We start from the raw sequence: 57,671 nt of genomic DNA on the forward strand, positions 1-57,671 counted from the left end.
ATACGGTACTTATCGCTTTTGGTTTCCGCCCCTCGCCAGCCCCTTGGCTCAAGCAGATCGGCATTGAAACCGACAGCAGTGGTCGCGTGATAGCCAACCAGAGCCCGCACAGCCCCGCATTCCAGACCACGAACGCCAAGGTGTTTGCTGGCGGCGACATGGTACGCGGCTCCGATCTCGTCGTTACGGCCGTGTTTGAAGGCCGCAATGCTGGATTCGGCATCCTCGATTATCTGGAGGTTTAATGTCGCCCAGCCTGTCCCGAGACAGGCCACATACGTCTAGGGAAGCGCTGATTTATTCAGTGCTTCCCGCTTGGGGCAGGATGCCCCAACACGAACAAAGACGTAAGTCTTTGATTCGTGAGAGCCATCGCGGGCGTGTACCGCGATGAGTGAGCTGATTTATTCCAAGGATGGAATAAATCAGCATTTACCTAGACCCTTTCGCCGCAGCACCCGGGCCCGCCTTGCGCGTGCTTGGGAACCCACACTCGACCTGCCCCAGCCTGAACAGCGTGTCACGCAGAGGTTGAGCGTGTTGGATTTTCACACCATCAGAGGCTCAGCACAGCATGACCCCAGACATCACCACATCAACCGCCACCGCGACGCTCAAGAATGACCGCTTTATTCGCGCACTGCTTCGCGAACCGGTTGACTGCACCCCGATCTGGATCATGCGCCAGGCTGGCCGCTATCTGCCGGAATACCGGGCCACGCGGGCGAAAGCAGGCAGCTTCATGGATCTGTGCCGTTCGGCGGATCTCGCCTGCGAAGTCACACTGCAACCCCTAGAACGCTTTGATCTGGATGCAGCCATCCTGTTCTCAGACATCCTGACCGTCCCTGACGCCATGGGCCTTGGCCTGAGCTTCTCCGCCGGAGAAGGCCCCGTCTTTGCAAACCCGCTGCGTGATCGTCGATCCATTGAGAAACTCCCTCTGCCCGACCCTGAAGGCGAGTTACGCTATGTCATGGACGCAGTCAGCACCATCCGGGGTGCATTGAATGGCCGGGTACCGTTGATCGGTTTTTCCGGAAGCCCCTGGACGCTGGCCACCTATATGGTGGAAGGCGGATCGACCAAGGAGTTCGCCCACATCAAAGGCTTGATGTATAGCGACCCTGCAAGCGCTCACCTGCTGCTGGACAAACTCAGCCGGGCGGTAACCGACTACCTCAATGCCCAAGTGCGTCGTGGCGCACAGGCACTGATGATTTTCGACACCTGGGGCGGCGTGCTCTCTCCGGAGAAATATCGGGAGTTCTCACTTGCCTACATGCAGAAAATTATCGACGGCCTGATCCGGACGCATGAAGGCCAGCGCATCCCCGTCATCCTCTTTACCAAAGGCGGCGGAGCCTGGGCATCGGAAATCGCCGCCTCGGGCGCGGATGGGGTTGGACTGGACTGGACCGTAGACATCGGGGCCGTACGGCAACAGATCGGGGAGAAAGTCGCCCTGCAAGGCAACCTCGACCCCAGCGTGCTGTACGCACCAGAAGCGGTGATCGAGCAGGAGGTTGCGCGGGTCTTGAGCGCATACGGTCAAGGCAGCGGCCATGTGTTCAACTTGGGTCATGGCATTCACCAACACGTCAACCCGGACAATGTCAACGTACTGGTCGATGCCGTGCACCGCCTGAGCCGCCCTTACCACCAGTCCTGAACCGTGCGCGCTGCGGCTGCCAGATGCGATCACGGAGTCAAGCAGAAGGTGAAAGCAGTGATGCCACCTTCGTCGCAGAAGCGCGTGTCATGAGCCCCCCGCGACCATTTGCCACCGGGGCCTCCTTGATATCATCAAGACCGAACACCACCAGATCGAACGGCACGTCGAAAGCCACGAAACTCAGCACCGGGACGCGAGCCTGTCGCCCACTTCGGTAGTGATAGCGGCGCTCGGACTCGGCAAACGGAATGTTCTTTGCCAGTAAAAACGTCATGACCGACTCAGGCGTATCCGCGAACAAATGTAAGGTCACCTTGGATTGACGATCCGCCGTCCCTGTCAACACCGAGCCGACCAGACGCGGTGAGAAGTCACTCAAGAAGTCCATAGCCTTCATTGCCTCGGCACGCAGGTTTCGGATTATTTCCTGCTGTTCCGGGCGAAAAATCAATTGATACTGGCGAATCTCCGCCTCCAGGCGCTCGCAATCCACTGCGGCAAACCGCTGGTCGATCGGCTCACCCAAACGCTCCGCAGCCTTACGCAGAGCCGTGAAGCGGTCGAGTGTTGCATCTTCGACGCACAATCGTGTAGCGAAAGACAAAACAGCTGGAGACACCGGACCGGTTGCTGCCATTACGGCCACCTCACACGATCAAAATAAATCATTCATCAGATTCTGCGGCACTACATCCGCCGGAATCGGGGCGGAGAGCCCGGATTCATCCGCGGGATCACGCGTCGTATCAAAATACTCACGCACGCCACCAGAAGCGCCTTTGGGCAACCGATTTCCCGTATCAGGATTGATCATGACCTCGACCACACCGGGCGGCGGTACATGGGGCTTATCCGTCGGTGGTGGCAGCATTGCCTGCATGAAATCAGTCCAGATGGGTAGCGCCGCGGTACCCCCGACTTCACGATGCCCCAATGGGGAGTTGTCATCGAAACCGACCCACGCCGTGGCGACCCAACCCGGCCCGAAACCCGTGAACCAGGCATCACGTTGCTCGTTGGTCGTGCCTGTTTTCCCGCCAATATCGTCCCGTTTCAGGGCACGATAAGCGCGAACCCCGGTACCCATCCGCACCACATCCCGCAGAGCAGAACGCATCAAGAAAGCATTCTGCGGGGAAATTATTCTCGGCGCGACACTCGGATCAGGCGAGTCCGTCGGGCAGGTGTCGCACAAATTAACTGACGGATGGCTATAGAGCACCTCGTTATCGCCGTTATCCACTTCGGTGATCTCATAGGGCGTAATGCGGTAGCCCCCGTTCGCAAAGGCAGAGAAGCCGCGAACCAACTCCAATGGCGTCAATGTATAACTTCCTAGTGCCATGGAAGGCGTGGGCGCCCAGTTTTGCGTGGGCAGACCAAAACGGCTGACATACTTGAGTACATTTTCTGGCCCAAGCGCTTCAATTAAACGAATCGATACCAAGTTGACAGAATGCACCAACGCCATCCGCAAACGCATCGGGCCGCCAAAGTGTTTTTCATAATTCTGCGGCCGCCAGTCAACGCCTTCTCTAACACCATTCTTCACCACCACCGGTGAGTCGTTGATCATCGTGGCCCATGTAAAACCATGATCCAGAGCCGCAGAATACAAAAATGGCTTGAAGCCTGATCCCGGCTGACGCTCCGCCTGTGTTACGTGATTGAATTTGCTGTCATGCGCGAAATCAAAACCGCCGACAAGTGCGCGAATAGCACCTGTGTCCGGATCCAAGGCAACAAAGCCCGCACTGGCCGCCGGAATTTCGGCAAGCATCCAATGCTGGTCAGCCTCTGCCTGCAAACGAATCAAATCGCCGGCCTTGAGCACATCACCCATCTGCTTTGGCTTGGGGCCGCACCTGTTCACAGATTCATAATGACAAGCCCAGCTCACCGCATCCATCCCAAGCTCGATCTTTGAACCATCCGGCATCAGAGCCTCTGCCGTTTTAGGCGCCACCGACAGAACCACAGCGGGGATCAACCCCCCAACGACAGGCGTATCCTGAAGCTTTTCCAGAAGCGCTTTAGGCTGGGAAAGCAAAGATTCCCAATGATCCTCGGCGCCCCGATAACCGTGACGACGGTCATAAGCCAGAAGACCATCCCTCAGTGACATTCGAGCCACTTGCTGCGCCTTCGGATTAATTGAGGTATGCACCACAAGTCCCATTTCGTATGCCTTCTCGCCATATTGAGCGAACAATTTCTGACGAATCATTTCCGCCACGAAAGGCGCATGAGTTTGTATTTCTGCACTCACAAACAGGTGCCCCGGAAGCGGTTCCTGCATGGCCTGATCATAAGTGGCCTGGTCAATTTTCCCGAGGGTAAGCATGCGTCCAAGCACATAAGCACGCCGCGCTAACGCCTTATCGGGGTTGGAAACGGGATTCACTGCCGAGGGCGCCTTGGGCAAGGAAGCCAGCATGGCGGCTTCTGCGGCAGTCAACTTATCCAGCGATTTACCGAAATACACCTGAGCTGCAGCCTTAACACCGTAGGTCCGGTTCCCCAAAAAGATCTTGTTCAGATACAACGTGAGAATCTGCTCCTTGCTCAAGCTGTGCTCTATCTTGATCGCCAGGAGAATTTCCATCAATTTACGGCTATAGGTTTTCTCCCTGCCCAGGAAGAAATTGCGGGCAACCTGCATCGTAATCGTTGAACCGCCCTGCCCTTTGTGCCCCGTCTTGACCAACTCGTAAGCAGCACGGAACAGGCTTTGAACATCCACACCACCATGTTCAAAAAAACCACCATCCTCAGCGGAAGTGAAGGCGTCGACGACCACTTTGGGCAATTCGGCGTACGTGACGGGGAAGCGGCGTTTCTCGCCAAATTCGGCGATCAAGCCCCCATCAGCGTCGTAAATTCTCATCGGAATTTGGTACTGGACCTTCGCCAAATCCTTCACATCGGGCAGTTGCTTGTTGTATATTTGATACACAACACCCACCCCGCCGACGGCAAAAATCAACAAAAAACCAAACACATATAGAGTAAATTTGATAAGTTTCATTTAGTTCAGTTAGCCATGTTTTTTTGCAACGCTGGATGCAAGATTACAAGAATATTCGACAAACCCACAGGTTTTGCCCTAGGATGCGTCGGTGGACTACAAAGTGCGCGCGCAACCTTAGCGCACACTCAAAGGGAAGGGAATGATCGTGCCATTATTTAGCTCAAAAAATCCTCGTCTCGGCGTTGATATCAGCTCTACTGCAGTCAAAGTGTTGATGCTGGAGAAATACCGGAACGGCTATCGCCCGGTCGGGTTCGCCATTGAACCCATTTCGCCCGGGGCGGTTCAGGACAAAACCATTACGGACACGGACGTTGTCGCAGGTGCCTTAAGCAGAGCGCTCTCACGCTCCAGGGCCAAAACCAAACACATCGTCATGGCCGTGCCGACCAGTGCCAGCGTCAGCCGGGTGCTGACCATCAGCAACCCCGGCAATGAATTCGAACTGGAAGAACAGGTACGAATGGAATCGGATCAATACATCCCCTTCCCTATCGACGAAGTCAGTCTCGACTTCGAGCCGCTTCATCCTGAAGCAGGATCAAAACAGAAAAAAAAGCAGTCCAATGAAGACAGCAGCATCCAGGTCATCATGGCGGCCACCCGTACCACCAATGTCGAAGCACGTGTCGCGGTAGCCGAAGCGGCTGGGCTATCGGTCGATGTCATGGATGTCGAGTCGTTTGCCATACAAAATGCATTCACGGAAATCATCGCACCCACTTTAACAGCCGAAGATCGCGCCCAGCCCGTCGCCCTGCTGGATGTGGGCGCCAACACCACCACGATCAATGTATTCAGTGGTGACGATATTATCTATAGCAAGGAACACCCATTTGGCGGCAAACAGCTGACAAATGAGATCTCCATGTATTACGGCCTCTCACCAGAAGAAGCGGAAGAGAAAAAACGTAATGACACTTTGCCCGATGACTACCATCGCAAGGTACTGCAACCCTTCATCGACAACATGGCGATGCAAGTGGAGCGGTTTATTCAATATTTCTATTCAGAAACCAATCGCGGCACCATCGGACTGATCCTACTCGGCGGTGGAACCGCAAATACCCCGGGCGTTATCGAACGGATTAACAATGAAACCGGCATACAAACGCGCAGCGCGAATCCGTTTGTTGCCATCGGCCAAGGATCAAGAATATCCGCAGAGTTGCTCGCCAATCATGGCTCATCGATGCTGGTTGCTTGCGGCCTCGCTTTACGGAGTTTCGACTAATGAGAAGAATCAACCTCCTTCCCTGGCGGGATGAACGCCGCCAAACCTTGCAGCGCAATTTCGTTCTGCATCTCGCGGGTTCAGTGGTCGCGGCTTTGATTATCGGTGGCGGCATTCACCTGTACGAACAGAACCAGCTCGATTTCCAAGATCAGCGCAATCAATACCTCAACGGGGTTATCAAGGATCTTGACCGGAAAATTCAATCCATTAACGAGCTGAAAAAGAAAAAGGCCGAACTGATCGCACGCATGCAGGTGATCGAACAGCTTCAATCCAGCCGTCCTGTTATCGTCCACTTGATGGAAGAATTCGTTAAAACACTGCCCGATGGCATTCAGTTGACCGACATCTCCATTAAAGGCGACAAGACCATATCCATTCAAGGTTATGCCGATGCGCAGGCACGGGTTGCAGATTACCTACGCCAGCTCAATGGATCAGATTACATAGGGAGCGCCATTATTGTCGGCTCGGGTATTCTTGCCCAGAATCCGGACAAGAAGGTACCCTCTTCAAATCGATATGTATTCTCGATTACCGCATCGGTCAAAACCCCCAAATCGGCCGATGCGAATAAGGAGCAATAAGAGATGGATCTCAACGAATTAAAAACCCTGGACTTCCAGACCATCGGGCTTGCGTCGCTTGGGACGCGCATGGTGATCTTCCTCTTCGTTATCGTCCTGATTGTTGGTGCAGTCATTTATTTCGACACCCTGCCTCAGCGGGATGAGCTCGCTCAAAAGCAGCGCCAGGAAGCAAGTTTGCTCGGAACAATTGAGACCAAGCAAAAGTTAGCCGCCAATCTCAAGGCCTATCAGGATCAGCTCAAGGAGATGCAGACACGTTTCGGCGAGCTACTCCGACAACTGCCAAATAAAAGCGAAGCTGAAAACCTGATTATCGATGTTGCCCAGACCTCTCTTAAGAATGGTCTTAAAAACAAACAGATCCAGCCGGGGCGCGAAATCAAGCACAACTTCTATGCGGAGATGCCGTACACCCTGACCCTGGAAGGAACCTACAACCAACTGGCAAAATTCATCAGCGACACGGCAAACCTGCCCAGGATTGTGACTTTACACAATCCAACCATCAAGCCGGAAAAAGGAGATAGCCCGGACATGAAGTCCCCACCGCTTGTCATGACCATTGTGACCAAAACCTACCGTTACCTTGAGCAAGGTGAAGGAGAAGGCAAATGACTCACAATCAACCTTTTTCCCATAAGCAAAAACTGCGATCCGCCAAATGGATACTTGTATTAGTACCCGCCACACTCATGCTCAGTGGCTGCGCGAACAACATGAGCGACCTGACACAAAAAGTCGATCGGATTCTGGCGCGGCCCGGAGGGAAGATTGAACCCATCCCTGAAATGAAGCCCCTGCCGAAATTCAGTTATGTGGAAACCAAGGATCGCACACCATTTGAGCCAGCCGTCACCCAGACAGCGAATAAAGGCAGCGGCATCACCCCAGACATGAACCGCCCCAAAGAGCCTCTGGAAATGTATCCACTGGATGCACTGGCAATGAAGGGTGTGCTCGAACGCAAGGGCACGACATATGCCCTTGTCCGAGATGGCGATGGCGTCATTCATGAGATTCAGGTGGGCAATTACATGGGCTTGAATTACGGCAAAGTCGTCAAGATCACGCCTGACAAGATCACGCTCGAAGAAATCGTGCCCGACGGACAGGGCGGCTGGCGCAAGCAAACTGCAATTGTCCAGCAAAACGCGACCAAATGATTCAAGGGGATAGAAAGCAATGAACAGCGTTATGGATGCAAAAACACTTTATCGACCACTGACCCGTGCCATTCGGCAATCGTTGGGCGTATTATCGATATCACTTCTTATTCCCGCCATTGGTTATGCAGGCGACATCAATACGATTAGCACCGACCGTACAGCGGATGGCTCTATTCAGGTGCACTTCAAACTTTCATCGCCGTTATCGGGCAGTCCGGACAACTTCCAGATTGATAACCCGGCTCGGGTCGCGATTGACCTGCCCGACACGACAAATAAAACCGGCGAACGGACCAAGAAGATCAATCTGGGCCCGGTCAAGTCCCTGATGATGGCCGAAGCCGGGGGTAAAACGCGTGTTGTATTCAACCTCACCCAGGCAACGCCCTACGCGATTAACCCACAAGGCAACGAATTAACCGTTACCTTCAAACCCGCCGCAACAAGTAACACGACAGCAACTGGATTGGCCGTCAGCACCACGGCTGGCAATAATCCCGTCACCGCAATGGATCGTGGACAGAGCATTGATTTCCGGCGTGCGGCTGATGGTGCCGGTCGACTCCTCATCCAGACCTCCGGCCCGAATGCGCCCATGAAAATGCGCAGCGAAGGCAGCAACATCATCATTGATCTGCCGAACACCCGTGTCGAGTCCGGTCGTTTTGGCGTCAAAGACTTTGCCACACCAGTCGAATCTGTTGATGTCCGTCCAATGGGGAACGGTAGCCGCATTACCTTGAAAACGCGCAACGCGGGCGAGCACATGGCTTACCAGACGGACAACCGCTTGGTAGTCGAAGTCAAACCCGTGCCCCAATCACAAGGCGCGCAGAATGTCGGCGAGAAAAAATATACCGGTGAGCGCTTGACGCTCAAATTCCAGGACATTCAAATCCGCCCACTGCTTCAGCTGATTGCCGACTTCACGGGCAACAACATCGTGGTTAGCGATAATGTCAAAGGATCCATCAGTTTACGGCTCGAAAATGTGCCTTGGGATCAGGCGCTTGCGCTCATCCTGGAAACAAAAGGCTTATCGATGCGCAAAAATGGCAATGTCATGTACGTGGCCCCCACGGAGGACATCGTGGCACGAGACAAGGCGGAACTCGAAGCGCGTCAGCAATCTCAGCAGCTCGCCCCACTCACCACCGATATTATTCAGATCAATTACGCAAAAGCCGATGACATCTACAAGCTGCTAGAGTCCGCATCCAAAACGAACAAATCGTCAGGTAAAGACGGCGAAGGTACGGACACGGCGCAGCGTTTCATCAGTGACCGCGGCAGTGTGACGGTTGACGCTCGCTCCAACAGCCTGATCGTTACCGATACCGCCAGTGCACTTGACCGCATCCGTGATCTGATTCAGAAACTCGACAAGCCCGTCAAACAAGTTCTGATTGAAACCCGAATTGTGATCGCAACCGACAACTTCGCTCGCCAACTTGGCGTGCGCTGGGGTGTGACGGGTGTTGGTCAGCATAACGGCACAACCTATGGAACAAGTTCAACTGGTGATGCTGCTCAGGCTTTGGTGTCAAATGTTGCTGCGGGCGCGGCAGCAGGTGTACCTGCTACTGCCAATTATAATTTCAACACGCCCATTAGTGGCACACCTACTGGCGGCTTAGGCTTGGCCATTCTGGGTTCCAACGTGCTGCTTGATCTGGAGCTATCCGCACTTCAAACAGAGGGCTCTGGTGAAATCGTCTCCAGCCCGAAAGTGATTACCACCAATGGTCATACGGCCTTGATTTCTCAAGGGACCGAGATTCCGTACATTGCGACCCAAACGGCCGGTGGTGTAGCCAGTAACACGGTCAGCTTCAAAAAAGCAGTATTGTCCACGGAAGTGACGCCGCAAATCACGCCAAACAACAACATCATTATGGACATCGATGTCAAAAAAGATGAACCGGACTACACCAATCTATTACCAGGCACCACTAACCCGCCAATCAATACCCGTGAAGTGAAAACTAAGGTTGAGGTTAAGAATGGTCAAACGGTGGTACTTGGTGGCATTTATCAGTTCACCAATACCAATTCAATTAACAAAGTCCCTTTCTTGGGTGACTTACCAGGCCTAGGTAATTTATTCAAGAACAAAGAGGTTAATAATCAACGTCTTGAGCTGCTGATTTTTGTCACACCCAAAATTATTAATAGCAACCAAGAGCTGGTAAATTCGAATTAATTTCGAGCCAAAAATTTAGATTGCACAATGCAAAGGAGCAACAGTTATGCTGAGTAATTATATTCGCCCAATGGGCCGAGTGATGGCGTTAGCTGCCGTTATGAGTTTAACGGCCTGCGGGGGTGGCGGCGGAACGAGTCTGACGCAGTCCAAACCACCTTCCATCACGTTGAGTGCGACCAGCTACAGTCTTCCGGTACAGAACACGGGCTATGTTTATCCCGATCAATCCAGTTTGTACAACGCGCGCATTATGGCGACAGCCGTCGATAACAAAGGCAACACGGTACCGAGTGGCCAGATCACCTTCACCGTCTCCGGTGGGCAAACCAATGTGGGCGCGCTCTACGAAAGTGATTTCAAAACAAAAGTTACCGATAGCAACGGCGTTGAACATCCTGCCGCTTTTTGGGGACTTCCAGTTGATATTTCCGGTGGAATGTCGCAATGCGTATTTCAGGCACACACCCAGACTGGAACAGCTAACATTGTCGCCACCTACACCGATGCAAATGGTCAATCAACCCAACAAACCATCCAAATTAATGTAGGTTCTCCGGTTAATACTGGGTTGCCGACCTCAATTTTCACATCAATTGCTGGCCTGCCTACATACGTGGTCGGCCAACAGGGCAGGAACAGTCAAGCCACGGTCACCCTCGGACTTTTCGATCCGGCAAATCAAGCCATTGCCAGTAATGGTAATAGCAACATTAAAGCACAGATCATCGGTGGCGATCTCGGCGGTGCGATGCTTGTAGGTGCTGGCGGACAAACAGGTAATACAGTTACCACATCACTAACTGGATCATCCGGCATATCGCAAATAAGTGTGAATTCCGGCACCGAATCAGGGTTACTGAAAATCCAATTAACTGCTGATGGCGCAGATAACAATGTTGATAATGGCATCCAGAAACCTGTCGTTAAGGAAATTACGATCCCAATCTCAGATGGTCGTGTCGCTTCATTGAGTTTTGGTGGTCCTTACATCAACGCGATTAAAAACAATCAAAGTTCAGCCACCCTTGCAACGGGGGATGCGATTGATCAGGGAACTTACTCACGCGCCATCAGTGTTGTTGTACAAGATGCCAACGGCAACCCTGTACCGAATACTTTGGTACGTTTTGGATTGATCGATTCACCATTAACAGCGGGTTCGTTCCCTGATCCCGGTTTTTCACCCGCGTTGCCATCAGGCTCTACTGGTCCGAGTGTTACCTTTGCTATCCAAGGCTCAAAAGGCAATCCGGTTGAAGGTGGCAATCAATTTACAGAAGCTGATGGTGTCAATCTGGTTACAAAAGGTGTGCGCCCACTTGATCGGCTAATCTTGGTGCCAGATGAACAAGGTACTCAACGAGACACTCTAGGCAGTCGAATCATTGCGAACCTGATTCCGGGCTCTACTTCAGGTGTAACTACCATCAGTAACTTCCTCAACCCGGTAACGCCTGGCTACATCGACGGCAATAACATCCCTTGGGTCATCGGTCGCGCTCAATACGGTAATATTGGCTCTACCGGAATCACCGACAGTAACGGTGTTGCAACTACCTTTATTACCTACCCGGTATCGCGTTTGAACCAACCCGCCATTCTGACGGCCGAGGCAGACGACGGAGTGAGCTCAGTGTTCGGTGCCTACTACGTGGGTGTTGCGGGTGGTACCTTGACCTCATCGGTCACCTCGGTTTCCGCAGGTTCGTCAACTTCCGTAACCATGTGCGCCACTGATGCTAACAATGTCCCGCTTCCTGGCGAGAACATTCAAGCGGGGCTGTCAAATGGCGCTACAATTAGCGGCTCAACCACAACCGGCTCCAATGGCTGCGCGAGTTTTACCCTCAACACGACGGGCGTTCCACCAGGAACACCACAATTCGATATTCCGTTCACTGTAGGCACAGGAGCAAATCAAACAGTTAAGATTTCTGTTGCTGCCGCTCAAACGGCTGCCAATATTGCACTGACAATTTCTGGCGCAACAGTAACTGATCCTACGCACAACACTAGAACGGTTACTGCAATTGTTACAGATACGAATGGCAATCCAGTTGCAGGTCAAACAGTGGTGTTTTCATTCCCAGCGCCGACTGATGATGGCACCCCACCTACTGCCGCTATCACTAATCCAGCTTCAGGCACGGCTTCTGTAACAACGGACAGTGCTGGTAAAGCTGCGATTACGGTGGACTACACTGGGAATGCAGGAGACACCTATTCCGCAACCGCTACAGCGGGTGCGAACAGTGCCACACAACCATTCCCTTACTAATCTGCTTAAAGGGTAGAGACACCCTTCATCAAGTAGAGTGATTAAGCCGCCGACTTGTTCGGCGGTTTTTTTATGTTCATAAATTAGGCAAAATACTGCGATGAAACATGCTTCAGATATCATCCTCATCGGCCCTATGGGTGCCGGCAAAAGTACGATAGGTAAAATGCTGGCCCACAGCATGAATTTGCCCTTCTTTGACTCAGACAAAGAAATCGAGCATCGCACCGGTGCCACCATCCCACTGATTTTCGAGATCGAAGGCGAAGCGGGATTTCGGGATCGGGAAGTTGCGGTTATCGAGGAGCTCACGCGGACATCCGGCTGGGTGCTGGCCACGGGGGGCGGAGCGATTTTGCGTCCCGAAAATCGGGCGGTATTTGCCGAGCGCGGCTTCGTGGTTTATTTGCACGCCACCGTACAGCAACAGGCTGAACGAACAGCCATGGATACCCAGCGCCCGTTACTGCAAACAAAAGACAGAGCAGGCAAACTGAACGAACTGATGACGATGCGTGAACCACTCTACCGCGCGGCAGCTGATCTGATTATTGAAACGGCTGGTAAATCACCGAAGGTAGTCGTCGAATTGATTCGGCAACATCTGGACTGAAAACCCTGTTCTATAAAGTGCGATGAAATCAAAGAAATCTCTTTACAGATGCCAAGGCCTCCTAAATCCCCCTCATTCCCCCTTTTTCAAAGGGGGAGGCGCACTTTTTCAAAAAAGGGGCTGGTGGGATTTACCGGTTCATAACCGGTGCCCGAAGGATTCTTTAAAAGGGAAATTAATCGTACTTACTCGGACCAGTCACGACTGGTAGGGAGTCCGCATGTTGCGCGCCTTTCACCTCGGTGATGCCGTTTCTTTTCCGGCAAGTCATTGTAAAGACGTTCCCTAAGATCGATGAAAAATGCTTCAATCACCGAAAGCGGGGCAACATCCACCTTGGCGATTGTTCGTTGAAATATTTTTTCCGAACTGACGCGAATTTCTTCGATGAGTGGCCAGGCTCGTGGCGTCAGGCGAATAATCTTGCAGCGTCGATCCGTTTCCGAAAGGATGCGCTCCACCCATTCGTCTTTTGACAAGCGATCCAGCATCGCTACCAAGGACGGGCCTTCCACACCAAGCTCATCGGCCAGTTCGGACTGGATCATACCGTCGGGTCTCATCGCAAGGATGGCCAATGTGCGCCATTTTGCCTGGCTCAAGCCATGGTGCGCGAGTTCTGCATCCATTAATTGGCGCCATAATTGGGTCACGCGCATCATCAAAACAGGCATTCTGTCTTCGGCGCAAATATCAAAATCTGGTGTAGGCATAGTCTTCAGTATATCTCCATAGTCGCTTTTCAATCCTCTTTTATGAGGCCGATCACCCTGAATGATTCCTTTGGAAGTTAAATTATTACCTACCTAAGTTATTTTTGCAGCGATAAAAAAACCGCCTACTCTCAATGAGTGGCGGTTTTGGCAGGCACCTGATGCAGATGATCAAATTCTCTGCACCAATCTAAACCGATTTCTCGGAAGACTGATCAATCAGGAAAAATCACTTCGGCTGTTACTCCTGCCTTTTTGGCGAGCGATTTCAATCGCTTCACCGCCTCCAACTGAATCTGCCTCACTCGCTCACGCGTCACGCCCAAATGATCACCCACTTCTTCTAGGGTATGGGTTTCATACCCACGCAACCCATATCGGCGAACCAGTACCTCTCGCTGTTTGCTCTCAAGCTGAGCCATGAGTTGATCAAGAAATCCATGTACGCCAGCGTCCTGCAATAGTTCATCGGGCTGGTTACTTTCCTGATCGGGGATCAGATCGAGCAACGAGAACTCACCGTCCCCTTTCAAGGGGCTATCGAACGAAGACTGCCGCTCATTGTACGCCATGACCTTAAGCACTTCATTCACGGGTCGATCCAGGTGATCGGCGATTTGCTCGGCAGTCACCTCGGCATTCTGGTTCTGCGCGATCTTTCTCGCCGCGCGGTTAAAAGTATGCACTTCCTTGACGACATGCACCGGCAAACGCACCGTTCGGGATTGATTCATCAAACCCCGTTCGATCGTCTGCCGAATCCACCATGTGGCATAGGTGGAAAAACGGAATCCACGCTCTGGGTCGAACTTTTCGACTGCCCGCATTAAACCAATGTTTCCTTCCTCGATCAAATCGAGCAAATCAAGACCCCGGTTCATATAGCGTCGCGCAATCTTGATCACCAGGCGCAAATTGCAGACGATCATTTTTTGCCGGGCAGACTCATCACCGTCCTGAGCTCGCCGTGAATAAATCACTTCTTCTTCCGCTGTCAGCAAACGCTCGGTTTCAACGTCGCGAAGATACAAGCGCACCGGATCGACAGACTCCGAGTCGCTGGCACTGAAGGTGATTGATGCGTCCTCATCCGTTGACTCAGGTGATTCAACATCGTCTTCAAGATCAACATCATCTACTGCCAACAAATCCCCAACGTCCACAGGATCGGGGGCCATCCGTTGACGTGCTGGAATTTGTACGCTGTCGGCACCGACAGACTTTTTACGTTGCGTCACACTACCCATGGATGGCTCCTCGCATATAAGCAAAACCCGAGTAAATTACATGTACAACTTTTGCATAGAAAACGAGCTACATCAAGAGAAATAACTAAAAAAATTGGCAATCTTGATAACGACCTAATCGAATGCACAAGTTATGCACATTAAACAACCGCCAAGAGATAAAGTTCCCCCCAGGCACAAATAAATCGATCCCTTGAAAAGCAGAATCAACCGGATGCCTGCGCCACCCATCAGAAAGACACAATTTTCACTCAAGAGCGCCCCCTGTTATCTCACGAAAGGTTATCCTCTCAGGCAGCATCATCTGCCACCTGGCAAGAACCAATTTGGCCATTGATATTTTCCTTGGTTGATGGGACTGGTCGAATGAGAATGAAGTCATGACAGAACAAGACCGCGCGGACGTTTCCTCTACCCCTTTTCTGGGACTGGCTCCCTTTTTGCGCGCCAGCATCGAAGGGCAGGATTTACAGGCTTTTGCCAGAGCGGCTTTGGGCAACCTGAACCAATTCCCGCAGGATGCGAACCTCTGGATGAATCTGTCCACCTTGATGTTCAGCCTGGGGCAACGTGAATCGGCCTTTGCCACGCAGAATCAGGGGTTATCGCTACAACGCGGCTTTGAGATTCCCGCACTGACACAACCCAGCAGCTACAGGATTCTGATGCTGATGGTTCCGGGCGATATTGCGGCCAACACGCCACTCGATTGCTTGCTCGAAGGCAGTGACATTGATCTGCTTTGCCATTACTGCGCACTCGACGCACTCCTACCCGACCCGTTGCCGCCCCATGATGCCGTTTTCATCGCGATTGGCGACGCCCCACAGCACCGCCCGCTTCTGACTGCGTTGGTCACCGCATTGAACGACTGGCCCGTGCGCGTGTTGAATCGACCGCAAGCCATCCCGAATACCCAACGGGACACGGCCTGCCAGATACTGCACGACATCCCCGGCGTACTCATGCCGACGACGTACCGCATATCGCGGGAACAACTGGCCGCCGTCGCGGAAACGTCGCAGCCGCTAACGCACATTGCCGCCGACCTGGACTTCCCGCTGATCGTGCGCCCGTTCGACTCCCACGCCGGGCGTGATCTTGAGCGGATGGCTGATAGCGCGGCGTTACAGGGTTATCTCGATCATGTGCCCTCAACAGAGTTCTTCATCGCACCCTTCATCGATTACAGCGGAGCCGATGGCCTGTTCCGCAAGTTTAGAATCGCACTGGTCGGCGGAAAACCCTTTGCTGTTCACATGGCTGTTTCCGCAAACTGGATGATCCATTACGTCAACGCGGGCATGTATGAAGATGCGGAAAAACGGCTGGAAGAAGCACAGTTCATGCTGCACTTTGACGCATTCATCACCCGACATGGGCAGGCGCTCAGCATGATCGCGGAACGAATGGGGCTGGACTATGTCTTGTTTGACGGTGCCGAAACGCAAGCAGGCGAGCTGCTCATTTTCGAAATCGATCATGTGATGGTGGTGCATGCCATGGACCCGGTTGAGCTGTTTCCTTATAAACAAGAGCCGATCCAGCAAATTCAGAACGCCTTCCGTCAGTTGCTGGCAACAGCTACCACAGAAACGGAATAACACGATGCCTTTGCAGCAAAATATGAATAACAGCCTGAATTTCTCTGGCGGGCCGGGTGCGCTACCAGCAACCGTCCTCGCACAGGTTCAGGAAGCCATTATCTGTGTGCCTGAGGTGGGGCTCTCCATTCTTGGCATCAGTCATCGATCCGAATGGTTCGCTGAAGTGGTGCGAGAACTGGAAAACAATATTCGACGCCTGCTGGGGCTCGATCAGGGTTATCACGTGCTGTTCCTGCAAGGCGGTGCGACCCAACAGTTTTCCATGGTACCCATGACCCTGCTGCACGGAAAAACCGAACCCCCGGAATACCTTCATACGGGTTACTGGAGCGGCAAGGTGCTGGGCGAAGCCCGTAAAGAAACCAAACTGCGCGTCTTGTGGAGTGGCGAGGCAGATGGGTTCCACAGGCTCCCTGCCGATGAGGAGCTGGATTTTTCCGCCACCGCACCCTACCTGCATTATGTCTCCAATGAGACGGTCGAAGGCTTGCAGTTTCATCGCGTTTTGGGGCGAGACGATGTGCCACGTGTCTGCGACATGTCTTCTGATTTCCTGTCCAAACCCTGCGAAGCAGACCGCTTTGGCATTATCTACGCCCATGCGCAGAAGAACATCGGCCCGGCCGGGGTGACCGTCGTTTTGATTCGAGACGAACTGTTGCAGGACATGCCCGATAACCTGCCGGGGTGGCTGGATTATCGCAGCCATATCAAGGCACACTCCAATTACAACACCCCGCCGGTTTTCGCGATCTACGTCGTTCTGCTTGTCACACGCTGGCTTTTGGACGACATCGGCGGGCTGAACGCCATGAACACACTCAATCAACGCAAAGCCGCCCTGCTTTATGAAGCGCTCGATCAGAGCGACGGTTTCTATCAGGGACGTGCCGCGATGGCGGATCGCTCATTGATGAATGTCGTGTTCAATCTTGCCACGCCGGAACTGGAACAACGCTTCCTCGCTGCCAGTCGAAATGCCGGGTTCTCGGGTTTATCCGGGCACCGGGCCATCGGCGGGATTCGTGCATCAATCTACAACGGATTGGAGCTTCATGCGGTCGAAAAGCTGATAGATTTCATGCTCGAGTTCCAAAAAACGAGATAACATAACGGAGCTGGGCGGATACTCCACGACCTCGTGCGGGGTAGGGAAATCGTCACAGGCCCATTTCCACAATGGATTAACGGAGAGGGTATTTCACATGCAGAAGAAAAGTCGTCAGCATCGCCTGCACGCTCGGGTTACCGAGTTCCTGCTTCCCCCTATTGATGATGGCCTCGTACTGGGCTTGCACTCACCAATCGGCCATGTCGCCGTCGGCAAAGCCTTAAACCTGCTCTCATCGACTGCCTATGAGCATATTCCCATTGAGGATGATGTGATCAGCGACATCCTGATCCGTAGCGCCATTCTGCGCAAAATCGGAGCGGAGGTCGTCGTTTCCTTTATTCTCAAAGAAATCAAACCCTTGATGGGGTCCGAAGAAATTCTGCATCTGAATCTTGATGTCGAACTCATTATCGAGAGTGATCATTCGTGAGCCTGAACCACGCATTACAGGTTGGAGATAGCCTGTGCGCGCGTGTGTTGTCCGTGCCCTGCTCCAAGCGATTGCTCGATATCCAACCTGACCTGGTTTCAATAACAGGAGCCTATGCCGTACTCAATGAGCAAGGTCAGTACCTGGGGCTGGTTAATTCACGAGAAGTTGCCTTATTCCCCAACCGTATCTTTGCCGATCTGATCACCCGGCGACAGCCTCCACCTTTAAGTGCCGACACCCCGCTTGAAGTTGCGCTCACCATTTTCAACCACGCCAAGGTTGACTTCCTCGCCGTATTGGATGACCAAGGGCAGTATTGCGGAACGATTTCCCGGTTCTCACTATTCAACGCGCTGCTCAATCACGAGCACCAATTACTCTTGGAGAAATCAGCGCTGGTCGATCGATTGATTGCCGAATTGTCTCACCACAAAATAGCGGAGACGGTGTTCAATGCGACATCCGAAGGCATCATGGTTACCGATGAAAACTCGGTCATCCTGAAAGTGAATCCGGCGTTCAGCAACACGACCGGGTACTCAGCCGAAGAGGCCATCGGTCAGACCCCGCACCTGCTATCTTCCGGCAAACAGGACAAGGCGTTTTATCAGGAGATGTGGTGTTCTATTACCACCCGGAACCAGTGGCAGGGGGAAATCTGGAATCGCCGCAAGAGTGGTGAAATTTACCCGGAGTGGCTCACGATCAATCGCATACGAACGCCTGAGGAGAATGGGATCCGCTATGTCGGCGTTTTCTCTGACATCAGCCTTCATAAAGAACTGGAAAACACACTTCAGCGGCTCGCCTATTATGATTCCCTCACCGGCCTGCCCAACCGAACCCTGTTGCGTAACCGCTTGGACTTCCTAATCACCAATCGAAAACATGATGAAAGCAACAGCAAGATAGCGCTTGTATTCATCGACCTGGACAACTTCAAATACATAAATGACGCACTGGGGCACCAAATAGGCGATGCCGTCCTGATCGAAGTCGGCAAGCGGCTGCGTGATGCAATGTGCGAGAGCGACACCGTAGCACGCTTCGGTGGGGACGAGTTTGCCGCCTTGATCGCCCAATATGAATCAGAGACTTCATTGGCCCGCTGCGTTCGGAAAATCTTCGACCACCTCAATGGACATATTCTGATCGAGGGGCACGAGGTATTCGTCAGCGTCAGCATCGGTGTAGCCCAGTACCCCCAGGATGCCAGCGATTGTGATGGCCTTCTCCAACTCGCCGACATCGCCATGTACCGGGCCAAAGATTCGGGACGAGAGCAGATCTCTTATTACGCACCGGAGATGAACCGGAAAGTCGTCGATCGATTGAAAATCGAAAATGCCCTGCGCAATGCGTTCGAAAACGACCGTTTTTGGTTGGCGTGGCAGCCACAGGTCGACCTGAAAACCGAACGATTCATCGGCGTTGAAGTATTAATGCGCTGCTCCGCGCCCGAACTCGATGGCATTGGGCCAGACATCTTTATCCCTATTGCCGAGGAAAATGGATTGATCGCTCGACTGGGCGAATGGGCACTGAAAAAAGCTGTCGCAGATGCGCTTGAACATCTGCTCCCGGTCGTTGATCAAGGGTTTCGAGTGGCCGTCAATCTCTCGCCCGTCCAGCTGAACAAATCGACCATCGACCTTGTTCTTCCTCTGGCCAGAGCATTGATGGAGAAGAATCTGATTCTGGAAATCGAAATGACCGAATCGGTAGTCATGAAGGATCGGACTCATGCCATCGGTTATTTGCAGACCATGGCAGGGTTCGGGATCGAGTTTTCGATAGATGATTTCGGCACAGGATACTCAAACCTTTCCCGCTTGGCCGACTTACCCATTCATCGACTAAAAATCGACCAATCGTTCATTCAAAAGATGACCGATACCGGCCACCGAATGAACCAGATGATTCAGGCGATTATTGACATGGGCCATGCGCTGGAGATCAAAGTGCTCGCCGAGGGCATTGAAACACTGGAGCAGAAGCAGGCCCTGACCGCCCTGGGCTGTGATGAAGCACAGGGCTACTTCTATGCGAAGCCCATGAAACTGGCGGAGTTCCGCGCACTTTTGGCAAAACAATCCACTTCATCGGATGAAAGCCCCCCCTAACTCAGACCCCAAACTTAAGGCAACAGTGCGTATAATTTCGCCATGAATCCCATCACGCACCGCCCCCTGTCCGCCATTACCGTTGCCGGCATCATTTTTCATGAACAGCGCTTCCTGCTGGTCGAAGAATTAATTGAGGGGGAGATCAAGCTCAACCAGCCCGCCGGACACGTCGAACCGGGTGAAAGTCTTGTCGAAGCCGTCAAACGGGAAGTGCTGGAGGAAACTCGATATCACTTCAGCCCTGAAGCCTTACTTGGGATTTATCACAGCAATCCCGCTTGCGGCCCTCGAATCATGCGGGTGGCGATCATCGGCAGTGTCGATCCCGCGCCCGATCCATCCCTGATCTTGGATGCGGGTATCATCTCGACGCAATGGCTCAGCGCCGATGAAATTTCGGCCCGTCGGGCAGACCTTCGCTCACCCTTCGTAACACGCTGCATCGATGATTTCCTGCAAGGCAACCGCTTTGATCTCGACGTACTCCATTCATTTACCGGGCTCGAAAAATGATCTCGACCGAACGTATGCCGCCCCATAAAAAACCAGAGGAAACACGCGTCATCGTCGGCTTGTCCGGCGGGGTGGATTCCTCGGTCGCCGCCCTGCGTCTGCTGGAAGCGGGTTACCAGGTTGAAGGCCTGTTCATGAAGAACTGGGAAGGGGACGATAACGACGAATACTGCGCGGCCAAGGCCGACATGCTCGATGCGCTGTCTGTTGCCGATCGACTCGGGATTGAGTTTCATTTTGTGAATTTCGCCCAAGATTACTGGGATCGCGTGTTCGCCCACTTCCTCGATGAATATCGCGCCGGTCGAACACCCAACCCCGATATTCTCTGCAACCGCGAAATCAAGTTTCGTGCGTTTCTGGATCACGCCCGAACGCTGGGCGCGGATTACATCGCGACGGGACACTATGCACGCGTCCAGCATGCCTTACCCGACGGGTCGGGCCAGACACGTCTATTGAAAGGACTGGATGCCAACAAGGATCAGAGCTACTTCCTGCATGCACTCAGCAGGGAACAGCTTGCCTCGGCGCTTTTCCCCATCGGTGAAATGGAAAAGCCCGAGGTGCGGCGCATGGCCGGACAAGCTGGCTTCAAGACGGCAACCAAAAAGGACTCCACGGGCATCTGCTTCATCGGTGAGCGCCGATTCAGCGAGTTCCTGAAGACCTACCTGCCGGCGCAACCGGGCGACATCATTACCGTGGATGGTCAGGTAGTCGGTCAACATCAGGGCTTGATGTATCACACTATTGGTCAACGGCAGGGTCTGGGGATTGGCGGGCTGCGTGATCAGGGCGATCAACCCTGGTATGTGGCAGCCAAAAACCTACATGACAACACACTTATTGTGGCGCAGGGGAAAGATCACCCGGCGCTGTTTGCCCCCGCGTTGCGCGCCGGACAGATTCACTGGATCAATGACCCAATGACGCACGTTGGCCCCTACCCTCTGCGTTTGACCGCCAAGATTCGATACCGTCAACCCGATCAATCCTGCACGGTCACAGCCCTGTCCGAAGATTTGCTGCATGTCACCTTCGATCAGCCCCAACGGGCCATCACGCCGGGGCAATCCATCGTCTTCTATCAGGGCGATGTCTGTCTTGGTGGCGCCGTGATTGAAGAAGCCGTAACCTGAACCACAAACCACCCATTCTTCCGAGCTGAATACTAATGAGTACGATTGAAGACCAGACCATCGCCATTGCCGGTGTCTTACAGTGCTGCCGACTCGTGCGCGAACTTGCCTATGAAGGCCGCATCGAGCATGAGCATCTGGCTGCCGCCAACATACGTTCGCTGTTCAATTTCGACCCCAAGGATACGCTGGACACCTTCGGTGGCAATATCCACGATCTCAACCTCGGCCTGGAAACTTTTTTGAAGCTTCTTTCCGGTGGCGAGCGACAGCCATCGGATACTGAAATCATCCGTTATGCCGTCAATCTGATCGGCGTGACCAAAGCTTTCATGAATGACGCAGACATGATGCGCATGCTGCACCAACGGCTTGAAGCGCTCAAACCTGCTTTTCTGGAACATGGTGTGGATGATGCGCTGATGACCGATCTTAACCTGTTATATCGGGAAACAATCAGCACACTGCCCGTTCGCATTGTCATCAATGGTGAAAAACGATTCCTAGAAGAACCGCGAATCGCCAGCCATATCCGCAGCCTGCTGCTTGCAGGTGTGCGCGCAACCGTATTGTGGCGCCAGGTCGGCGGCACGCGCTGGGCGCTGTTACTCCGTCGCGGGCAATACCTGAAGGCCGTGCGCAAACTAAGCCTCGGACATGAATAGCAAAAACTCATGGACGAGTTTTTCACCATACTGACAGGCCCACGCGAGGTGGGCCTGTAATAACTCCTGAGCGCGGGGGTGTGATCTGCTATCGGGCAGATAACAGTTGCTTTTTGAGCTGGTACTGCCAGATAAACCCTGGTGCGGCCAGTGTGGCGAACATGAACAGGGTTACCACCCAGAATTCCCACGGCTTGTGCTGAATACCGCCAATCTGGTCTTCGAGGTACAGCCCGATCCCGATCCCGATGGCATACAGAACAAACCATTCCACGAGCCGAAACCAGAATGGCTTTCGTTCACCGGCCTTGACGACCGGAATCAGCACGAACAGGCGCTGATTGATAAAGGGCAGGTTTGCCAGCACCAGCAGAGCGACTATATATCCTTGAACCAAGGTCTCGTTAACCATCAAAACACTCCAGGGCCAAACTAATCGCCATTATTGCCATTCATCAAAACGGCAGGGCAAAGCCCATCTATCGAATTTTAAAAACCACCGAACGCGCGGGATGCAAAACCCACCAGTACGCCCGGGAAGATGCCCAGTACAAGCACCAGCAGACCGCTCAAAGCGAGCACACCCCGAACATTCCAGTCCGGATTGACGGGTGATGGATCGGTCGGTGCGTCGAAGTAGGCAAACTTGACCGCGCGCAGGTAATAGAACGCACCGATAACCGACATGATGACCGCATAAACCGCCAACCACCACAGGCCAATACCTACGACAGCCTGAAGCACCGCAAGTTTCGCCCAGAAGCCCAGCGTGAACGGAATCCCCGCCATGGAGAACATCAACAGCAGAAAGACGAACGCCATAACCGGACTTCGGTCGTTCAAACCGCGCAAGTCATCCAGACTCTCCGCTTCATAACCCTGCTTGGCCAGCAGGAGAATCATGCCGAAACCGCCCGTGGTCATCACAATGTAGGCCAGGGTGTAGAACAGTGCGGCCGAGTAGCCCACATCCGTACCGGCGAGAATACCCAACATCACAAAGCCGACGTGACTGATGGTGGAATAGGTCAACATCCGCTTGAAGCTGGTTTGAGCAATAGCGACGATGTTACCGATCGCCAGTGAGAGCACGACAGCCACGATCAGCACCGGCTGCCAGTCCGCAAAGGCATTGCCCATACCATCGACCAGCAGACGAATGACCATCGCCAGAGCGGCCACCTTGGGTGCCGTCGAGAGATACAGCGTTACGGCAGTAGGCGCGCCTTCATACACATCCGGCAACCACATGTGGAATGGCGCCACACCGAGCTTGAAGATGGAGCCGACCACGATCAGCACCACGGCGGCCTTCAATGCCATCGAACCGGAATCATGACTCAAGGCGTTGGCGATATCGGTCAACATGAGCTGACCTCCCGTCACGCCGTACAACAGGGACATACCGTAAAGCAGCAACCCCGAGGCGAGCGCACCGAGAACGAAATACTTCATTGCCGCCTCGGAAGCACGACCGTCATCACGCTTGAATGCCGTCAGGGCATACATGGACAGCGACATCAACTCCAGGCCGAGGTAAATCAGGAGCAGATGATTCGCGGAAATAAGGATCATCATGCCCAGCAAGCCGAACAATGCGAGCATGTAGTACTCGCCCTTGTCCATCCCTCGATCGCGCAGGTACCCGCGTGACATGATCAGCACGGCGGCAAGAGAGATATAGGAGGCCAGTTTCATGATGTCGGACATGTGGTCATTGACCACCATGCCGCCAAAGCTCATGCGCACCGTGGGCGACATCTGCATCAGGGTGACGATGAACAGAGCCACGAGGGTGAGCAGTGAAAGCGCATAGCTCACATTTCGTCCATGTCGGGGCATGAACGGATCAATCAGCAAAATCAGGCACGCCATCCCCGCGAGGATAATTTCGGGGAGTACCGGCATCAGATTCAAAGAGGTCAAATTCGGCATGTCGAGGTTCACAGTTTTGAGGTCAGCGCTTGTTGCGCGAGATGTTCAATCGTGGCGTGCATCAAATCGAGCAGCGGATTTGGCCAGATACCGACCAGGATGATCAGGACGACAAGACTACCCAGCATCCAGGCTTCCCGCTTGTTGACGTCCTTGAGTTTGGCCACGCCCTCGTTCTGAACGTCGCCGAAAATCACACGCTTGACCATCCACAGTGTGTACGAGGCACCGATGATAAGCGTGAGCGCGGCCAGCAGGGCAATCCAGAAATTGGCCTTGAACGAGGCGAGGATAACCATGAACTCACCAACGAAGCCGGATGTGCCGGGCAGGCCGACGTTCGCCATGGCAAACACCACGACCATCGCGGCAAACCACGGCATGGTATTGACTACCCCGCCGTAGGTGGAAATTTCCCGTGAGTGCAGACGGTCGTATAGCACGCCGATCGAGAGGAACATGGCGGCTGAAATGAGGCCGTGGGAAATCATCTGCACCATCGCGCCTTCAAGCGCCAGACGGACACCGCTACCACCAATATTCAACGGGTTGGCCGCAATCATGAAGATCACGAACATGCCCAGTGTCACAAAGCCCATATGCGAAATGGACGAATAGGCAACCAGCTTTTTCATGTCGTTCTGCACCAGCGCAACCAGACCGATGTAGACGATCGCGATCAGTGAGAAGGCGATAATCATGCTATCCAGCAATGCGGACGCATCAGGCGTAATCGGCAGCGAGAACCGCAGGAAGCCATAGCCGCCTATCTTCAGCATGATGGCCGCCAGAATCACGGAACCACCGGTCGGCGCCTCGACGTGCGCGTCGGGCAACCAGGTATGAACCGGCCACATTGGAATCTTGACGGCAAAGGCAATAAAGAATGCAAGGAAAATCAGCACCTGCTCGGTCAGGGTCAGCGGCATTTGCTGCATGTGCAGAATCGAGAAGCTGCCGCCTTTGAAGTACATGTAGATCAGGGCGATCAGCATGAACACCGAACCGAGGAAGGTATAGAGGAAGAACTTGATCGTCGCATACACGCGCCGCGGACCACCCCATATCCCGATGATGACGAACATCGGAATCAGCATCCCTTCGAAGAAGAAATAGAACACGATGGCATCGAGCGCTGCAAAAGAGCCGTTCATCATGCCTTCCATGATCAGGAAGGCCGCCAGATATTGGTGTGCTTTCTCCTGAATCACTTCCCAGGCAGACACGATCACGATCACGGTCGTGAATGTCGTCAGGATCAACAGGGGCAGGGAAATCCCATCCACACCGAGGTGGTAATGGATACCGAATTGCGGGATCCACGCGACACGCTCGACAAATTGCATGGCATAGGTGTGCGTGTCAAAGGCAGGCAACAACGCAAGGCTGAGCAGGAACACGACCACCGAACTGGCCAGGGCGAACCAGCGTGCGAAGCTGGCGCGCCCGGCACCAAACCACATCACAAAGATACCCGCGATAATCGGGAGCCAAACAATCAGGCTGAGCATCGGCCAAGAAGAAGGAAGCATTAAACCAGTATCCATTTAGAAAGAGGTCAACGTAAAAAAACGATCCAAGTCATTAAACCGATCAAGCCCAAAATCATTACAAACGCATAGTGATAGAGATAACCGGTCTGGAGCTTGCGCCACTGCATGGACGTAGCGCCGATCACGCCCGCCGTACCATTGACCATCAGGCCATCGATGAGCCGGACGTCGCCAATTCGCCAAAGCCCGCGCCCCAGCAACCGTGAACCACCACCGAACACGGCGTTATTGAAATCGTCAAAGCCGTAGGCACCGTCCAGAATCCGCTTCGGCCAGGCAAACACCTTGGCAAACAGCGCGGGCAGTGTGCCGGGCATGAGCAGATACATGACCGCAGAGAGTGCCACACCGGCAATGGCCAGCCAGAACACGGAGCTGCTCAGGCTGTGCTCCATCATGGCCAGTGCGCCATGGTAATGCTCGCGCAGATGCGTCATCGCATCATGCCCCGGCATCACCACGATCGCCTGCTCGAAGAAGTCGGAGAACAACAGCGGATCGATGGCAAAGAACCCAACCAGCAAAGCAGGAATGGACAGCAGAATCAGCGGCACGGTGACCACTTTGGGTGATTCATGCAAATGTGAGCGGGTGTGCGCATCCATCCGTTCCTTGCCGAAGAACACGAGGAAAAACAACCGGAAGGTATAGAACGCCGTAACAAATACGCCCAGCAGCACCGCCCAATAGGCGAAGGTCGCACCAGGCAATTGAGAGGCATGAACCGCCATGATAATGCTGTCTTTGGAGAAGAAGCCCGATGTACCGGGGAAACCGATCAAGGCCAACGAACCGATCAGGAAGGTCACGAAGGTAACGGGCATATACTTCCACAGGCCACCCATCTTGCGGATGTCCTGCTCATGGTGCATGGCAATGATCACCGAACCGGCAGCCAGGAACAACAAGGCCTTGAAGAACGCATGGGTCATCAGATGGAAAATCGCGGCGGAGTAGGCCGAGGCACCCAGCGCTACAGTCATGTAACCGAGCTGTGACAGGGTCGAATAGGCAATAACGCGCTTGATATCGTTTTGCACGATACCGAGCAACCCCATGAACAAGGCCGTAATCGCACCGATCACCATGATGAACGACAGTGCCGCATCGGACAGTTCGAACAGCGGCGAGAAACGCGCCACCATGAAAATACCGGCCGTCACCATCGTCGCGGCATGGATCAGCGCAGAAATAGGCGTCGGGCCTTCCATCGAATCGGGCAGCCACACATGCAGTGGCACCTGAGCCGATTTACCCATCGCGCCGATAAACAGCAAAATGGCAATCACGGTCGGCAGCGACCATTCCACACCCGGCCAGTACTCGACTTTCACGCTGGCCAATGCCGGCAGACGCTCAAAGAAAGTGGCGTAATCGAGCGTGTTTGCATACATCAGGACGGCGGCAATACCCAACAGGAAACCGAAATCACCTACACGGTTGACGATGAATGCCTTGAGATTGGCAAAAATCGCAGTTTCCTTTTTGTACCAGAAACCGATCAGCAGGTAAGAAACCAGGCCCACTGCTTCCCAGCCGAAGAACAGTTGCAGCAGATTGTTCGCCATCACCAGCATGAGCATGGAGAAGGTGAACAGGGAGATATAACTGAAGAAACGCTGGTAACCCGGATCATCCGCCATGTAGCCGATGGTATAGATATGCACCATCAGACTGACGCCGGTGACGACGACCATCATCAGAACCGTAAGGCGGTCGACCATGAAACCGATATCGAAGTGGAACGCATCCGTCGCCGCCCAGGTGTACACCGTAGCGTCATAGGTGGGTAACCCGCCCCAGACATGCATGTAAAAAGCGTACAACGAGAGTATGAACGAAATACCGACGCCGATATTGGTCACCCAATGAGCACCGGCGCGGCCGATCTGCTTGCCGAACAGGCCGGCGACCAGTGCCCCGATCAAGGGCGACAGAGCGATGATGAGATAGATTTTTTCCATGGCTTATCCCTTCATCTCTGTCAGGTCTTCGACATTGATGGTCCGCCGATTGCGGAACAGCGTCACCAGGATCGCCAGGCCGATCGCCGCCTCGGCTGCCGCCACGGTCAACACGAAAAACACAAACACTTGACCGTTGATATCGCCCAGGAAGTGGGAGAAGGCAATGAAATTGACATTCACGGCCAGCAGCATCAATTCGATCGCCATCAGCAGGACGAGGATATTTTTCCGGTTCAGGAAGATGCCAGCCACACTGATGGAAAACAGTATTGCTCCGAATACCAGAAACTGGGACAGACTAATCACGGTGCTTTTCTCCCGCTGAGTTTTGACGTGTCGTCGTCAGCTTCGGACTCGACGGGTGTCGAGGAAGCCATCTTCACCACGCGAATCCGATCACCTCGATTGACTTTCACCTGCGCATCGATGTTCTGGTACAGAGCGCCTTCACGCTTGCGATGCGCCAAGGCGATGGCCGATACAATCGAAACCAGCAGAATGAACGCAGCAATTTCAAAGGGATAGACATATTCTGTGTACAGCACCGAGCCCAGTGCCAGGGTGTTGGAGGTGCCGACTGCCGCCGGAGTCGGTGCGGGATAATTCGCCAGACCAAAGGCATGGGAACCGACGATCAAGCCCAACTCGACCACCATCACCAGCGCAACAAAGACACCCACCGGCAAGTTACGCACGAACCCCTCGCGCAACGGTGCCAGATTGATATCCAGCATCATCACCACGAACAGGAACAACACCATCACCGCGCCGACGTAGACCAGCAACAGCACGATGCCGAGAAATTCCGCTTCCATCAGAATCCAGGTCAGCGCCGTGGTAAAGAAGGTCAGCACCAGGAACAGAGCCGCATGGACAGGGTTTTTAACCGTGACCACCCGGATGGCCGAAATCACGGCCGACGAGGCAAACACATAAAAAAGAAACTGATACAGAGTCATTCAATTCTTCCTGATTAATACCGGCTCTAATGCCGACTGTTTGAGACGAGTCATTGCGCGTCTCAACGGTACGGGGCGTCGGCCAATCGATCGGCGGCAATCTGGGACTCCAGTCGATCGCCAATCTCCAGCAGTTTTTCTTTGGTCATGATCTGCTCGCCGCGCTCTTCGAAGTGATATTCAAACACACGGGTTTCAACAATCGAATCAACGGGGCAAGCCTCCTCGCAGAAGCCGCAGTAAATGCATTTGAACAAATCGATATCGTAGCGCGTGGTTCGCCGGGTGCCGTCCTCGCGCTCTTCCGACTCGATGGTGATCGCCAGTGCCGGGCAGACAGCCTCACATAGCTTGCAGGCAATGCAGCGTTCTTCGCCATTGGCATAGCGGCGCAGGGCGTGCAACCCACGGAAACGTGGCGACATCGGTGTTTTTTCTTCCGGATACTGCACGGTGAACTTGCGGCCGAAGAAGTACTTGCCGGTCACCGACAGACCCAGGAACAACTCCCACAAAAACCAGGTTTTAACAAATTGTTTGAATGCGTTCATCGCCCATTACCTCTGGGTGTTTTCTCGGGCCAAATCAAACTTGGTTAACCCGAGATCAGGAAATCCCAAGCTCAAGAAAACCATGGCCCGACCTTGAAATACACCAACACACCCTCAACGAAAATCCAGACGATGGTCACAGGGATAAACACTTTCCACCCCAGACGCATGATCTGGTCATAACGGTATCGAGGGAACGTGGCCCGGAACCACAGGAACAGGAACAGCAGGATCGCAATCTTGATAAAGAACCAGAAGATCCCGGGAATAAAATCGAAAATCGATTCCAGCGCGGTTCCCTGGAAGGGGGAAAGCCAGCCGCCGAGAAACAACAGCGCAGTCAATGCCGAAATCAGGATCATGCTGGCGTATTCGGCCAACATGAACAGCGCAAACGTGATGCCGGAGTATTCAACGTGGAAACCGGCGACGAGTTCTGACTCGCCTTCTGTGATATCAAACGGTGCGCGGTTGGTCTCGGCTACGCCGGAGATGAAATAAACCACGAACATAGGCAGCAGTGGCAACCAGTACCATGTCAGGATATTGCCGGATTGATGCTCGACGATCTCGGTCAGATTCAGACTCCGGGCCGCCATGAGCACGCCGACCAAGGCGAAGCCCATCGCCAATTCATACGCCACTTTATGTGCCGCAGAACGCATGCCACCGAGCAGCGCATACTTCGAGTTGGAAGCCCATCCGGCCAGGATCACGCCATACACACCGGCCGCACCGATGGCCAGCACATAGAGCAAGCCCGCGTTGATATTGGCCAGAACCCAGCCCTTGTCGAATGGAATAACCGCCCATGCGACAAATGACGCCACCAGAATCAACACCGGCGCCAGATAGAAAATGAACTTATTGGCGACGTTAGGAGTGATGATTTCCTTGAACAGCAGTTTGAACACGTCGGCAAACGGCTGGAATAAACCCTTGGGGCCAACGCGGTTCGGGCCGATGCGCACCTGCATGTAGCCGATGACCTTCCTTTCGAAATACGTCAGATAAGCCACGGCGATGACCAACGGCAGCAGAATGACCAGCACCCAGAGGGTGTTGACCACCAGATATTGCCAGGCCGGTGACATCCAGCCGATGACCGGATGCAGCAATTGATTCAGCACGCCACTACCTCCCGTGACACTTCAACCAAACCGCCGATGGCTGGCAGCACGGCACTCACTTCGCTGACATAAATCAGCAATGCGCCCTGCGGCACGGAATCATCGAACTTAACCGTCATCTCGGTTGAGCAGCCGGACTGGGTGATGGTCACGACACCGCCCTCATCCCAATTTTGTTCTGCCGCATCGGCAGGATTGACGAGGCAATGTCGTTGTTTTTTCGCCAAATCAGTCATCTGCAAAGGCGCGGCGCGGCGGATCACGCCGTCGATGGCATACATGGCCACCGGCGCAATGCGCACCCAGCCTTCTGCCGATGAAGCCGCCACCGGTCGAACCGCGCCGAGCACGTCACTTTCATTGCTCAGGCTGACCTCGGCGCACTGGGATTGTACTTCCGCACGCACCTCGGCGGCATCCATGAAATCGAAGCCAGCCAGATCCAGCAGATTGCCGAGTACCCGCAGAACTTTCCAACCCGGACGGGACTGGGCCCAAGAACGGACGATGCCCCGTTGCGGCTGCCAACGACCTTCGCCATTGACCCACGTGCCCGCAGATTCAACAGCCGTACCAATCGGCAGCAAAATATCGGCAAACTCAAGTTGGCTTGAACTGACATGAGAAACCAGACTGACCACGCACTCGGCCTCACGCAACCGGGCCACTGCTTCGGTACCAGCCTGGGTATCGAGATCCGGCTCGACACCCAGGAGCAGCATCGCAGGTGTCGGTGACTGCAGTAGTGTTTGGGCATTTGCTCCAGTCCCAACCGCAGCCTGGCCACCGGCCAGACGATGCGGCACGGCACCGGCCAACCAGGCACCCGGCTGATTACCCCCTTGCGGCAGGATACCCAGAGAGACATCAAGCGCCTTGGATAGACGACCGGCCAGATAGCGAATCGCGCCGTACTGCGGATCGTTCTGCGCCAGATGCCCCAGAAAAATCGCGGCATTCGCGCCCTGTTCGAGATCAGCAAGAATTTTCGTGCACAGTTCCGTATCAACCGGCGCGGACTCAACCAGTCCTTCAGGCAAAGTCACGCCTGCCGTTCGGCTCAAGGCAATCAGGACATCCAACAAGCCGCCGTCTGGTGCGCAGGGCCATTGCGCAGCACGGAAGGTCAGAGATTCTTTGACCGGGTGAACCACATGAATCCGCGCTCGCTTGGTCAGCGCCGCCATGCGTAGACGATGACCGAACAGCGGGATGTCCTCACGGATCGAACCACCAATCACCAGCACCGATGTGAGCTGGCTGATCTGGGCGATGTCCATGCCGAACCACGGCATGACCGGATCACCCGCATCGGCCGAGAAATCAGTCTGGCGCAGGCGATGATCGACGTTGTTCGAGCCCATGCCACGAATGATTTTCTGGAACAGGTACAGTTCTTCCAGGCTCGCGTTGGGAGAGATCAGCCCACCCAAGGCTTGAGCACCCTGCTGCTGCACGATGCCCTGAATTTTTTCAGCCACCAGAGCGAGTGCGGTATCCCAATCGGTTGCATGCCATTGCCCATCTCGCTTGACCATAGGCTGCGCCAGACGATCTTCGGTGAACAAGCCGGTGTAGGCATAACGGTCACGATCCGACAACCAGGTTTCGTTGATCAGATCATTATCACGCGGCACCGTACGCATCACCTTCCCATCACGGGTGTGCAGGTACAGATTCGAGCCGAAGGCATCATGGGTTGAGATGTGCGGCTGCTGCACCAACTCCCACGGGCGGGCTGTATAACGCGACGGCTTGGCCGTGAGCGCGCCCACCGGACACAGATCGATCACGTTGCCGGACAACTCGGACGTCACGCTTTTGGCAATGTAAGTACCGATTTCCATGTGGTCGGAACGACCGACCACACCCAGTTCCTTCAGACCTGCAATTTCTTCGCCGAAACGGACGCAACGCGTGCAGTGGATGCAGCGCGTCATGTCGGTGGCGATCAGTGGGCCGATATTCTTGTCCTTGACCACACGCTTGACTTCGGAATACTGCCCGACGCCTTCACCATAGCCCATGGCCAAATCCTGCAACTCGCACTCACCGCCCTGATCGCAAATCGGACAATCGAGCGGGTGGTTGATCAGCAAAAACTCCATGGTCGCGCGCTGGGCAGCCAGCGCTTTGGGGCTACGGGTCAGCACGCGCATGCCTTCGGAAATGGGTGTTGAGCAGGCAGGCAGCGGCTTGGGCGCACGCGCCACTTCAACCAGGCACATCCGGCAGTTGGCCGCGATTGAAAGTTTGCGGTGATAGCAAAACCGGGGGATATTGATGCCAGCCTGATCGGTCACTTCGATCAGCATATCGCCCTTGCGCCCTTTCAAGGGAATGCCATCAACTTCGATGGTGATCAAATCGTCGTGAATACTCAAAGACTTAACCCTGTATCTGTTAGACCGTCGCCAAACCGTCAGCAATCATGCTGTGGCCATGCTCGATGTAATATTCAAATTCGTGACGGAAATGCTTGAGGAAGCTGCGCACGGGTACGGCGGCCGCATCACCCAGCGCGCAGATAGTCCGTCCTTCGATCTTGCTGGCCACGTCATCCAGTCGGTTCAAATCGGCCATAGCCCCCTTGCCTTCAACAATGCGGGTGAGCATCCGGTAAAGCCAACCGGTACCCTCACGGCAGGGTGTGCATTGACCGCAGGACTCCGAATAGTAAAAACGCGAGATACGGCGCAAGGCTTCGACCATGCACGCCGAATCGTCTATCACGATCAGGCCGCCCGAACCGAGAAACGTGCCTGATTTGGCGATGGCGTCATAATCCATGGTGGTCTGCATCATCACGGAACCCGGCACCACGGGCGTGGAGGTGCCGCCCGGGATCACCGCCTTGAGCTTGCGGCCTTCGCGTACGCCACCGGCCATAGCCAGCAGTTCACCGAATGGCAGACCCATCGGAACCTCGAACACTCCGGGCTTGTTCACATGACCGGAAACGGAGAAGAGCTTCAACCCCCCGCTGTTCGGCACGCCCAGATCAGCAAACCACTTGCCGCCGTTACGCATGATGGCGGGAACCGACGACAATGTTTCGGTGTTGTTCACCGTGGTCGGGCGACCATACAAACCAAAGTTGGCCGGGAACGGTGGCTTGAATCGAGGTTGGCCTTTCTTGCCTTCCAGAGATTCGAGCAAGGCAGTCTCTTCGCCGCAGATGTAGGCACCGGCGCCCAACGAACCGTACAGATCGAAATCAATGCCGGAGCCTTGCAAGTTCTTGCCCAGCAAGCCCAACTCGTAGGCTTCCTTGACCGCGGTTTCAAAACGACGGAACACGAGATCGGTGAACTCGCCGCGCATGTAGTTGTAACCCACCGTGGCGCCAATGGTGTAACCCGCGATCGCCATCCCCTCTACCAGAGCATGGGGATTGTTGAGCAGAATCTGACGATCCTTGGCGGTACCCGGCTCGGATTCGTCCGAATTGCATACGATGTATTTCTGCCCCGGCGCATTGCGCGGCATGAACGACCATTTGAGACCGGTCGGGAAACCCGCACCGCCTCGACCACGCAGGTTTGAGGTTTTCAGCTCTTCGATAATCAGTGCCGGATCGGTTTTTTCGGCCAGGATTTTCCGCCAAGCCGAATACCCGCCAATCTTGAGATAGCTCTCAAGCGTCCAAGGCTCATCAAACTGCATCGTCGCAAAACAGACTTGTTCCGTCATCGCGTCACTCCAGTTTATCGAGAATGGCGTCCACCTTCTCGGGTGTCAACCGTTCGTAATAGACATGATCGACCTGCATCATCGGGCCACCGTCGCAGGCCGCGAGGCATTCTTCTTCCACCTTGAGGTAGATTCGGCCATCAGGAGTCGATTCACCGAGTTTGATACCCAGTTTCTTCTCACAATGCGCCACAATCTCGTCCGAGCCCATCAAAGCACATGAAATGTTGGTACAGATGGATACGTGATGCCGGCCACAGGGTTTTGTTTCCAGCATGGAATAGAAGGTCGCCACTTCATAAACGGAAATAGGTGGCAGATCGAGATACTCGGCAACCGCATCCATCAGGTCCGTCGTCAGATAGCCTTCATTCTGGTGCTGTGTTTCGCGAAGCGCGGCCAGCACGGCAGATTGCTTCTGCTCGGGCGGATATTTACTAAGCCAATGATCAATTTCATGGCGTGTGTGATCGCTCAGCAAATGAATCTTACTGTCTTTCATTAACGGTCCACCTCACCAAAAACAATATCTTGCGTACCGATAATCGCCACGACATCGGCCAGCATGTGCCCGCGCGACATCTCATCGAGAGCAGATAGATGCGCAAAGCCCGGCGCGCGGATTTTCAAGCGGTACGGCTTGTTGGCTCCATCGGAAACGAGGTAAATCCCGAACTCACCCTTCGGATGCTCAACCGCGGCATAGGTCTCGCCTTCGGGTAGGCAATAACCCTCGGTGAACAATTTGAAATGGTGAATCAGCGATTCCATGTCCGCCTTGACTTCTTCCCGTCGTGGCGGCGCGATCTTGCGGTTATCCACCATGACCGGACCTGGGTTCTTGCGTAGCCAGTCAATACATTGCTTGATGATCCGGTTGGATTGCCGCATTTCCTCGACCCGAACGAGGTACCGATCGTAGCAATCACCAGTCACGCCCACAGGAATGTCGAAATCCAGCTTGTCGTATACGGCATAGGGCTGCTTCTTGCGCAGATCCCACTCGACACCGGAACCACGCAGCATCGGGCCGGTAAAGCCGAGCGCAATCGCGCGCTCCGGCGAAACGATGCCGATATCCACCGTACGCTGTTTCCAGATTCGATTATCGGTGAGCAGCGTCTCGTACTCGTCCACATAACCCGGGAATCGCTGGGTGAAGTCTTCGAGGAAATCCAGCAGGGAACCCTGGCGGGACTCGTTCATGCGCCGGACATCGCGCTCGCTATGCCACTGTGATTTCTCATACTGCGGCATTGTGTCTGGCAAATCCCGCGCGACGCCGCCCGGCCGATAATAAGTAGCGTGCAAGCGCGCACCGGAGACCGCTTCGTAGCAATCCATCAGATCCTCCCGTTCGCGGAAGGCATAGAGGAAAACGGTCATCGCACCGATGTCCAGCGCATGCGCACCGAGCCAGAGCAAGTGGTTCAAAATACGGGTGATCTCGTCAAACATGACGCGTATGTACTGCGCCCGTTCGGGAATCTCCAGATTGACCAACTGTTCGATGGCACGAACATAGGCATGCTCGTTGCACATCATGGAAACGTAATCCAGTCGATCCATATAACCGATAGACTGGTTATAGGGTTTGCTTTCTGCCAGTTTTTCGGTGCCACGATGAAGCAGACCGATATGCGGATCGGCGCGAACGATGGTCTCGCCATCCATCTCCAGTACCAGGCGCAATACGCCGTGGGCGGATGGATGCTGTGGGCCGAAATTCAGCGTGTAATTGGCAATTTCCGGCATGATCAGCGTCCTCCCCGCGCGGGCTCTTCGGGCACGACGTATCGGCTATCGTGGCGGTGCACCTTGGGCACCAGCACACGCGGCTCAATGGAAACGGGCTCGTAAACCACCCGGTTCTTATTTGGGTCGAACCGAACTTCGACGTTACCGATCAATGGGAAATCCTTGCGCATCGGATGACCAACGAAGCCGTAATCCGTGAGGATCCGGCGCATGTCGGGATGGTCATCGAACAGAATACCGAAGAGATCGAATGCTTCGCGTTCGAACCAGTTAACGACAGGCCATATAGCCACGACCGAAGGAACGGTCGGCAGTTCTGCATCGACACAGGGAATCCGGACGCGGACACGCCAGTTGTGCTTGTATGAAAGCAAATGGGCCACAACGGCGAAGCGGGGACGATCCTGATTGCCAGACGGCATCTCATCCCCAAACTTCAGGCGGGCATTACTGGCCGGTTCGACGCCGCGACTGTAACCCGCATAGGACACACTTTCCTCACCAGCCCATTCTTGCTGCCCATATTCCAGATAGTCGATTCCACAAAGATCGACGCATTGATCAAAATGGGTTTCAGGCGCGGTAGCCAAACGCTTTGCCGCTTCTTGCCAGTGCGCTGCCGCCACCTCAATGGTGATTTCATCCAACGCAACGGTCAGATTGATCAACAGATCGCCAAGCACAGATTCCAGGGCTGGTTTCAGGGCCGGATTAAGCCTTTGCTGCACAGTCATAATGATCTACTTTGCCTATTGTTTTGCGCCAACACAATCAGCTCCGTGCGATTGTATTGGTACGGCGAATCTTGTTCTGAAGCTGAATGATTCCGTACAGCAAGGCCTCGGCCGTTGGCGGACAGCCCGGAACGTAAATATCGACCGGCACGATCCGGTCGCAACCACGCACAACAGCGTAGGAATAGTGATAGTAACCGCCACCATTGGCACAGGAACCCATGGAGATAACCCAACGGGGCTCAGCCATCTGATCATAGACCTTGCGCAATGCAGGAGCCATTTTATTGACCAGCGTACCCGCCACGATCATGACATCCGACTGACGCGGGCTGGGACGGAAAACGACACCGAACCGGTCCAGATCATAACGCGCAGCACCCGCATGCATCATTTCGACTGCACAGCAGGCCAAACCGAACGTCATGGGCCAGAGCGAGCCGGTGCGCGCCCAGTTAATCAGCTTGTCGGCAGAAGTGGTGACGAAGCCTTTTTCGAGAACGCCTTCTATTCCCATTCCAGCGCCCCCTTCTTCCACTCATACACAAAGCCGACGACCAGAACACCCAAGAAGATGGCCATGGCAATCAACCCGAAATGCCCGATCTGGTCCAGAGCCACAGCCCACGGGAACAAAAAGGCAATTTCGAGGTCGAAGATAATAAATAGTATGGCGACGAGATAGTAACGCACATCGAATTTCATGCGTGCGTCTTCGAAAGCGGCAAAACCACATTCGTAGGGAGCGTTCTTGGCCGAATCCGGGCGGAATGGAGCGAGAAGCTTGCCGCCAAACAACAACCCCAAAGAAAACAGCACGGCAACGCCGAAGAAAATCAGGATGGGAAGATAACCTTCTAGCACGGGGCACCCTCTCGGTCAGCGCGAACCAACGTCCGCTTGATTTTTCGCGCGCGAACTAAAACCCAGCACACAAGCGATTCCTGCGGACTGGCCTAATCTTATTATTATTTTACTTACACAAAATTGGTGCGGACGGTGGGACTCGAACCCACACAGCTTTCGCCACTACCCCCTCAAGATAGCGTGTCTACCAATTCCACCACGTCCGCGAAATCTGCGCCTGCCTTCACCAGCGATCACACTGGCGCAACAGGCTTTCTAATCAGCACAAGCCAAGTCTTATATCAGGTCATTTACCAGGTCATTTACTTGGCACATCGGCCGGTTGGGTTGACCCATTCGCTGCCGGTGCGACCTGCTCACTACCCACTGATGTGGATGGCACATCTGAAGGTTTACCTTGACTCGCTGGTGCAGGGGTCACTGACTCAGAAGGTGAAGGTACTGAATTCTGTGGATTTGGCGCTGTGCCCATCCCATCATTCTTATTGGAGTCCGTCTTTGAAACGGGCACAGAATTTACCACGCTGGAAGGACTATGTGAAGTATTAATGACGTAAGCGAGCAGCAAACTGGTCGCAAAAAAAGCAACCACGAGCCAGCCCGTCATTTTTTGCAGAAAGGTCGCCGCACCACGCGCACCAAATACGGTGCCAGACGAACCCGAGCCGAAGGCGGCCCCCGCATCGGCGCCCTTGCCATGCTGAATCAGCACCAGACCAATCAAGGTCAAACCAATCAGCACATGTCCAATCAAAATCAATGTTTGCATCACACGGTTCCAAGCGAGTCGGCCGCAGCACGACAAATAATCAGAAAATCTTCTGCCTTCAGAGATGCGCCGCCAATCAAGCCGCCATCAATATCAGGCTGGGAGAACAGTTCGGCCGCGTTATCCGGCTTGACCGACCCACCGTATTGAATGCGCAGGGTACGCGCGACCGGTTCGTTCAGCCCGGCAATCAGACCACGAATCGTAGCGTGCATTGCCTGCGCCTGCTCGGGCGAAGCGGTCAAACCGGTCCCGATGGCCCAGACAGGCTCATACGCGATGACGATCCGATCAAACGCTGCGACACCGACCTCGTCGATGACCGCCTGAACCTGAGCACACACGACTTCGTTCATGTGCCCAGCCTGGCGCTCTTCCAAAGTCTCACCCACGCACAGAACGGGCATGAGGCCGGCTGCCAGGGCGCGCCCGACCTTACGGGCAATCACCTCGTCGCGCTCACCAAAAAGGGCGCGACGCTCGGAGTGGCCGATCAGCACATACTGACAGCCGACATCGCGCAGCATAGCAGCCGAAACCTCTGCCGTGTAGGCACCTTCGACATACTCAGAGCAATCCTGAGCACCCACTTTCAAATCCGTATGCGCCACTTGACGCACCGTTTGTGGAATAAGAACGAATGAGGGGCAAACCCCTACATCGATCGCATCCAATCCCGTCACCCCGGCAAGAATGCCAGCCACAAGCGCCTCAGACGAGGCCGTTGAGCCGTTAAGCTTCCAGTTTCCGAGTACGATTGGCTTACGCATGCCGTCCTATTTCCCCTTGGTTCTGCTTTTTCTGGAACGCACCAGCGCCCCGATCTGTTATCAAAAAGGCCGATAAGGTTACTTGTACGAGCGAGTTAAATCAATCATTCATACACGCTTCATGCCATCAGACCACCGGGGACAAGGCGATCTCCTTTACTTCCTGCGCCAGCTTTTTCGCCTGTTTCTCAACCAAATCAGCTCGCTTGCCTTCAACCATGACACGAATCAGCGGTTCAGTACCCGATGCACGAAGCAGAACACGCCCATCATCCCCCAGAACTTTTTCGACGGCCTGCACCGCGGAGAGGATGCGCGGCTGGCTCAAATCACACTTCTGTTCCGTACGAACATTGATCAAGGTCTGAGGGAAAATCGCCATGTTTTCCGTAAGCGCACGCAAACTTTGCCCCCTGGCCTTCATGGCAGATAAAACCTGTAGTGCCGCCACAATACCATCACCCGTGGTATGCCGATCCAGACACAAAATATGCCCGGAAGACTCGCCACCCAACAGCCAGTCATTCCGCTTCAGGGTTTCGTGGACATACCGATCCCCGACGTTGGCCCGAACAAACGGCAACCCGAGTTCCTTGATTGCCAGTTCGAGACCGAGATTACTCATCAGCGTTCCGACCACCCCGCCGCTATAACCTGAGCGACGAACGCGGTCCGCCGCGATGATGTAGAGCAACTGATCGCCGTCCAGCACCTGCCCCTCGGCATCGACGAGCAACACGCGGTCACCATCACCATCCAGCGCCACGCCCAGATCCGCCCGGAACTCGGACACGGCTCGTTGGAGCGCAGCAGGATCGGTCGAGCCCACGCCCGCATTGATATTCAACCCATCGGGTTCAGAACCGATGCTAATCACTTCGGCACCCAGCTCTGTGAATACGCGCGGTGCAACCTGGTACCCCGCTCCGTTGGCGCAATCGACTACGATCCGCAGATTGGACAAGGACAGCCCCGTCTCAATCGAGCTCTTGCAGAACTCGATATACCGGCCCGGCGCATCGTCGATACGCTGAGCCTTGCCCAGCATATCCGAACGGGCCACGGTCATGGGTTCATCCAGCATGCGCTCGATTTCGGCCTCGATCACATCCGGCAGTTTTTCCCCTTGGGAGGAGAAGAATTTAACGCCGTTATCCTGGAAAGGATTGTGAGAAGCGCTGATCACCACGCCGGCCGATCCACGCAACGTGCGCGTCAGGTAGGCGATGGCCGGTGTGGGCATCGGCCCCAGCAAGCGCACATCCACACCCGCAGCAGAAAAACCCGCCTCCAGAGCCGACTCGAACATGTATCCGGAAATACGCGTATCTTTTCCAATCAACACCCGACGGCGCCCTTCCTGACCCAGCACCATGCCGGCTGCCCAGCCAAGTTTCAGCACGAACTCCGGCGTCATCGGCCATTGTCCCACCGCACCGCGTACGCCATCGGTCCCAAATACCTTCATATCCATTCACCTTATCCTGCTACAGCCGCCCGCATCCTAACCGATAACACGCCCGCTGCCACTCAATAGCACTCAGCCAAAGAAATCGCCCAAACAAAAAAACCGCCTCAACAAAAGGCGGTTCATATAAACAACACCACCCCGAGGAGGTGGCGACCAACACAATTACTCGGTCTGAGCCATGTTGTTGTCGGCGCCTTTCACATTCATTTGCGAAATGTAAGCGGCCAAGTCACGGATCTCTTCAGGTGTCAGGTATTTCGCCTGTGCGTTCATGACGTAAGAGTACGGGCCAAGCTGCTTGCCAGACTTGTACATTTCCAACATGGAAGTGGTTGCCGAAACCGGCAGGCCAGAAAGCTTGGGCGCGTTCAGGAGTTTTCCACCCTCACCCTCTGCACCGTGACACACGGCACAGCTTGAGAACAGCGCATGACCAAAGCCGATGTTGGCATCTGCCTTGATCATGTTCGCCGCAGGCGCGGCAGCAGCCGGTGCCGCAGCAGCAGGCGCAGCGGCAGCTTCAGCGCCCCCACCGAGGGTGGCGATATAGGCGGCGAGGTCGGCGATATCGGCTTCAGACAGGTTGGCAGCCTGAGGTGCCATGGTGCCATAGCGCGCGCCGCCCAGGTTATGAGCCTTCAGAGTTGCCATATCGCCTTTTTTGAAGGCTGTAAGAATGGTTTCGGCATCCGCCGCGTTCAACTTCGTCAACGCCGGGAAAGCCCCCCCGTTACCTTTTCCATCCGCGCCGTGGCAGGCCGCACACGTTGCAAATTTTGTTTTACCCGCAGCAGCATCACCTGCGGCCATTGAAACCACGGGCTGAATCATCAAACCGCCCAACATGACAGCCAATAGCGAACGACGCATCATTTTCATAGTTACTCTCTCGTTTTTATCATGACAATTTGAACGCAATGCACTCTAACAGGCACACATCGATCAAATACCCCCGACTGCGTAAAATATCAGAGAACACTAATAGGGAACAACCGGATGCGTCTTATGCACCAATAAATAAATATATGCTAACAACACTGAAATCAAAATTGATGCAGACAGGTCGCCTGATACAGCCGAAGCCCGTCTCTCGTGGCTGCTACATCGTGGACCCGAACAATGTCCGCCCCGCGCTCCATCGCCATCACAGCAAGCACGACGCTTCCGACCACCCTATCGGAAACAGCCCGTCCCGTCACCTCACCGATCATTCTCTTTCGCGAGAGCCCGACAAGGATAGGCATGCTCCTGGACCGGAATTCGTTTAACCGAGCAAGAAGTTCGAAATTCTGCTCGGTAGTTTTTGCAAAACCGAAGCCGGGGTCGAGCATCAGATGGGATCGGGGGATACCCGCCTCTATTGCCACATTTACCCGCTCGTCCAATTCCGCCAACACGTCAGACACCAGGTTTTCGTACTGACACAGGCTGTTCATCGTCGAGGGTTCGCCCCGCATGTGCATCAAACACACCATGACACCCGAAGCCTGCACAGCTTGCCTGGCCGCTTCCAACGCCCCCGGACGGACCAAAGCCCGCACGTCATTGATAATGGATGCACCCGCTTGTGTCGCAGCGAGCATCACCTGTGGCTGACTGGTATCGATGGAAACAGGCAGATCGAAACGAGCCCTGATCGCCTCGATCACCGGCACGACACGATCAAGCTCTTGCTCGACGCCAACCACTTCGGCACCGGGGCGTGTCGACTCGCCCCCCACATCGATGATATCGGCACCCTCCGACTGTAGGGTCGCTACAGCGTCAATCACCTTGTCGATATCGATTTTCTCGTGCCGAAAAAAAACACCCCCGTCCGAAAAGGAGTCAGGAGTGATATTCAAAATCGCCATGATGCGTGGCGACTTCGAATGAAGCCGCGACATGAACGAATCCTGCATGGGCAAATCAGTGCTGGTTTGCCGGGCCACCAACAGCATCCGCCGGGGGTGCAGGTTTATCCGCCGGGGGAGTGGGTTCTTCAGGCTTGGCCTCAGACACAGTTTCTCCGCTTGCCGGTGGCGTTTTGCTGCCCGTATCAGAGCCAGTACCCCAACCGGCAGGTTCACGAACCGGTCGGCGGGCCATCAAGTCATCAATCTGGGCCACATCGATTGTTTCGTACTTCATCAGGGCATCGGCCATGGCGTGCAGAATGTCGATGTTATCGGTCAACAACTGATGGCAACGCTGGTAATTGCGGTCGATGATAAGGCGTACCTCTTCGTCGATCACACTGGCGGTATTGTCAGAAATGGTACTGCCCGGTACGGCCCGGCCAAACATGGGATCGCCGTCTTCCTCTGAATAGGCGAGTGTACCGAGTTTGTCCGACATACCCCACTTGGTAACCATGTTGCGGGCAATTTCGGTCGCACGCTCGATGTCATTGGAAGCACCGGTCGTTACGGCTTCCGAGCCGAAAATCAGCTCCTCGGCAATACGCCCACCAAACAGGCTGGAAATATTGGATTCGAGCTTGCGTTTGGAGTAGCTGTAACGGTCTTCATCCGGCAGGAACATAGTGACGCCCAAGGCACGCCCGCGCGGGATGATCGACACCTTGTAGACCGGATCATGCTCTGGCACCAAACGGCCGACAATCGCATGGCCCGCTTCGTGATAGGCGGTGAGTTTCTTCTCGGCCTCGCTCATCACCATCGATTTGCGCTCGGCACCCATGATGATCTTGTCCTTGGCGCGTTCCAGATCCGCCATGGTCACTTCTGATTTGTTCGCACGGGCGGCGTACAAGGCCGCCTCGTTTATCAGGTTGGCGAGATCGGCACCGGAGAAGCCCGGCGTACCCCGTGCAATCAGGTTGGGCACGACATCGGCAGCGGCCGGCACCTTACGCAGATGAACCTTGAGAATCTGTTCACGACCCCGCACATCGGGCAGGCCAACCACGACCTGACGGTCGAAACGGCCCGGACGGAGCAAAGCCTTGTCGAGCACGTCGGGGCGGTTCGTCGCCGCAATGATGATCACGCCTTCATTGCCTTCGAAACCATCCATTTCGACCAGCAACTGGTTCAAGGTCTGCTCACGCTCATCGTGTCCGCCACCCATACCGGAGCCACGATGACGCCCCACCGCATCGATCTCGTCGATGAAGATGATGCAGGGAGCCTGTTTCTTGGCCTGTTCGAACATGTCACGAACGCGCGACGCACCGACACCGACGAACATTTCAACAAAATCGGAGCCAGAGATCGTGAAGAACGGCACTTTGGCCTCACCCGCAACCGCGCGAGCAAGCAGGGTTTTACCCGTACCCGGCGGGCCGACCATCAGCACGCCACGCGGCACCCGCCCACCCAGACGCTGGAACTTGCCCGGGTCACGCAGAAAATCGACCAATTCCACCACGTCCTGTTTGGCTTCATCGGCACCGGCGACGTCGTTGAAGGTGACCTTGACCTGATCCTCGCCCAGCAGACGTGCCTTGGACTTACCAAAACTCATGGCACCCCGGCCACCGCCGCCCTGCATCTGGCGCATGAAGAAGATCCAGATGCCGATCAGCAGCAGGAACGGGAACCACTGAATGAAAATCGTCATCAGCAGGGACGGACGTTCTGGCGGCACGGCATCGATTTTGACGTTGTTGCTCAAGAGGTCGCCAATCATCGCGCGATTATCGGTTTCCGGGCTGTAAGTCTGGAACGTGGCGCCCGAGCTGGTTTTGCCGGTAATGGTCTTGCCTTCAATGATCACCGAATCGATGCTTCCACCCTTCACATCGCTCAAAAACTGCGAGTAGCTCATCGGTTGAGTCGCCGTCGAGCGGGAGCTGAAGCTGTTGAACACGGTCATCAGGACAACCGCAATCACCACCCAGACGAGAATATTTTTCGTTAAATCGTTCAACACGCCACCTCTGCATCACATTGACGGGAAGCCATACCCCGGCAAATAAAATTTATAGCCTCAAGGAACCTCTGATTAAATCCTTCGTGACCGAGACGGGCTTTTGAGGGATTTAATCAGAGGTTCCTTAACCTTATACCACGCGCTTGCCGCGCGCCACCAAATACACTTCACGCGAGCGTGGACGTGATGCCTTGGGCTTGCGCACCACGACACTCTTGAAGGCGCTCCGGGCATCCTGCATGAGCGCATCAAAGCCTTCGCCCTGAAAGACTTTAGTCACAAAGGCCCCCTCAGGTTTGAGCATGTGATGACAAAAATCCAGTGCGAGTTCCGCCAGATACATGGCACGAGGAATATCCACCGTTTCCACACCGCTCATGTTCGGCGCCATGTCTGAAATGACAAGATCGACCGGCGCTTCACCGAGCAACGCTGTAAGACGCGCCAACACTTCTTCAGAAGAGAAATCACCCTGAATGACGGTTGTATGGGCAAAATGATCCATAGGCAAGAGGTCGAGCGCAAAAACATGCCCCCGTTCACCGACAACCTGCGCGGCGTATTGCGTCCACCCACCGGGCGCGGCACCCAGATCGACCACCCGTTGGCCTGGTTTCAGAAATCGGTCCCGCTCATTGAGTTCCTTGAGTTTGTATACTGCCCGCGAGCGATAACCCTCGCGCTGAGCGCGCAACACAAATTCGTCACGAAAGTGTTCAGCCAGCCAACGCTGACTGCTATTTGACCGGGCCATAGGCTCCCCTGATCGTCGAATAATCGATCATTATCGCCTGAAGCGAGGCATTCACCAAACCGGAATACACAAAAAAACCGACTGTCGAAAGCCGGTTTTGCATCGCGCCGGATATATGGTTCAGGCTGATCAGTGCTTCATCATGCCCGGCATCGCAGGCCGTTTTTTTACCGGCACCGTGATCGTTTCATGCGAGCCGTCGGCGAATGTGAGCGTCACTGGCAATGAGTCACCCGCCTGTAACCGTTTCTCCGGCTGGATCAACATGATGTGATAACCACCGGGTGCCAGCCTGGTTTCGCCGTGGGCGGGCACAACGATCTCTTTCTGCTCGATCATTTTATGCATGCCATTGACTTCGATCGACTTGTGCAACTGGACGAGTTTGAAGCCCGGCGCTTCGGCTTTAACCAAGGCTTCCGGCTTGTCGGTCTGGTTATTCATATTAAGAAAAACCGCATTCGCCATTGCCCCCGGGGGTTGCTCGGGAATCCAGGCATCGGAAATCACGGGCGCCGCAAACGCACCGCCACTCATAGCCATAAACAGTGAACCCACTAACATTCGCTTCATTGCACCACCTCTTTGAAAAATCGAACCAAAGCCTGATCCATCGCCGCCGGATCATGCGGTGATGGCAAAATGGCGACCATCTTGCCATCAGGGGAAATCAACCGATACGCGGTATCGTGATCAATTTCATAACTCGTATCACCGGGCGTATGCGCCGAGATTCGGTACCCCGCCTTCAACGGTTTGGTGACCTTATCGATCATCGACCGCGTCCCCGTCATCCCCATGAACTGCTTATCGAAATAATGAACGTACTCATTGATCCGCTTGGGCGTATCCCGCTCGGGATCCACGGACAAAAACACAATCTGCCATTTCACACCGGGCAATGACTGCTGCAACTTCGGCAACAACCCCGCCAAAGCGGTCAGTTCGGTCGGGCACACATCGGGGCAAAAGGTGTACCCGATGTAAAACAGCGTCCAATGCCCCTTGAATAATTCCGGCGTCTTGACCGGCCCGTTTGCCGTCATGAATTCGGCAGACGGGACAGCGACAGGAGATTTCAGCGAACGCATCACCAGCAAATCCTTCGGCTCGAAAGCGGACAGCCGCTGGATATCGACTGCACGCTCATTGATCGAGCCACGCTGATTCTGGTCGCCACAAGCCGAAATTCCGAAAGAGACAAACGCGCTCAAGGCCAGCAGCGCCAGAAAACGCGCCAACACCAGAGATACATGCGGGAATCGACACCCAGAACCAGCGTGCAACATGAAATACCCCTTTTCGAAGACAATTAAACCATCACCCCAACCACACTTACTCCACTCCGGGAATCGATTGGTTAAAAATGATTAAAACGTTAATATGCCCCCTATCGGGCACCAGTCACAATGTGTGATTTCACACACTTTTTCCTTTTGACTGCTTCACTTTGGTTTTATATATCCTCGGTACTCGGATACCGGTTCCATTTTTCACCAGCAAGATCAGCATGGCTCTCACAAATAAACAAAAACAGTTTCTGCGCGCACAGGCCCACCACCTCAACCCTGTCGTACTTCTTGGTCAACACGGGCTGACAGATGCCGTCATGGCTGAAATCGAGCTCGCGCTGACTACGCACGAACTCATCAAAGTGCGTATTCCCGGTCAGGATCGGGACGACAAGAAAGATATGATGCAGCAGATCGCCACCACGACCGGTTCTGAGCTGGTGCAATCCGTAGGGCACATCGCCGTGTTTTATCGCCCCGATCCGGATGGGGCGCGTTTGACGTTGCCCAAAGCCACTGCCGGATCCAACCGGCGTTGATCGGCTATTGATCAAACGATGATCCTGCCTTTTCTGAGTGAGGGCGAACACGCCGACCCCGACGATTTCCCAGCGGCACACCGGGCACTCACGGAACCCAATGGATTACTGGCGGTAGGTGGCGATTTAAGCTTGTCGCGCATGGTCTGTGCCTATAAACGCGGCATTTTCCCCTGGTTCGGCGCGGGCGATCCTGTGCTTTGGTGGGCACCTGATCCGCGCACCGTGTTGACCCCGGCAGGTTTTCACCTTTCCAGATCACTCGCCAAATGGCGCCGCCAGCAACGTTACCGAATTACGGTGAATAAAGCCTTCGCAGACGTGGTCGCCGGTTGTGCCGCCCCGCGTTCAGATCAGGATGGCACCTGGATCGTGCCGGACATGCTCAAGGTGTTCATCGAGCTCCATGAAGCAGGACACGGATATTCCATCGAAATATGGGATGGCGTGCAATTGGTTGGCGGCCTGTTCGGGGCGAAATTCGGCCGCGCAGCATTTGGCGAGTCCATGTTCAGCCGTGTGCCGAATGCATCCAAACTCGCTCTGGCGGCCATACTCATCGATCAACGCTGGGGCGAAATCGACTTTCTCGACTGTCAGTTCACGACCACGCACCTGTTGAGCCTCGGGGCGGAAGAATGGTCGCGAAGCCTGTTCAACAAGCGTTTGGCCACGAGCATTGCGACACGTCCGGGCGATTGACGAAACCTGCGCCAGCCGCGATGATCAAGCCCTAAGTAAATGCTGATTTATTCCATCCATGGAACAAATCAGCTCGCTCATCGCGGTACACGCCCGCGATGGCTCCCACGAATCAAAGACTTACGTCTTTGTTCGTGTTGGGGCATCCTGCCCCAATCGGGAAGCACTGAATAAATAAGAGGTTCCCTAACGAATCCGGTACACGCCCATATTCGTTAGCGAAAAATCAACCACATACGTGATTGATTTGCGGGCATGATATCCATGTCCCGCAATAACAGGCTGTTGAAATGAGTATTTATCAACCTGTTACGCCTCCTTGCTTTTCTAACCTGATGACACGCACACCACGATGCAGCACGATACCATGGCCTCATTACTGATTTTATTGATCATCTCGGTCGTCGCCGTGGTTGGACTGCGGCGTTTGCGCCTGCCCGCCATTCTGGGCTATCTCGCCGTGGGTGCCGTGACTGGCCCCTATAGCCTGGGCTGGATCGGCGATGTCAAAGACATTCACCTGGTCGCCGAATTCGGTGTGGTGTTCCTGCTGTTCATGCTGGGATTGGAATTCTCCCTCCCGCGACTGATTGCGATGCGCCGGGCGGTCATCGGCATGGGTGGAGCACAGGTATTGACTACCGCTATTGTGACGGGCGTTGCGGCATGGTTGATGGGGTTTTCACCGGCCGCCGCATTCGTATTGGCAGGCGTGCTGACCGTCTCATCCACTGCAATCGTCATCAAGCAACTGGGCGAACAACTGGAAGTCAACAGCCGTCACGGCAACAACGCTGTGGGTGTTCTGCTGTTTCAGGATCTGGCCGTCATCCCCTTCCTGATCATCATCCCTGTTCTGGGCGTGCAAACGGGCGCGACCAACAGCACGGCACAGATCAGTCTGCAAATTGCCATCACCATCGCAGCGGGGATTGCGGCGGCGGCTGTGCTGTTCTTCGGTGGACGCTGGATTCTGCGCCCGCTTTTCCGGGAAATCGCGCGCGCGCGCTCGGCGGAACTTTTTACCATTGCCGTGCTGCTGGTTGTGTTGGGTGCCGGCTGGTTGACCAATCAGGCCGGACTCTCCTACGAGCTCGGTGCGTTTCTGGCCGGCATCGCGCTCTCCGAAACGCAATATAAACATCAAATCGAATCGGATGTGCGACCCTTCCGCGACGTATTGCTCGGCCTGTTTTTCATCACCATCGGCATGATGCTCAATGTTCGGGAATTGCCGGATGTGTTCGTCTGGGTGCTGCTGTTGCTGGCCCTTCTGGTCGTTGTCAAAACCAGCATCATCTTCGTGATCGGCCGAGCCATGGGAGAGGAGCCGGGTGTTGCCCTGCGCACCGGCCTCGTGCTGGCGCAAGGCGGGGAGTTCGGTTTTGCCATGCTCGCCATCACCGCACCGGAAATCATGACCGACTATCAACGGCAGATCGTTCTGGCCGTGGTGATTTTTTCGATGGTGTTGACCCCCATCCTCATCAAGTTAAATGGCAAGATAGCCAAGCACATCGTTCCAAGCTATCAGAAAAACCGTAAAAGCCAGGCAGAATCAATCTCGCAATTCACCAATGAGCTGAAGGGTCATGTCGTGATATGCGGCTTTGGTCGAGTGGGCCAGAATGTCGCTCGTCTGCTGCAAAGCGAAGGCTTCGAATATGCGGCCATCGAAATCGATCCGGATATCGTGCAACAGGCCTTGCAGGCCGGTCTGCCGGTTCACTTCGGCAATTCGACCCACGCCGATATTCTCGAGGCCGCGGGGCTGAGCCGGGCGCGGGCACTGGTCATTTCCCATTTGGACGACAGTGCCGCCATCAAGACAACCGAGGTTGCCCGCAGCCTTTCCGAAAACATTCCGATCATGGTGCGCGCACGGACGGATGAACAGATCGATCCTCTGTACGAGGCAGGCGCTACCGATGTGGTTGCCAGTATTTATGAAATGAGCCTCGTGCTCTCCGGTAATGTCTTGCGCGCGTTGAATGTGCCGGTATCCAAGGTTATCCGGCAGATTCAGGAAATCCGACGGGAAAATTACGCTCCCTTACGGCATACCTATGCGGGTAATCGGGCCCGCGACAGTAACGATTTCATCCCGCTCGCGCCGCGCACCCTGCGCAACATCGCTTTGGTTGAAGGCAGTTATGCCATTGGACGCACGCTTGAAAGCAGTCTGCCCAGCAACAAGACCATCGTGGTCGATGCCATCAACCGTTCCGGTATTCGCGGGGAAACACCGCAAAGTGACACCGTGCTACAGGAAGGCGACACGCTCACGCTGTACGGCGCGCCCGAAGAACTCGATAGCGCCGAACACTTCCTGCTCACCGGCCGGGAATAAAAATCAGAAAGAAAAACCTGGAATAAAAACAGGAAGATGCACAACCGGAGAAATGGTCGTATCATGGAAAACAAGAATGAACGATCAAGGAGTTAGCCATGATCAACTTAAACGCCAGTTATACCAATACGCCAGTGGCCGACGGCGCGCTTGACCTCACCGCAAACCGGAACCCGAACTTCAGTTCGGCCCAGACACGCAACATGCCGGTGGAACCGCAAACGCCTAACCGCGTCAGCAGCCCGGAACAAGTCGCAGCCGCGGTAAAGAACCCGACTTCAAATGGTGTCACCGCCAATTCGACGGGCTCCCTGCTCGACGTTCGCGCCTGATACCGACATAAATCAACGTCAGCGGATGCGCATCCGCGCCAAATGCGCCACAATCTCGTTCGTTTATCCACTCGAACCGTGATCATGGCGCCAACCAAACCCATCCGACTTTCCGTACCCAAATCCGCGAACGATCCCCTGTTTCTGCGCAGTGCCAGCTTTATTGGCACAGCGTTTACCCTGGCAGATTTTTCCAAACGGGTGCCGCGCCCGATGCTGGTGATTACAGCCAATAGCCGCCAAGCCAACGATCTGGCCGAAGCACTGGCCCTGTTCGACTGCCCAGCGGATATTTTTCCTGACTGGGAAGTGTTGCCCTATGACCGCTTCTCGCCGCATCAGGATCTGATCTCCGACCGGCTCGCCCGGCTCTGGCATTTGCCGCGTACGCAAAGCGGTATCACCCTGATCGCAGCGCCAACCGTGTTGCAGCGCCTGGCACCACCTTCGTTCGTGACCGGCCACGGTTTTTTACTCAAGGTGGGCGACACCCTCAATCGTGAAGCCTATCGCCAGCAACTCACCGATGCGGGGTATCTGGCGGTCAGCCAAGTGGCGCAACCCGGCGAATTTGCCTTGCGCGGCGGCCTGATCGACGTGTTCCCGATGGGCATGAGCCAGCCGGTGCGCATCGACTTGTTCGACGACGAAATCGAAACCCTGCGGCTATTCGACCCCCAGACCCAGCGCTCGGCCGAGCCGGTCGAGGAAATCACGCTGCTGCCCGCGCGCGAATTTCCGCTCAACGAGGAAGGCATTGCCGTCTTCCGCCGGAACTGGCGCAATCGCTTCGAAGGCGACCCGACCCGCAGCCCCGTTTACAAGCAGATCAGCGACGGGCTGATTCCGGCGGGCATCGAAACCTATCTGCCCTTATTTTTTGAACACACGGCCACCCTGTTCGACTACCTGCCCAAAGACGCCCTACTCTTCACGCTGCCCGGTATCGATCAGGCACTGGGCGATTTCATTGAAGATACCATCGCCCGCTTTACCCAACGCGCCGGGGATGTCAGTCACCCGATCCTGCGCCCGGACGAGCTCTATCAAACCGCCGAGCAATACCAGCAGCAGATAAAAAGCTGGCCGCGACTGATCACGCTTGATGCAACAGACCCGAGCATGCCGCAGGCCATCGTCCTGCCACATCAACCGCTGCCGCCACTGAACGATCCGACAACCGGCCTGGCCCAACGCGGTGAGACTGAACTGCTGGGCCTGACTACGTTTGCCGAAACGTTCGCCGGACGGATTCTGGTCACGGCAGAAAGCCCGGGACGACGCGAGGCATTGGCCGAACAGTTGCAGAAGGCCGGTCACCCCACGCCTGTCTTCGAACGGTTCGACGATTGGCTGGGCAGCGAGGCCCGCCTTGGTCTGCTGGTTTCACCCATCGAACACGGCGCCATCATCCATCTGCCCGATGCGACCGTTGCACTGGTGACCGAAACCGATCTGTTTGCCGAACGCGTGGCACAGCGTCGCAAATCCAGTGCGCGCACCCGCGATGCCGACGCGCTGATCAACAACCTCAATGAACTGGCCGAAGGCGCACCCGTCGTGCATGAAACCCATGGCGTCGGGCGGTTTGGCGGCCTGGTCACACTGGAAATGAACGGGCTCGCGCAGGAGTTCCTGATCCTGTATTACGCCGGGGACGACAAGCTCTACGTGCCCGTCTCCTCGCTGGAGCTGATTTCGCGCTACACCGGCGGCAGTGAAGAAACCGCCCCGCTTCACCGGCTCGGCAGCGGCCAGTGGGAAAAAGCCCGCAAGCGTGCCGCCGAGCAGGTGCGCGATGTGGCCGCCGAACTGCTGGACATTCATGCCCGACGCGCCGCCAAACGCGGGCAGGCGCTGCCCACGCCCGAGGAAGAGTACGCCCGATTCGCCAACAATTTCGCCTTTGAAACCACGCCCGATCAGCAATTGGCCATCGATAGCGTGCTGGCCGATATGGCGCGGGCGCAACCGATGGATCGCGTGGTGTGTGGCGATGTCGGTTTCGGCAAGACGGAAGTCGCAATGCGGGCCGCCTTCGTGGCCGTGATGAATGGCAAACAGGTCGCCGTACTGGTGCCGACCACGCTGCTGGCCGAACAGCATCTGCGTAATTTCCGCGACCGTTTCGCCGGCTGGCCGGTGCGGATCGAAGGCTTGTCCCGCATGAGCAACGCCAAACAAACCACCGAGGTGCTGGCCGACGTGGCATCCGGTCTGGTCGACATCGTCATCGGCACACACAAGTTGCTCAGCGACCATCTGGATTTCAAGGAACTGGGTCTGGTCATCATCGATGAGGAACAGCGCTTCGGCGTGCGCCACAAGGAACAACTCAAGCGCCTGCGCGCCGAGGTCGATCTGCTCACGCTCACGGCCACGCCGATTCCACGCACCCTGAACATGGCGCTCTCCGGCATTCGGGATCTGTCGATCATCGCCACGCCGCCGCGCGAACGACTGTCGGTCAAAACCCTGATCCTGCGCTGGGATGACGCCCAGATCCGCGAGGCGGTACAGCGCGAACTCAAACGCGGCGGTCAGGTTTATTTTCTGCATAACGAGGTGCGCACCATCGAGCGGATGGCCAAGCAGTTGGCCGATCTGATTCCCGAAGCCCGCATTGCGGTCGCACACGGCCAGCTGTCCGAGCGCGGGCTGGAGCAGATCATGGCCGATTTCTATCATCAGCGGTTCAATGTCCTGCTTTCGACCACCATCATCGAATCGGGCATCGACGTACCGACCGCCAACACCATTTTGATCAATCGTGCCGATAAATTCGGCCTTGCCCAGCTGCACCAATTGCGCGGGCGGGTTGGCCGGTCGCACCACCGTGCCTACGCCTATCTCATCACGCCGGAACCGGCGCAAATGACCCCCGATGCCGTCAAACGACTCGATGCATTGGCGGCACTCGAAGAGCTGGGCGTTGGCTTCACGCTGGCCACACACGATCTGGAAATTCGCGGTGCGGGCGAACTGCTGGGCGATGGTCAATCCGGCCAGATGCATGAAGTCGGTTACACGCTGTACATGGATTTGCTCGATCGCGCCGTCAAGGCCCTCAAATCCGGCAAACAACCCGATCTGGCCGGGCCACTGGAACGCCAGACGAGCGAAGTCGATCTCGGCCTGCCCGCGCTCATTCCCGCCGATTTCGTCGCCGATGTCCACACGCGCTTGATTCTGTACAAGCGCCTGGCAAACTGCGCCGATCAAACCGAGATCGACCGCATGAAAGTCGAGCTGATCGACCGCTTCGGCCTGCTGCCGGATGCCACGCAAACGCTGATCGAAACCCACCGGCTGCGCCTGCTCGCTCGCGGCATCGGCATCAAGAAAATCGAATGCGCCAGCGGCGGCGCCCGCCTCGTGTTCAGTGAACAGGCCGCCATCGATCCGGTCAAACTGGTCAAATTGATCCAGACCGAACCGAATCGCTACCGACTCACAGCCGATACGCTCAAGGCGACGCGACTGGCGCACGATCCGGAACTGGACACACTGGCGGCACGCACGAAACTCATCAACCGGTTGATACAGGAACTTGTCAGAGCATGAATGCCAACCCGCCCGAGCATCTGCCCGCCAGTCTATGGCGACGCACGGCCGCCCTGTTTTACGACAGCCTGTTCGTGTTTGCCGTGTTGATGTTGGCTACGCTAATCCTGTTGCCGCTCAACGGTGGGCAGGCCATGCCGCAATCCGGCCCGCTCGCCTGGGCCTATCAGACGTATCTGCTGGTTTGGGTCGGGGCGTATTTCAGCCTGTTCTGGTGTATCGGCGGCCAGACACCGGGCATGAAGGTCTGGCATATTCGGGTCGTTATCCCCGCACCGTGTTTACGCACGGCTTTCCTTCGTTTTCTCGGCGGCGGGTTGAGTGTTCTGCTACTGGGAATTCCCTTCTGGCTGGCGCAAGCCGATCGTGAAAAACGCAGCCTGATCGATCGCGTCATTGGTAGTCGGGTCGTTCATTTGCCCAAACCGAAAGGTTGAACAGTAGCGTTCAGATCACAAGACCGGGATTAGGCGTGTAGTTGAACCAGCTTTACAACCCTCACCCCTGCCCGTCTCCCATCGAGGGAAAGAGTGAGGCTTCCCCCATTTGAAAAAGGGTGGAGTGAGGGGGAGATTTAGTGGTTGAGATATGTGCGGCGAATTCAAATCCCCCCTGCCCCCCTTTGCAAAAGGGGGGTGAGGTGGTCCTTTGTGATTGGGTGGGCGGCCTCCCCCTTTGTAAAAGGGGGAATGAGGGGGATTTAACACGCCTCAACCTTTGTAAAAAGGGTGAACTTGATGCCTTAGAACAAGGGTTCAATTAAGAATCAATAACTTATTCAAACACCCGCACGTGCCAGTTTCGCACCCAACTGACCTGACCGCTGAACCCGACTGACAATACCTTGTTTCAGAACGGTGAACGCCGTATCCGTTGGCGCGGTCACCAAGGTGAAACGCTGACGGGCTCGGGTAATCGCGGTGTAGATCAGCTCACGGGTCAGCACAGGATTGGGCTTGGCGGGCAGCACCAAGACGCTGTGATCGAATTCCGAACCCTGGGCTTTGTGCACGGTCAACGCGAAAGCGGTCTCGCAGGCGGTCAATCGTCCCGGCGCAATCCAGCGAATCGGCGACTCGCCTTCTGTCGTGATTTCATTGAGGAAGGCCACCCGAAGCGATGGCGGGCTTTGAGGCGATTCGGGATCGACATAGGGCAAGGTGATTCCGATTTCGCCATTGGCCAGACGCAGCGCGGGATCATTGCGCGTCACCATGATCGGACGGCCGATATACCACTCGCCCGTCACCGCCAACGCGCCCGAACGCCGCAACATGTCTTCGATCCAGCGGTTGAGCCCGGTCACGCCGTATGGGCCGTGTCGCAAGGCGCACAACACCTGTGCTTTGTTGTGTGCTGCGAAGATGGCCATGGCACGCGCGTCCTGATTCTCTGCCGACATGGGTTCATTCAAAGCTGCCAACCAGGACGCCAAGGATTCTTGAACAATCCGACGCAATGGCTGGTGCCCGCCGTCGTCGGCAACCAACCGCACGGATGCTTGTTCTGGATTGGCGCGCAACAGGGTCAGTGCGCCGTCGGCGTCTCCCGCGTTCACGCAGCGCGCCAGTGCGCCGATATCGCTCGCCGAATCGAAACGATAACTGTGGTGGAGTTGTACGGCAGCCTGTGCCAATGCGGTATCGGTAACCATCGTCGTCTTGCTGGTTTCGGAATCGGGCAGCGTCTGCCCCGTGGTAGCGGCCAACCAATCCCGTGTTTCCGGCGTGTAGGCATCCGGCGCAATCACCGAAGCCAGCTCACCCAACACCGCTCCCGGTTCGACCGAAGCCAGTTGATCCTTATCACCCAGCAGAACAAGCTGGGTCGTTTCATCGAGTGAAGCTAGCAGCTTTGCCATCAACTCAACGCCGATCATGGACGCCTCGTCGACCACCACTAGGTCGGCGGTCAAGGGATTTTCTGGCCGATAAACCGGATGGATCTGATTCGGGCGTACCCCGATCAGACGATGCACCGTTTCGACGTTATCCGGCAGCGCCTTGCGCAGATCGGGAAACGCCGCATCAAATGGTGCAAGTAATTCATCCATTTGCCCCAGCATGGATTGACGCAACCGGGCGGCGGCTTTGCCCGTTGGCGCGCACAACCGGATACGGCGTGGGGGCAAACCCGCCGCCAGCGCCCGCATTTGCACGAGCATCAGAAACTTCACAACCGTGGTCGTTTTCCCCGTGCCCGGGCCGCCGGTAATCAAGGCAAAATGCTGACGGATCGCGACCGCACAGGCAATTTTCTGCCAATCTGGCAAGGGAGCCTCTGCACGAATCGATGGCACCTCTGGCTGACGGGTTTGTTCGCGATCAAGGCAGCGACTCGAAGCCATGCTCATTGCATGGCAAGCGGCGGTAACGCCGAGTGCGGACAAACCCGCCAGCCCCGTCAGGGCGGGTCGCCAAGGGCCCAACTGCTGCGTTGCGCCACTTGCGAATGGCGACGGCCATTCCCGGCGTGTCGCGCCTTGCATTTGCACCCTTGGCGATCCCGCAGAGACGCTATCGATTCGTGCAGAGGCTCCCAAGGCAATCGAGGATGGAAACAAGGCATCGAGAATTTGTCGGATCGGCTCAGCGGGCAAATCATGCGGCGTTAGTCGCGATTGCAGAGCGGCGACAATGCCCTGCTCCTGTTGCCAGTAGCGTCGAAGATAAAGCTGCGCGCCCTCACGAACGAAGGGCGGGTTCGACTGCTCGGGTGCAGGCGTGCCGAGCCCGGATGAATCGGATATTGATAAATCGGGTATCGATAAATCGGGGCTCTGCTGAATCACCCCGGGGCAGGCATCCAATGCCGCCTGCCAATCGGCCAGATCCACCCCTTGCAATAGATCCGCAGGGGTCATTCGAGGCGCTGCCTGACCATCATTGCCGCGCCCGTCGCTCGACGGGATCCTGAGCACGGATTCGGCATCAATCAGACATGCGTTCATATCAAGGCAGACATGCCCCTGCCCGGCCTGATGGCTCGCCAGAACCAGTGCCAGCAGTGCCAAGGCCGGAATCTTTGGCGCGTGATTCAGAACCAACCCAGCCACGGCGCGATCGATTGACCGCAACCATCCGGCAGCGACCCACTCATCCAGAATGCCGAGCAGTTCGGCTGATGTCAGATTGATCGGTGTCGCACCCGAAGGCTGATCCAGATCGAACGCCATCTGTTTCGCGCAAGGGTGGCTCATACCAATGCCTCCGTATGAATCGAATGAGCGCCATCCGGGGAAACTTCATCCATCAGCAGCGCATCCATCGCCGCGATCAAGGCCGGATTCGCCGGTGCGAAGTACACGCCCTGCCCTGGGCTATCGATCCCGCGGACGAACAGATATAGCGCACCGCCGAGATGAACAGCCGGATCGTAATTCGGCAACCGATCCTGCAAGTGCCGATGCAGGGCGGTGAGATACAACACCATCTGTAGGTCGTAGCGGGCGGCCAGCATGGCCTCGACCAGACGCCGAGGCGCATAGTCCTCCGGCGCATCACCCAGCCAGTTCGATTTGTAATCCAGAATGTAGAACCGGCCATCGACCTCGAATACCAGGTCCATAAATCCCTTGATCTGCCCTTCAAGATATTGGGCGGTGAGCATCGGTCGTATCTGTCCTGGGTGAACATGCGCGCACAGCAACGCATCGATAGCATTTGTCTGGGTTTGGGCTACAGGCAACCAGAACTCCTGCTCGATCTGGTAGCGCGACACGTCCGCCAATTGTCGAGATGGCGTGGTTG

52 protein-coding genes and 1 tRNA gene (1 of these 53 running past the window's edge) are annotated in these 57,671 nt (G+C 55.2%); 22 read left to right on the forward strand and 31 right to left on the reverse strand.

The genetic code is table 11. From position 1 onward, the window contains the following. The coding region (locus tag PHD44_RS01835) for an FAD-dependent oxidoreductase (protein WP_300187409.1) at positions 1-245 on the forward strand (245 nt) is incomplete at its 5' end. Positions 246-574: 329 nt separating this feature from the next. Then, on the forward strand, positions 575-1,672 hold the full coding sequence (gene hemE / locus PHD44_RS01840; protein WP_300187412.1) for a uroporphyrinogen decarboxylase: 1,098 nt from the start codon (positions 575-577) through the stop codon (positions 1,670-1,672). A 37-nt stretch (positions 1,673-1,709) separates the two neighbouring features. Here the strand turns inward: hemE and PHD44_RS01845 are convergent, their stop codons facing one another. Both PHD44_RS01845 and PHD44_RS01850 read right to left on the reverse strand, forming a co-directional pair. Beyond that, a complete protein-coding gene (locus tag PHD44_RS01845; RefSeq protein ID WP_300187415.1) occupies positions 1,710-2,312 on the reverse strand; it encodes a hypothetical protein in 603 nt (200 codons plus the stop codon). A gap of 18 nt (positions 2,313-2,330) precedes the next feature. Next, a complete protein-coding gene (locus PHD44_RS01850; protein WP_300187417.1) occupies positions 2,331-4,703 on the reverse strand; it encodes a penicillin-binding protein 1A in 2,373 nt (790 codons plus the stop codon). 148 nt (positions 4,704-4,851) lie between these two features. Between PHD44_RS01850 and pilM the strand changes: the two genes are divergently transcribed. The 7 genes from pilM (at position 4,852) to aroK (ending at position 12,796) form a co-directional block, all read left to right on the forward strand. Beyond that, positions 4,852-5,940 (forward strand): type IV pilus assembly protein PilM, encoded by a 1,089-nt coding sequence (pilM, locus tag PHD44_RS01855; RefSeq protein ID WP_300187419.1) that lies wholly within the window; start codon positions 4,852-4,854, stop codon positions 5,938-5,940. After that, the gene (locus tag PHD44_RS01860) at positions 5,940-6,530 is read left to right on the forward strand and encodes a PilN domain-containing protein (protein ID WP_300187422.1); all 591 of its coding nucleotides are present in this window, start codon (positions 5,940-5,942) and stop codon (positions 6,528-6,530) included. The genes pilM and PHD44_RS01860 overlap by 1 nt, the downstream gene beginning before the upstream one ends. A 3-nt stretch (positions 6,531-6,533) precedes the next feature. Then, positions 6,534-7,148 carry a type 4a pilus biogenesis protein PilO gene (locus PHD44_RS01865; protein WP_300187425.1) on the forward strand — a complete coding sequence of 205 codons (615 nt, stop codon included), beginning with the start codon at positions 6,534-6,536 and terminating at the stop codon, positions 7,146-7,148. Then, positions 7,145-7,696, forward strand: coding sequence for a pilus assembly protein PilP (locus tag PHD44_RS01870; protein WP_300187428.1), 552 nt, complete (start codon positions 7,145-7,147; stop codon positions 7,694-7,696). The genes PHD44_RS01865 and PHD44_RS01870 overlap by 4 nt, the downstream gene beginning before the upstream one ends. Before the next feature lie 82 nt (positions 7,697-7,778). After that, positions 7,779-9,902, forward strand: coding sequence for a type IV pilus secretin PilQ (pilQ, locus tag PHD44_RS01875; protein WP_300187431.1), 2,124 nt, complete (start codon positions 7,779-7,781; stop codon positions 9,900-9,902). Positions 9,903-9,948: 46 nt separating this feature from the next. Continuing rightward, entirely contained in the window at positions 9,949-12,183 is a 2,235-nt protein-coding gene (locus tag PHD44_RS01880; protein WP_300187434.1) for a hypothetical protein, read from the forward strand. A gap of 100 nt (positions 12,184-12,283) precedes the next feature. Then, positions 12,284-12,796, forward strand: a complete 513-nt coding sequence (gene aroK / locus PHD44_RS01885; RefSeq protein ID WP_300187437.1) for a shikimate kinase AroK — start codon at positions 12,284-12,286, stop codon at positions 12,794-12,796. Positions 12,797-12,981: 185 nt separating this feature from the next. Here the strand turns inward: aroK and PHD44_RS01890 are convergent, their stop codons facing one another. Together PHD44_RS01890 and rpoS are read right to left on the reverse strand one after the other, a co-directional pair. Beyond that, positions 12,982-13,542: a MarR family winged helix-turn-helix transcriptional regulator gene (locus tag PHD44_RS01890; RefSeq protein ID WP_300187440.1), complete on the reverse strand. Its 561-nt coding sequence runs from the start codon at positions 13,540-13,542 to the stop codon at positions 12,982-12,984. Positions 13,543-13,724: 182 nt separating this feature from the next. Continuing rightward, positions 13,725-14,756: an RNA polymerase sigma factor RpoS gene (gene rpoS, locus PHD44_RS01895; RefSeq protein ID WP_300187443.1), complete on the reverse strand. Its 1,032-nt coding sequence runs from the start codon at positions 14,754-14,756 to the stop codon at positions 13,725-13,727. 380 nt (positions 14,757-15,136) lie between these two features. Between rpoS and PHD44_RS01900 the strand changes: the two genes are divergently transcribed. From PHD44_RS01900 to hflD, 7 genes are all read left to right on the forward strand, one after another. Beyond that, a complete protein-coding gene (locus tag PHD44_RS01900; RefSeq protein ID WP_300187446.1) occupies positions 15,137-16,360 on the forward strand; it encodes a hypothetical protein in 1,224 nt (407 codons plus the stop codon). A 4-nt stretch (positions 16,361-16,364) separates the two neighbouring features. Then, positions 16,365-17,471 carry a phosphoserine transaminase gene (locus PHD44_RS01905; protein WP_300187449.1) on the forward strand — a complete coding sequence of 369 codons (1,107 nt, stop codon included), beginning with the start codon at positions 16,365-16,367 and terminating at the stop codon, positions 17,469-17,471. Between the two features lie 97 nt (positions 17,472-17,568). Then, positions 17,569-17,907 (forward strand): hypothetical protein, encoded by a 339-nt coding sequence (locus PHD44_RS01910; protein ID WP_300187451.1) that lies wholly within the window; start codon positions 17,569-17,571, stop codon positions 17,905-17,907. Next, positions 17,904-20,033, forward strand: a complete 2,130-nt coding sequence (locus PHD44_RS01915) for an EAL domain-containing protein (protein WP_300187454.1) — start codon at positions 17,904-17,906, stop codon at positions 20,031-20,033. The genes PHD44_RS01910 and PHD44_RS01915 overlap by 4 nt, the downstream gene beginning before the upstream one ends. A 42-nt stretch (positions 20,034-20,075) precedes the next feature. Further along, a complete protein-coding gene (locus tag PHD44_RS01920; RefSeq protein WP_300187456.1) occupies positions 20,076-20,549 on the forward strand; it encodes an NUDIX hydrolase in 474 nt (157 codons plus the stop codon). Beyond that, positions 20,546-21,691, forward strand: coding sequence for a tRNA 2-thiouridine(34) synthase MnmA (gene mnmA, locus PHD44_RS01925; protein ID WP_300187458.1), 1,146 nt, complete (start codon positions 20,546-20,548; stop codon positions 21,689-21,691). The genes PHD44_RS01920 and mnmA overlap by 4 nt, the downstream gene beginning before the upstream one ends. A 35-nt stretch (positions 21,692-21,726) precedes the next feature. Then, complete coding sequence (gene hflD, locus PHD44_RS01930; RefSeq protein WP_300187461.1) at positions 21,727-22,356, forward strand: high frequency lysogenization protein HflD; 630 nt, start codon at positions 21,727-21,729, stop codon at positions 22,354-22,356. Positions 22,357-22,444: 88 nt separating this feature from the next. Here the strand turns inward: hflD and PHD44_RS01935 are convergent, their stop codons facing one another. From PHD44_RS01935 to PHD44_RS02055, 25 genes are all read right to left on the reverse strand, one after another. After that, entirely contained in the window at positions 22,445-22,768 is a 324-nt protein-coding gene (locus PHD44_RS01935) for a DUF2818 family protein (RefSeq protein WP_298218841.1), read from the reverse strand. A 77-nt stretch (positions 22,769-22,845) separates the two neighbouring features. Further along, a complete protein-coding gene (gene nuoN / locus PHD44_RS01940; RefSeq protein WP_300187465.1) occupies positions 22,846-24,291 on the reverse strand; it encodes an NADH-quinone oxidoreductase subunit NuoN in 1,446 nt (481 codons plus the stop codon). An 8-nt stretch (positions 24,292-24,299) separates the two neighbouring features. Further along, entirely contained in the window at positions 24,300-25,823 is a 1,524-nt protein-coding gene (locus tag PHD44_RS01945) for an NADH-quinone oxidoreductase subunit M (protein ID WP_300187468.1), read from the reverse strand. Positions 25,824-25,849: 26 nt separating this feature from the next. Beyond that, positions 25,850-27,808, reverse strand: coding sequence for an NADH-quinone oxidoreductase subunit L (nuoL, locus tag PHD44_RS01950; RefSeq protein ID WP_300187471.1), 1,959 nt, complete (start codon positions 27,806-27,808; stop codon positions 25,850-25,852). A gap of 3 nt (positions 27,809-27,811) precedes the next feature. Continuing rightward, positions 27,812-28,117 (reverse strand): NADH-quinone oxidoreductase subunit NuoK, encoded by a 306-nt coding sequence (nuoK, locus tag PHD44_RS01955; protein WP_300187474.1) that lies wholly within the window; start codon positions 28,115-28,117, stop codon positions 27,812-27,814. Beyond that, positions 28,114-28,770, reverse strand: coding sequence for an NADH-quinone oxidoreductase subunit J (locus tag PHD44_RS01960; RefSeq protein WP_300187477.1), 657 nt, complete (start codon positions 28,768-28,770; stop codon positions 28,114-28,116). The genes nuoK and PHD44_RS01960 overlap by 4 nt, the downstream gene beginning before the upstream one ends. A gap of 62 nt (positions 28,771-28,832) precedes the next feature. Beyond that, entirely contained in the window at positions 28,833-29,321 is a 489-nt protein-coding gene (gene nuoI / locus PHD44_RS01965; protein ID WP_290678348.1) for an NADH-quinone oxidoreductase subunit NuoI, read from the reverse strand. A 71-nt stretch (positions 29,322-29,392) separates the two neighbouring features. After that, on the reverse strand, positions 29,393-30,415 hold the full coding sequence (gene nuoH, locus PHD44_RS01970) for an NADH-quinone oxidoreductase subunit NuoH (RefSeq protein WP_300187561.1): 1,023 nt from the start codon (positions 30,413-30,415) through the stop codon (positions 29,393-29,395). A gap of 29 nt (positions 30,416-30,444) precedes the next feature. Next, positions 30,445-32,835 (reverse strand): NADH-quinone oxidoreductase subunit NuoG, encoded by a 2,391-nt coding sequence (gene nuoG, locus PHD44_RS01975; RefSeq protein WP_300187482.1) that lies wholly within the window; start codon positions 32,833-32,835, stop codon positions 30,445-30,447. A 19-nt stretch (positions 32,836-32,854) separates the two neighbouring features. Next, positions 32,855-34,144: an NADH-quinone oxidoreductase subunit NuoF gene (gene nuoF, locus PHD44_RS01980; RefSeq protein WP_300187485.1), complete on the reverse strand. Its 1,290-nt coding sequence runs from the start codon at positions 34,142-34,144 to the stop codon at positions 32,855-32,857. A gap of 4 nt (positions 34,145-34,148) precedes the next feature. Further along, positions 34,149-34,646, reverse strand: coding sequence for an NAD(P)H-dependent oxidoreductase subunit E (nuoE, locus tag PHD44_RS01985; protein WP_300187487.1), 498 nt, complete (start codon positions 34,644-34,646; stop codon positions 34,149-34,151). After that, positions 34,646-35,899: an NADH-quinone oxidoreductase subunit D gene (locus PHD44_RS01990; protein ID WP_300187489.1), complete on the reverse strand. Its 1,254-nt coding sequence runs from the start codon at positions 35,897-35,899 to the stop codon at positions 34,646-34,648. The genes nuoE and PHD44_RS01990 overlap by 1 nt, the downstream gene beginning before the upstream one ends. A gap of 2 nt (positions 35,900-35,901) precedes the next feature. Then, positions 35,902-36,636: an NADH-quinone oxidoreductase subunit C gene (locus PHD44_RS01995; protein WP_300187491.1), complete on the reverse strand. Its 735-nt coding sequence runs from the start codon at positions 36,634-36,636 to the stop codon at positions 35,902-35,904. A 37-nt stretch (positions 36,637-36,673) separates the two neighbouring features. Continuing rightward, positions 36,674-37,153 (reverse strand): NADH-quinone oxidoreductase subunit B family protein, encoded by a 480-nt coding sequence (locus tag PHD44_RS02000; RefSeq protein ID WP_012824817.1) that lies wholly within the window; start codon positions 37,151-37,153, stop codon positions 36,674-36,676. Continuing rightward, the gene (locus PHD44_RS02005; protein ID WP_298218817.1) at positions 37,144-37,500 is read right to left on the reverse strand and encodes an NADH-quinone oxidoreductase subunit A; all 357 of its coding nucleotides are present in this window, start codon (positions 37,498-37,500) and stop codon (positions 37,144-37,146) included. The genes PHD44_RS02000 and PHD44_RS02005 overlap by 10 nt, the downstream gene beginning before the upstream one ends. Before the next feature lie 124 nt (positions 37,501-37,624). Further along, positions 37,625-37,709, reverse strand: a tRNA-Leu gene (locus PHD44_RS02010). A 92-nt stretch (positions 37,710-37,801) separates the two neighbouring features. Next, positions 37,802-38,272 carry a preprotein translocase subunit SecG gene (gene secG / locus PHD44_RS02015; protein WP_300187564.1) on the reverse strand — a complete coding sequence of 157 codons (471 nt, stop codon included), beginning with the start codon at positions 38,270-38,272 and terminating at the stop codon, positions 37,802-37,804. After that, positions 38,272-39,042 carry a triose-phosphate isomerase gene (tpiA, locus tag PHD44_RS02020; RefSeq protein WP_300187494.1) on the reverse strand — a complete coding sequence of 257 codons (771 nt, stop codon included), beginning with the start codon at positions 39,040-39,042 and terminating at the stop codon, positions 38,272-38,274. Before tpiA ends, secG begins: the two co-directional genes overlap by 1 nt. A 127-nt stretch (positions 39,043-39,169) precedes the next feature. Beyond that, a complete protein-coding gene (gene glmM / locus PHD44_RS02025; RefSeq protein WP_300187497.1) occupies positions 39,170-40,516 on the reverse strand; it encodes a phosphoglucosamine mutase in 1,347 nt (448 codons plus the stop codon). A 159-nt stretch (positions 40,517-40,675) separates the two neighbouring features. Beyond that, positions 40,676-41,392, reverse strand: coding sequence for a c-type cytochrome (locus PHD44_RS02030; RefSeq protein WP_300187499.1), 717 nt, complete (start codon positions 41,390-41,392; stop codon positions 40,676-40,678). A 164-nt stretch (positions 41,393-41,556) separates the two neighbouring features. Continuing rightward, positions 41,557-42,399, reverse strand: coding sequence for a dihydropteroate synthase (folP, locus tag PHD44_RS02035; RefSeq protein ID WP_300187501.1), 843 nt, complete (start codon positions 42,397-42,399; stop codon positions 41,557-41,559). Between the two features lie 22 nt (positions 42,400-42,421). Continuing rightward, entirely contained in the window at positions 42,422-44,386 is a 1,965-nt protein-coding gene (gene ftsH / locus PHD44_RS02040) for an ATP-dependent zinc metalloprotease FtsH (RefSeq protein WP_300187504.1), read from the reverse strand. A 133-nt stretch (positions 44,387-44,519) separates the two neighbouring features. Then, complete coding sequence (gene rlmE, locus PHD44_RS02045) at positions 44,520-45,143, reverse strand: 23S rRNA (uridine(2552)-2'-O)-methyltransferase RlmE (protein WP_300187506.1); 624 nt, start codon at positions 45,141-45,143, stop codon at positions 44,520-44,522. A 129-nt stretch (positions 45,144-45,272) separates the two neighbouring features. Next, positions 45,273-45,716: a copper chaperone PCu(A)C gene (locus tag PHD44_RS02050; protein WP_300187509.1), complete on the reverse strand. Its 444-nt coding sequence runs from the start codon at positions 45,714-45,716 to the stop codon at positions 45,273-45,275. Beyond that, positions 45,713-46,432, reverse strand: a complete 720-nt coding sequence (locus tag PHD44_RS02055) for an SCO family protein (RefSeq protein ID WP_300187512.1) — start codon at positions 46,430-46,432, stop codon at positions 45,713-45,715. Before PHD44_RS02055 ends, PHD44_RS02050 begins: the two co-directional genes overlap by 4 nt. 221 nt (positions 46,433-46,653) lie before the next feature. On the opposite strand from PHD44_RS02055, the gene yhbY reads away from it, so the two are divergent. The 6 genes from yhbY (at position 46,654) to PHD44_RS02085 (ending at position 54,359) form a co-directional block, all read left to right on the forward strand. Next, positions 46,654-46,974 carry a ribosome assembly RNA-binding protein YhbY gene (gene yhbY, locus PHD44_RS02060; RefSeq protein WP_300187514.1) on the forward strand — a complete coding sequence of 107 codons (321 nt, stop codon included), beginning with the start codon at positions 46,654-46,656 and terminating at the stop codon, positions 46,972-46,974. An 18-nt stretch (positions 46,975-46,992) separates the two neighbouring features. Further along, positions 46,993-47,676 carry a leucyl/phenylalanyl-tRNA--protein transferase gene (aat, locus tag PHD44_RS02065; protein ID WP_300187517.1) on the forward strand — a complete coding sequence of 228 codons (684 nt, stop codon included), beginning with the start codon at positions 46,993-46,995 and terminating at the stop codon, positions 47,674-47,676. Between the two features lie 352 nt (positions 47,677-48,028). After that, entirely contained in the window at positions 48,029-50,026 is a 1,998-nt protein-coding gene (locus PHD44_RS02070) for a monovalent cation:proton antiporter family protein (RefSeq protein WP_300187520.1), read from the forward strand. 98 nt (positions 50,027-50,124) lie between these two features. Further along, positions 50,125-50,358: a hypothetical protein gene (locus PHD44_RS02075; protein ID WP_300187523.1), complete on the forward strand. Its 234-nt coding sequence runs from the start codon at positions 50,125-50,127 to the stop codon at positions 50,356-50,358. A gap of 42 nt (positions 50,359-50,400) precedes the next feature. Further along, on the forward strand, positions 50,401-53,922 hold the full coding sequence (mfd, locus tag PHD44_RS02080; RefSeq protein WP_300187526.1) for a transcription-repair coupling factor: 3,522 nt from the start codon (positions 50,401-50,403) through the stop codon (positions 53,920-53,922). Next, positions 53,919-54,359 carry an RDD family protein gene (locus tag PHD44_RS02085; protein WP_300187529.1) on the forward strand — a complete coding sequence of 147 codons (441 nt, stop codon included), beginning with the start codon at positions 53,919-53,921 and terminating at the stop codon, positions 54,357-54,359. Before mfd ends, PHD44_RS02085 begins: the two co-directional genes overlap by 4 nt. Positions 54,360-54,700: 341 nt before the next feature. Here PHD44_RS02085 and recD read toward each other — a convergent pair whose 3' ends face one another. Beyond that, positions 54,701-57,121, reverse strand: a complete 2,421-nt coding sequence (gene recD / locus PHD44_RS02090; protein ID WP_300187532.1) for an exodeoxyribonuclease V subunit alpha — start codon at positions 57,119-57,121, stop codon at positions 54,701-54,703. Continuing rightward, a protein-coding gene (recB, locus tag PHD44_RS02095; RefSeq protein ID WP_300187534.1) for an exodeoxyribonuclease V subunit beta crosses the window boundary here: on the reverse strand, positions 57,118-57,671 show its 3' end. Its footprint extends 3,388 nt past the window's final position; only the last 554 of its 3,942 coding nucleotides appear in the window; its start codon lies off the right edge, out of view; it ends in the stop codon at positions 57,118-57,120. Before recB ends, recD begins: the two co-directional genes overlap by 4 nt.

The sequence above is a fragment of the Halothiobacillus sp. genome, from assembly GCF_028710545.1.
Classification (GTDB): Bacteria; Pseudomonadota; Gammaproteobacteria; order Halothiobacillales; family Halothiobacillaceae; genus Halothiobacillus.

What these genes read in the sequence shown, in the direction of transcription:
- hemE (WP_300187412.1), top strand. Translation starts at nt 575, where the DNA reads ATGACCCCAGACATCACCACATCAACCGCCACCGCGACGCTCAAGAAT.
- PHD44_RS01845 (WP_300187415.1), bottom strand. Translation starts at nt 2,312, where the DNA reads ATGGCAGCAACCGGTCCGGTGTCTCCAGCTGTTTTGTCTTTCGCTACA.
- PHD44_RS01850 (WP_300187417.1), bottom strand. Translation starts at nt 4,703, where the DNA reads ATGAAACTTATCAAATTTACTCTATATGTGTTTGGTTTTTTGTTGATT.
- PHD44_RS01860 (WP_300187422.1), top strand. Translation starts at nt 5,940, where the DNA reads ATGAGAAGAATCAACCTCCTTCCCTGGCGGGATGAACGCCGCCAAACC.
- PHD44_RS01865 (WP_300187425.1), top strand. Translation starts at nt 6,534, where the DNA reads ATGGATCTCAACGAATTAAAAACCCTGGACTTCCAGACCATCGGGCTT.
- PHD44_RS01870 (WP_300187428.1), top strand. Translation starts at nt 7,145, where the DNA reads ATGACTCACAATCAACCTTTTTCCCATAAGCAAAAACTGCGATCCGCC.
- PHD44_RS01880 (WP_300187434.1), top strand. Translation starts at nt 9,949, where the DNA reads ATGCTGAGTAATTATATTCGCCCAATGGGCCGAGTGATGGCGTTAGCT.
- aroK (WP_300187437.1), top strand. Translation starts at nt 12,284, where the DNA reads ATGAAACATGCTTCAGATATCATCCTCATCGGCCCTATGGGTGCCGGC.
- rpoS (WP_300187443.1), bottom strand. Translation starts at nt 14,756, where the DNA reads ATGGGTAGTGTGACGCAACGTAAAAAGTCTGTCGGTGCCGACAGCGTA.
- PHD44_RS01900 (WP_300187446.1), top strand. Translation starts at nt 15,137, where the DNA reads ATGACAGAACAAGACCGCGCGGACGTTTCCTCTACCCCTTTTCTGGGA.
- PHD44_RS01905 (WP_300187449.1), top strand. Translation starts at nt 16,365, where the DNA reads ATGCCTTTGCAGCAAAATATGAATAACAGCCTGAATTTCTCTGGCGGG.
- PHD44_RS01910 (WP_300187451.1), top strand. Translation starts at nt 17,569, where the DNA reads ATGCAGAAGAAAAGTCGTCAGCATCGCCTGCACGCTCGGGTTACCGAG.
- PHD44_RS01920 (WP_300187456.1), top strand. Translation starts at nt 20,076, where the DNA reads ATGAATCCCATCACGCACCGCCCCCTGTCCGCCATTACCGTTGCCGGC.
- mnmA (WP_300187458.1), top strand. Translation starts at nt 20,546, where the DNA reads ATGATCTCGACCGAACGTATGCCGCCCCATAAAAAACCAGAGGAAACA.
- hflD (WP_300187461.1), top strand. Translation starts at nt 21,727, where the DNA reads ATGAGTACGATTGAAGACCAGACCATCGCCATTGCCGGTGTCTTACAG.
- PHD44_RS01935 (WP_298218841.1), bottom strand. Translation starts at nt 22,768, where the DNA reads ATGGTTAACGAGACCTTGGTTCAAGGATATATAGTCGCTCTGCTGGTG.
- nuoN (WP_300187465.1), bottom strand. Translation starts at nt 24,291, where the DNA reads ATGCCGAATTTGACCTCTTTGAATCTGATGCCGGTACTCCCCGAAATT.
- PHD44_RS01945 (WP_300187468.1), bottom strand. Translation starts at nt 25,823, where the DNA reads ATGCTTCCTTCTTCTTGGCCGATGCTCAGCCTGATTGTTTGGCTCCCG.
- nuoL (WP_300187471.1), bottom strand. Translation starts at nt 27,808, where the DNA reads ATGGAAAAAATCTATCTCATCATCGCTCTGTCGCCCTTGATCGGGGCA.
- PHD44_RS01960 (WP_300187477.1), bottom strand. Translation starts at nt 28,770, where the DNA reads ATGACTCTGTATCAGTTTCTTTTTTATGTGTTTGCCTCGTCGGCCGTG.
- nuoI (WP_290678348.1), bottom strand. Translation starts at nt 29,321, where the DNA reads ATGAACGCATTCAAACAATTTGTTAAAACCTGGTTTTTGTGGGAGTTG.
- nuoH (WP_300187561.1), bottom strand. Translation starts at nt 30,415, where the DNA reads ATGTCACCGGCCTGGCAATATCTGGTGGTCAACACCCTCTGGGTGCTG.
- nuoF (WP_300187485.1), bottom strand. Translation starts at nt 34,144, where the DNA reads ATGACGGAACAAGTCTGTTTTGCGACGATGCAGTTTGATGAGCCTTGG.
- nuoE (WP_300187487.1), bottom strand. Translation starts at nt 34,646, where the DNA reads ATGAAAGACAGTAAGATTCATTTGCTGAGCGATCACACACGCCATGAA.
- PHD44_RS01990 (WP_300187489.1), bottom strand. Translation starts at nt 35,899, where the DNA reads ATGCCGGAAATTGCCAATTACACGCTGAATTTCGGCCCACAGCATCCA.
- PHD44_RS01995 (WP_300187491.1), bottom strand. Translation starts at nt 36,636, where the DNA reads ATGACTGTGCAGCAAAGGCTTAATCCGGCCCTGAAACCAGCCCTGGAA.
- PHD44_RS02000 (WP_012824817.1), bottom strand. Translation starts at nt 37,153, where the DNA reads ATGGGAATAGAAGGCGTTCTCGAAAAAGGCTTCGTCACCACTTCTGCC.
- secG (WP_300187564.1), bottom strand. Translation starts at nt 38,272, where the DNA reads ATGCAAACATTGATTTTGATTGGACATGTGCTGATTGGTTTGACCTTG.
- tpiA (WP_300187494.1), bottom strand. Translation starts at nt 39,042, where the DNA reads ATGCGTAAGCCAATCGTACTCGGAAACTGGAAGCTTAACGGCTCAACG.
- glmM (WP_300187497.1), bottom strand. Translation starts at nt 40,516, where the DNA reads ATGGATATGAAGGTATTTGGGACCGATGGCGTACGCGGTGCGGTGGGA.
- PHD44_RS02030 (WP_300187499.1), bottom strand. Translation starts at nt 41,392, where the DNA reads ATGAAAATGATGCGTCGTTCGCTATTGGCTGTCATGTTGGGCGGTTTG.
- folP (WP_300187501.1), bottom strand. Translation starts at nt 42,399, where the DNA reads ATGTCGCGGCTTCATTCGAAGTCGCCACGCATCATGGCGATTTTGAAT.
- rlmE (WP_300187506.1), bottom strand. Translation starts at nt 45,143, where the DNA reads ATGGCCCGGTCAAATAGCAGTCAGCGTTGGCTGGCTGAACACTTTCGT.
- PHD44_RS02050 (WP_300187509.1), bottom strand. Translation starts at nt 45,716, where the DNA reads ATGAAGCGAATGTTAGTGGGTTCACTGTTTATGGCTATGAGTGGCGGT.
- PHD44_RS02055 (WP_300187512.1), bottom strand. Translation starts at nt 46,432, where the DNA reads ATGTTGCACGCTGGTTCTGGGTGTCGATTCCCGCATGTATCTCTGGTG.
- yhbY (WP_300187514.1), top strand. Translation starts at nt 46,654, where the DNA reads ATGGCTCTCACAAATAAACAAAAACAGTTTCTGCGCGCACAGGCCCAC.
- aat (WP_300187517.1), top strand. Translation starts at nt 46,993, where the DNA reads ATGATCCTGCCTTTTCTGAGTGAGGGCGAACACGCCGACCCCGACGAT.
- PHD44_RS02070 (WP_300187520.1), top strand. Translation starts at nt 48,029, where the DNA reads ATGCAGCACGATACCATGGCCTCATTACTGATTTTATTGATCATCTCG.
- PHD44_RS02075 (WP_300187523.1), top strand. Translation starts at nt 50,125, where the DNA reads ATGATCAACTTAAACGCCAGTTATACCAATACGCCAGTGGCCGACGGC.
- mfd (WP_300187526.1), top strand. Translation starts at nt 50,401, where the DNA reads ATGCGCCACAATCTCGTTCGTTTATCCACTCGAACCGTGATCATGGCG.
- PHD44_RS02085 (WP_300187529.1), top strand. Translation starts at nt 53,919, where the DNA reads ATGAATGCCAACCCGCCCGAGCATCTGCCCGCCAGTCTATGGCGACGC.
- recD (WP_300187532.1), bottom strand. Translation starts at nt 57,121, where the DNA reads ATGAGCCACCCTTGCGCGAAACAGATGGCGTTCGATCTGGATCAGCCT.